At 63.3% G+C, this 54803-nt stretch carries 57 protein-coding genes and 1 tRNA gene (1 of these 58 running past the window's edge); 31 read left to right on the forward strand and 27 right to left on the reverse strand.

Annotated elements, in window-relative coordinates:
* The first annotated feature begins 305 nt into the window (after window positions 1-305).
* From PXK01_RS09150 to PXK01_RS09160, 3 genes are all read left to right on the forward strand, one after another.
* Window positions 306-1517: an NAD(P)/FAD-dependent oxidoreductase gene (locus tag PXK01_RS09150; protein WP_274859743.1), complete on the forward strand. Its 1212-nt coding sequence runs from the start codon at window positions 306-308 to the stop codon at window positions 1515-1517.
* Window positions 1514-2074, forward strand: coding sequence for a 16S rRNA (guanine(966)-N(2))-methyltransferase RsmD (gene rsmD / locus PXK01_RS09155; RefSeq protein WP_274859744.1), 561 nt, complete (start codon window positions 1514-1516; stop codon window positions 2072-2074). Before PXK01_RS09150 ends, rsmD begins: the two co-directional genes overlap by 4 nt.
* A gap of 101 nt (window positions 2075-2175) precedes the next feature.
* A complete protein-coding gene (locus PXK01_RS09160; protein ID WP_274847317.1) occupies window positions 2176-2862 on the forward strand; it encodes an HAD family hydrolase in 687 nt (228 codons plus the stop codon).
* Between the two features lie 6 nt (window positions 2863-2868).
* On the opposite strand, the gene map is transcribed toward PXK01_RS09160, so the two are convergent.
* Together map and sfsA are read right to left on the reverse strand one after the other, a co-directional pair.
* A complete protein-coding gene (gene map / locus PXK01_RS09165) occupies window positions 2869-3678 on the reverse strand; it encodes a type I methionyl aminopeptidase (protein WP_274859745.1) in 810 nt (269 codons plus the stop codon).
* Between the two features lie 86 nt (window positions 3679-3764).
* The gene (sfsA, locus tag PXK01_RS09170) at window positions 3765-4475 is read right to left on the reverse strand and encodes a DNA/RNA nuclease SfsA (RefSeq protein ID WP_274859746.1); all 711 of its coding nucleotides are present in this window, start codon (window positions 4473-4475) and stop codon (window positions 3765-3767) included.
* A gap of 49 nt (window positions 4476-4524) precedes the next feature.
* Here sfsA and PXK01_RS09175 point away from each other — a divergent pair, with 49 nt between their 5' ends.
* The 6 genes from PXK01_RS09175 to PXK01_RS09200 all read left to right on the forward strand — a co-directional run bounded on the left by PXK01_RS09175 (window position 4525) and on the right by PXK01_RS09200 (window position 9625).
* Window positions 4525-5247, forward strand: coding sequence for a competence/damage-inducible protein A (locus tag PXK01_RS09175; RefSeq protein ID WP_274859747.1), 723 nt, complete (start codon window positions 4525-4527; stop codon window positions 5245-5247).
* Between the two features lie 11 nt (window positions 5248-5258).
* Window positions 5259-5975 carry a GNAT family N-acetyltransferase gene (locus tag PXK01_RS09180; protein ID WP_274859748.1) on the forward strand — a complete coding sequence of 239 codons (717 nt, stop codon included), beginning with the start codon at window positions 5259-5261 and terminating at the stop codon, window positions 5973-5975.
* Between the two features lie 18 nt (window positions 5976-5993).
* Window positions 5994-6566 (forward strand): peroxidase-related enzyme, encoded by a 573-nt coding sequence (locus PXK01_RS09185; RefSeq protein WP_274847312.1) that lies wholly within the window; start codon window positions 5994-5996, stop codon window positions 6564-6566.
* Window positions 6567-6619: 53 nt separating this feature from the next.
* A complete protein-coding gene (locus PXK01_RS09190; RefSeq protein ID WP_274859749.1) occupies window positions 6620-7537 on the forward strand; it encodes an OmpA family protein in 918 nt (305 codons plus the stop codon).
* A gap of 271 nt (window positions 7538-7808) precedes the next feature.
* Entirely contained in the window at window positions 7809-9200 is a 1392-nt protein-coding gene (locus PXK01_RS09195) for an MATE family efflux transporter (protein ID WP_274859750.1), read from the forward strand.
* Entirely contained in the window at window positions 9197-9625 is a 429-nt protein-coding gene (locus PXK01_RS09200; RefSeq protein ID WP_274847309.1) for a glyoxalase superfamily protein, read from the forward strand. The genes PXK01_RS09195 and PXK01_RS09200 overlap by 4 nt, the downstream gene beginning before the upstream one ends.
* 78 nt (window positions 9626-9703) lie before the next feature.
* On the opposite strand, the gene PXK01_RS09205 is transcribed toward PXK01_RS09200, so the two are convergent.
* The gene (locus PXK01_RS09205) at window positions 9704-10609 is read right to left on the reverse strand and encodes a LysR family transcriptional regulator (RefSeq protein WP_274847308.1); all 906 of its coding nucleotides are present in this window, start codon (window positions 10607-10609) and stop codon (window positions 9704-9706) included.
* Window positions 10610-10863: 254 nt separating this feature from the next.
* Here PXK01_RS09205 and PXK01_RS09210 point away from each other — a divergent pair, with 254 nt between their 5' ends.
* Both PXK01_RS09210 and PXK01_RS09215 read left to right on the forward strand, forming a co-directional pair.
* Complete coding sequence (locus PXK01_RS09210) at window positions 10864-11187, forward strand: NIPSNAP family protein (protein ID WP_274847307.1); 324 nt, start codon at window positions 10864-10866, stop codon at window positions 11185-11187.
* Window positions 11184-11528 (forward strand): antibiotic biosynthesis monooxygenase family protein, encoded by a 345-nt coding sequence (locus tag PXK01_RS09215; protein ID WP_274859751.1) that lies wholly within the window; start codon window positions 11184-11186, stop codon window positions 11526-11528. Before PXK01_RS09210 ends, PXK01_RS09215 begins: the two co-directional genes overlap by 4 nt.
* Before the next feature lie 32 nt (window positions 11529-11560).
* Here PXK01_RS09215 and PXK01_RS09220 read toward each other — a convergent pair whose 3' ends face one another.
* Window positions 11561-12502: a CorA family divalent cation transporter gene (locus PXK01_RS09220; protein WP_274859752.1), complete on the reverse strand. Its 942-nt coding sequence runs from the start codon at window positions 12500-12502 to the stop codon at window positions 11561-11563.
* Window positions 12503-12710: 208 nt separating this feature from the next.
* Complete coding sequence (locus tag PXK01_RS09225) at window positions 12711-14738, reverse strand: NADPH-dependent 2,4-dienoyl-CoA reductase (RefSeq protein ID WP_274847304.1); 2028 nt, start codon at window positions 14736-14738, stop codon at window positions 12711-12713.
* A 136-nt stretch (window positions 14739-14874) separates the two neighbouring features.
* Between PXK01_RS09225 and PXK01_RS09230 the strand changes: the two genes are divergently transcribed.
* Both PXK01_RS09230 and PXK01_RS09235 read left to right on the forward strand, forming a co-directional pair.
* Window positions 14875-15357, forward strand: a complete 483-nt coding sequence (locus PXK01_RS09230; protein WP_274847303.1) for an RNA pyrophosphohydrolase — start codon at window positions 14875-14877, stop codon at window positions 15355-15357.
* A gap of 1 nt (window position 15358) precedes the next feature.
* Window positions 15359-15880, forward strand: coding sequence for a hypothetical protein (locus PXK01_RS09235; protein ID WP_274847302.1), 522 nt, complete (start codon window positions 15359-15361; stop codon window positions 15878-15880).
* 9 nt (window positions 15881-15889) lie between these two features.
* Here the strand turns inward: PXK01_RS09235 and PXK01_RS09240 are convergent, their stop codons facing one another.
* Window positions 15890-16780, reverse strand: coding sequence for an EamA family transporter (locus PXK01_RS09240; protein ID WP_274859886.1), 891 nt, complete (start codon window positions 16778-16780; stop codon window positions 15890-15892).
* A gap of 84 nt (window positions 16781-16864) precedes the next feature.
* Between PXK01_RS09240 and PXK01_RS09245 the strand changes: the two genes are divergently transcribed.
* Window positions 16865-17353 (forward strand): MarR family winged helix-turn-helix transcriptional regulator, encoded by a 489-nt coding sequence (locus PXK01_RS09245; RefSeq protein WP_274859753.1) that lies wholly within the window; start codon window positions 16865-16867, stop codon window positions 17351-17353.
* 145 nt (window positions 17354-17498) lie between these two features.
* Here the strand turns inward: PXK01_RS09245 and PXK01_RS09250 are convergent, their stop codons facing one another.
* Both PXK01_RS09250 and nth read right to left on the reverse strand, forming a co-directional pair.
* The gene (locus PXK01_RS09250) at window positions 17499-18488 is read right to left on the reverse strand and encodes an adenosine kinase (protein WP_274859754.1); all 990 of its coding nucleotides are present in this window, start codon (window positions 18486-18488) and stop codon (window positions 17499-17501) included.
* A complete protein-coding gene (gene nth / locus PXK01_RS09255) occupies window positions 18485-19129 on the reverse strand; it encodes an endonuclease III (RefSeq protein ID WP_274859755.1) in 645 nt (214 codons plus the stop codon). The genes PXK01_RS09250 and nth overlap by 4 nt, the downstream gene beginning before the upstream one ends.
* Before the next feature lie 181 nt (window positions 19130-19310).
* Between nth and PXK01_RS09260 the strand changes: the two genes are divergently transcribed.
* The 4 genes from PXK01_RS09260 to PXK01_RS09275 all read left to right on the forward strand — a co-directional run bounded on the left by PXK01_RS09260 (window position 19311) and on the right by PXK01_RS09275 (window position 22543).
* Complete coding sequence (locus PXK01_RS09260; protein WP_274847298.1) at window positions 19311-20186, forward strand: bifunctional helix-turn-helix domain-containing protein/methylated-DNA--[protein]-cysteine S-methyltransferase; 876 nt, start codon at window positions 19311-19313, stop codon at window positions 20184-20186.
* 133 nt (window positions 20187-20319) lie between these two features.
* Entirely contained in the window at window positions 20320-20979 is a 660-nt protein-coding gene (locus tag PXK01_RS09265; RefSeq protein WP_274859756.1) for an OmpA family protein, read from the forward strand.
* Between the two features lie 128 nt (window positions 20980-21107).
* Window positions 21108-21650 carry an NADPH-dependent FMN reductase gene (locus PXK01_RS09270; RefSeq protein ID WP_274859757.1) on the forward strand — a complete coding sequence of 181 codons (543 nt, stop codon included), beginning with the start codon at window positions 21108-21110 and terminating at the stop codon, window positions 21648-21650.
* 71 nt (window positions 21651-21721) lie between these two features.
* Window positions 21722-22543, forward strand: a complete 822-nt coding sequence (locus PXK01_RS09275; RefSeq protein ID WP_274859758.1) for an FAS1-like dehydratase domain-containing protein — start codon at window positions 21722-21724, stop codon at window positions 22541-22543.
* 226 nt (window positions 22544-22769) lie between these two features.
* Here PXK01_RS09275 and PXK01_RS09280 read toward each other — a convergent pair whose 3' ends face one another.
* Window positions 22770-23828: an NAD(P)/FAD-dependent oxidoreductase gene (locus tag PXK01_RS09280; RefSeq protein ID WP_446728438.1), complete on the reverse strand. Its 1059-nt coding sequence runs from the start codon at window positions 23826-23828 to the stop codon at window positions 22770-22772.
* Between the two features lie 64 nt (window positions 23829-23892).
* Here PXK01_RS09280 and mnmD point away from each other — a divergent pair, with 64 nt between their 5' ends.
* Both mnmD and PXK01_RS09290 read left to right on the forward strand, forming a co-directional pair.
* A complete protein-coding gene (gene mnmD / locus PXK01_RS09285; protein WP_274859760.1) occupies window positions 23893-24591 on the forward strand; it encodes a tRNA (5-methylaminomethyl-2-thiouridine)(34)-methyltransferase MnmD in 699 nt (232 codons plus the stop codon).
* Entirely contained in the window at window positions 24588-25475 is an 888-nt protein-coding gene (locus tag PXK01_RS09290; protein WP_274859761.1) for a DMT family transporter, read from the forward strand. Before mnmD ends, PXK01_RS09290 begins: the two co-directional genes overlap by 4 nt.
* On the opposite strand, the gene PXK01_RS09295 is transcribed toward PXK01_RS09290, so the two are convergent.
* A complete protein-coding gene (locus PXK01_RS09295) occupies window positions 25449-27407 on the reverse strand; it encodes a lytic transglycosylase domain-containing protein (protein WP_274859763.1) in 1959 nt (652 codons plus the stop codon). The genes PXK01_RS09290 and PXK01_RS09295 overlap by 27 nt on opposite strands.
* A gap of 140 nt (window positions 27408-27547) precedes the next feature.
* On the opposite strand from PXK01_RS09295, the gene dapA reads away from it, so the two are divergent.
* On the forward strand, window positions 27548-28420 hold the full coding sequence (gene dapA, locus PXK01_RS09300) for a 4-hydroxy-tetrahydrodipicolinate synthase (RefSeq protein WP_274859765.1): 873 nt from the start codon (window positions 27548-27550) through the stop codon (window positions 28418-28420).
* A gap of 87 nt (window positions 28421-28507) precedes the next feature.
* Here dapA and PXK01_RS09305 read toward each other — a convergent pair whose 3' ends face one another.
* From PXK01_RS09305 to PXK01_RS09330, 6 genes are all read right to left on the reverse strand, one after another.
* Window positions 28508-28834, reverse strand: coding sequence for a hypothetical protein (locus PXK01_RS09305; RefSeq protein WP_274859766.1), 327 nt, complete (start codon window positions 28832-28834; stop codon window positions 28508-28510).
* Window positions 28835-29722: a dimethyl sulfoxide reductase anchor subunit family protein gene (locus tag PXK01_RS09310; protein WP_274859767.1), complete on the reverse strand. Its 888-nt coding sequence runs from the start codon at window positions 29720-29722 to the stop codon at window positions 28835-28837. It lies immediately after the preceding gene.
* A complete protein-coding gene (locus PXK01_RS09315; protein WP_274859768.1) occupies window positions 29722-30504 on the reverse strand; it encodes a 4Fe-4S dicluster domain-containing protein in 783 nt (260 codons plus the stop codon). Before PXK01_RS09315 ends, PXK01_RS09310 begins: the two co-directional genes overlap by 1 nt.
* A complete protein-coding gene (locus tag PXK01_RS09320; RefSeq protein ID WP_274859769.1) occupies window positions 30501-33335 on the reverse strand; it encodes a molybdopterin oxidoreductase family protein in 2835 nt (944 codons plus the stop codon). The genes PXK01_RS09315 and PXK01_RS09320 overlap by 4 nt, the downstream gene beginning before the upstream one ends.
* Before the next feature lie 24 nt (window positions 33336-33359).
* Window positions 33360-34406: a YeiH family protein gene (locus tag PXK01_RS09325; protein ID WP_274859770.1), complete on the reverse strand. Its 1047-nt coding sequence runs from the start codon at window positions 34404-34406 to the stop codon at window positions 33360-33362.
* A gap of 115 nt (window positions 34407-34521) precedes the next feature.
* Window positions 34522-35655, reverse strand: a complete 1134-nt coding sequence (locus PXK01_RS09330) for a citrate synthase (protein WP_274859771.1) — start codon at window positions 35653-35655, stop codon at window positions 34522-34524.
* Window positions 35656-35688: 33 nt separating this feature from the next.
* Here PXK01_RS09330 and PXK01_RS09335 point away from each other — a divergent pair, with 33 nt between their 5' ends.
* Window positions 35689-36540: a phosphate acyltransferase gene (locus PXK01_RS09335; protein ID WP_274859772.1), complete on the forward strand. Its 852-nt coding sequence runs from the start codon at window positions 35689-35691 to the stop codon at window positions 36538-36540.
* A 34-nt stretch (window positions 36541-36574) separates the two neighbouring features.
* Here PXK01_RS09335 and PXK01_RS09340 read toward each other — a convergent pair whose 3' ends face one another.
* The 3 genes from PXK01_RS09340 to pdxR form a co-directional block, all read right to left on the reverse strand.
* Window positions 36575-37330, reverse strand: a complete 756-nt coding sequence (locus PXK01_RS09340; RefSeq protein ID WP_274859774.1) for a TSUP family transporter — start codon at window positions 37328-37330, stop codon at window positions 36575-36577.
* A 5-nt stretch (window positions 37331-37335) separates the two neighbouring features.
* Window positions 37336-39114: a sulfoacetaldehyde acetyltransferase gene (xsc, locus tag PXK01_RS09345; RefSeq protein WP_274859775.1), complete on the reverse strand. Its 1779-nt coding sequence runs from the start codon at window positions 39112-39114 to the stop codon at window positions 37336-37338.
* 298 nt (window positions 39115-39412) lie between these two features.
* The gene (gene pdxR / locus PXK01_RS09350; RefSeq protein ID WP_274847281.1) at window positions 39413-40870 is read right to left on the reverse strand and encodes a MocR-like pyridoxine biosynthesis transcription factor PdxR; all 1458 of its coding nucleotides are present in this window, start codon (window positions 40868-40870) and stop codon (window positions 39413-39415) included.
* Between the two features lie 124 nt (window positions 40871-40994).
* On the opposite strand from pdxR, the gene PXK01_RS09355 reads away from it, so the two are divergent.
* Window positions 40995-41306 (forward strand): ArsR/SmtB family transcription factor, encoded by a 312-nt coding sequence (locus PXK01_RS09355; protein WP_274847280.1) that lies wholly within the window; start codon window positions 40995-40997, stop codon window positions 41304-41306.
* Window positions 41299-42330, forward strand: coding sequence for a permease (locus PXK01_RS09360; protein WP_274847279.1), 1032 nt, complete (start codon window positions 41299-41301; stop codon window positions 42328-42330). Before PXK01_RS09355 ends, PXK01_RS09360 begins: the two co-directional genes overlap by 8 nt.
* A gap of 230 nt (window positions 42331-42560) precedes the next feature.
* On the opposite strand, the gene PXK01_RS09365 is transcribed toward PXK01_RS09360, so the two are convergent.
* Together PXK01_RS09365 and PXK01_RS09370 are read right to left on the reverse strand one after the other, a co-directional pair.
* A complete protein-coding gene (locus PXK01_RS09365) occupies window positions 42561-43154 on the reverse strand; it encodes a GNAT family N-acetyltransferase (RefSeq protein WP_274859777.1) in 594 nt (197 codons plus the stop codon).
* A gap of 99 nt (window positions 43155-43253) precedes the next feature.
* The gene (locus PXK01_RS09370) at window positions 43254-44651 is read right to left on the reverse strand and encodes an aminotransferase family protein (protein WP_274847277.1); all 1398 of its coding nucleotides are present in this window, start codon (window positions 44649-44651) and stop codon (window positions 43254-43256) included.
* Window positions 44652-45089: 438 nt separating this feature from the next.
* On the opposite strand from PXK01_RS09370, the gene PXK01_RS09375 reads away from it, so the two are divergent.
* From PXK01_RS09375 to PXK01_RS09385, 3 genes are all read left to right on the forward strand, one after another.
* The gene (locus tag PXK01_RS09375; protein WP_274859779.1) at window positions 45090-45866 is read left to right on the forward strand and encodes a 3-keto-5-aminohexanoate cleavage protein; all 777 of its coding nucleotides are present in this window, start codon (window positions 45090-45092) and stop codon (window positions 45864-45866) included.
* Window positions 45867-45868: 2 nt separating this feature from the next.
* Window positions 45869-47197, forward strand: a complete 1329-nt coding sequence (locus PXK01_RS09380; protein ID WP_274859780.1) for an aspartate aminotransferase family protein — start codon at window positions 45869-45871, stop codon at window positions 47195-47197.
* A gap of 66 nt (window positions 47198-47263) precedes the next feature.
* Complete coding sequence (locus tag PXK01_RS09385) at window positions 47264-47611, forward strand: hypothetical protein (protein WP_274859782.1); 348 nt, start codon at window positions 47264-47266, stop codon at window positions 47609-47611.
* A gap of 107 nt (window positions 47612-47718) precedes the next feature.
* On the opposite strand, the gene PXK01_RS09390 is transcribed toward PXK01_RS09385, so the two are convergent.
* Together PXK01_RS09390 and PXK01_RS09395 are read right to left on the reverse strand one after the other, a co-directional pair.
* Window positions 47719-47794: transfer RNA gene (locus PXK01_RS09390), tRNA-Ala, on the reverse strand.
* Between the two features lie 200 nt (window positions 47795-47994).
* Entirely contained in the window at window positions 47995-48318 is a 324-nt protein-coding gene (locus tag PXK01_RS09395; RefSeq protein ID WP_274847273.1) for a TIGR02300 family protein, read from the reverse strand.
* Window positions 48319-48414: 96 nt separating this feature from the next.
* Between PXK01_RS09395 and PXK01_RS09400 the strand changes: the two genes are divergently transcribed.
* From PXK01_RS09400 to PXK01_RS09410, 3 genes are all read left to right on the forward strand, one after another.
* On the forward strand, window positions 48415-49101 hold the full coding sequence (locus PXK01_RS09400; RefSeq protein WP_274847272.1) for a M48 family metallopeptidase: 687 nt from the start codon (window positions 48415-48417) through the stop codon (window positions 49099-49101).
* A gap of 74 nt (window positions 49102-49175) precedes the next feature.
* Window positions 49176-49829 carry a GntR family transcriptional regulator gene (locus PXK01_RS09405; protein WP_274847271.1) on the forward strand — a complete coding sequence of 218 codons (654 nt, stop codon included), beginning with the start codon at window positions 49176-49178 and terminating at the stop codon, window positions 49827-49829.
* 189 nt (window positions 49830-50018) lie between these two features.
* A complete protein-coding gene (locus PXK01_RS09410) occupies window positions 50019-51464 on the forward strand; it encodes an SPFH domain-containing protein (protein ID WP_274847270.1) in 1446 nt (481 codons plus the stop codon).
* Between the two features lie 84 nt (window positions 51465-51548).
* On the opposite strand, the gene PXK01_RS09415 is transcribed toward PXK01_RS09410, so the two are convergent.
* Both PXK01_RS09415 and PXK01_RS09420 read right to left on the reverse strand, forming a co-directional pair.
* Window positions 51549-52511 carry an acetyl-CoA carboxylase carboxyltransferase subunit alpha gene (locus PXK01_RS09415; RefSeq protein ID WP_274847269.1) on the reverse strand — a complete coding sequence of 321 codons (963 nt, stop codon included), beginning with the start codon at window positions 52509-52511 and terminating at the stop codon, window positions 51549-51551.
* A 112-nt stretch (window positions 52512-52623) separates the two neighbouring features.
* The gene (locus tag PXK01_RS09420) at window positions 52624-53220 is read right to left on the reverse strand and encodes a LysE family translocator (RefSeq protein ID WP_274859783.1); all 597 of its coding nucleotides are present in this window, start codon (window positions 53218-53220) and stop codon (window positions 52624-52626) included.
* Between the two features lie 73 nt (window positions 53221-53293).
* Here PXK01_RS09420 and PXK01_RS09425 point away from each other — a divergent pair, with 73 nt between their 5' ends.
* Window positions 53294-53746: an Lrp/AsnC family transcriptional regulator gene (locus PXK01_RS09425; protein ID WP_274859784.1), complete on the forward strand. Its 453-nt coding sequence runs from the start codon at window positions 53294-53296 to the stop codon at window positions 53744-53746.
* Here the strand turns inward: PXK01_RS09425 and PXK01_RS09430 are convergent.
* Together PXK01_RS09430 and PXK01_RS09435 are read right to left on the reverse strand one after the other, a co-directional pair.
* Window positions 53743-54348 (reverse strand): hypothetical protein, encoded by a 606-nt coding sequence (locus PXK01_RS09430; protein ID WP_274859785.1) that lies wholly within the window; start codon window positions 54346-54348, stop codon window positions 53743-53745. The genes PXK01_RS09425 and PXK01_RS09430 overlap by 4 nt on opposite strands.
* Window positions 54349-54428: 80 nt before the next feature.
* Window positions 54429-54803, reverse strand: the 3' portion of a protein-coding gene (locus PXK01_RS09435; protein ID WP_274847265.1) for an L-malyl-CoA/beta-methylmalyl-CoA lyase. The gene runs 585 nt beyond the window's last position; only the last 375 of its 960 coding nucleotides appear in the window; its start codon lies off the right edge, out of view — the gene reads right to left on this strand; it ends in the stop codon at window positions 54429-54431.

The raw sequence follows: 54803 nt of genomic DNA on the forward strand, positions 1-54803 counted from the left end.
GCGGGATGGAGCAGCCAGGTAGCTCGTCAGGCTCATAACCTGAAGGTCGCAGGTTCAAATCCTGCTCCCGCAACCAAAAAATCCCTGTATAGAGTGCGATAGACTGGTGTCTTGAAAAGGACGACACCCTTTCCTCTACCCACGCCAAGTCTGAACCCATTTCCAAGCGGTTCGACGCGGTGGTAGGGGGCTGTGATGGAAATCACCAAGGGGCCTAGCATCGGTCGTGATTGCGTTTTCCTAGCTGTGCCATATAGGGTCCGGGCTGACAGGGATCAGAATACAATCAGAAAGTTGGGGGAGACATGAGCCATATCGTTGTCATCGGAGCAGGTCAGGCCGGCTCTTCTCTTGTCGCAAAGCTGCGCAAGGAGGGGTTTGCGGGCGAGATCACCTTAATCGGCGCCGAAGCCGCGCCGCCCTATCAGCGCCCGCCGCTGTCCAAGGCCTATCTTCTGGGCGAGATGGAGAAGGAGCGCCTGTTCCTACGCCCCGAAAGCTTTTATGCCGACAGCGATATCACCCTGAAACTGGGCAGCTCTGTCACCGGTATCGATCCGGTGGCCAAGACGGTTTCCCTAGATGAGGAGATCATCGCCTATGACCAACTGGCCCTGACCATCGGATCGGAACCGCGGCGCCTGCCTGCCGCAATCGGCGGCGATCTTGAGGGGGTCTTTGTGGTGCGTGGCTTGGCGGATGTGGACGCTATGGCGCCGCATGTGACGACAGGCAAGCGGGTTCTGATCGTGGGCGGTGGCTATATCGGGCTGGAAGCCGCAGCCGTTTGTGCCAAACGCGGGCTGACCGTCACCCTGGTGGAAATGGCGGATCGGATTCTGCAGCGGGTGGCGGCGCCGGAAACCTCGGATTATTTCCGCACCCTGCATAAGGGGCATGGCGCCGACATCCGCGAGGGCACCGGGCTGGAGCGGCTGGAAGGCGAGGCTGGCAAGGTCACGCGCGCGGTTCTGTCCGATGGCAGCACGGTTGAGGTCGATTTCGTGGTGGTCGGCGTCGGCATCGCTCCGGCCACGGCGCTGGCCGAACAGGCCGGTCTGACGCTAGAAAACGGTATTCGGGTTGATGCGCAGGGGCGCACCTCGGATGCGTCGATCTGGGCGGCGGGGGATTGTGCATCCTTCCCCTACAAAGGGGAACGTATCCGCCTGGAAAGCGTCCCCAATGCCATCGATCAAGCTGAAATCGTCGCGCAGAACATGTTGGGCGCGGAGAAGGACTATGTGGCGCAGCCCTGGTTCTGGTCGGATCAATATGATGTGAAGCTGCAGATCGCGGGTCTGAACAGCGGCTATGACACTGTGGTCACCCGTCAGGGTGCCGGGCAGACCGTGTCCTTCTGGTACTATCAGGGCGATCAACTGCTGGCGGTCGACGCGATGAACGATCCGCGCGCCTATATGGTGGGTAAGCGGCTGATCGATGGCGGCAAGACGGCTGACAAATCCGTGGTCGCCGATCCCGAGGCCGACCTGAAGCCGCTCCTGAAGGCATGAGGATCATCGCGGGCGAGTTTCGCGGCCGTGCACTGGCTTCGGTCGGCAAGGGGGATGCGGGGGCGCATCTGCGTCCCACCACGGACCGGGTGCGCGAAAGCCTGTTCAATGTGCTGATGCATACCGGCGCCATTGATGGCGCGCGGGTGCTGGATGTCTTTGCGGGCACCGGAGCGCTGGGTCTTGAGGCTTTGTCACGCGGGGCGGCTTCGGTCACCTTTGTCGATGACGGGCGGGTGGCGCAGGGGCTTATTCGCAAGAATATCGCGATCTGCCGCGCCGAGGAGTGCACTGCCCTGATCCGCCGCAGCGCGCTGAAACTGGGGCAGAACCCTGACGTGCCTTTTGACGTGATCTTCCTGGATCCCCCTTATGGCAAGGGGCTTGGGGAAAAGGCGCTGGCGCAGGCCGAGGCAGGCGGCTGGATTGCGCCGGGCGCCTTGATCGTCTGGGAGGAGAACGCGCCTATGCAGCCGCCACAGGGCTATGAGGCGCAGGACAGCCGCAAGTATGGCGATACCCATATCTCCCTGATGTGGCGCAGTGTTTCAGGGTGAAATGGGCTCGGCGGGAAACGGCCTGCGTTGGATTTGCTCTCTGCCGGTTCAGGCAATAGCTGTTGGCGGTATTCGTTTAGGCAGTATTGAAGGTGCCTCAGATGCCCAAGACCTTTCCCACTCCGAAATTGGTGATCTTCGATTGCGACGGCGTGCTGGTGGACAGCGAGACGGTCTCCAATCAAGCGCTCATGAACAATCTTGCCCGATATGGCCTGTCACTGACCCTGGCCCAGACCATGGCGCATTTTGTCGGCAGCACCATGACCGGCGTGATGGACAAGGCGCGAAGCCTTGGTGCTGAGTTGCCCGACCACTGGATTGAAGAGATCTACGCGGAAACCTATGCCCGTCTGGGCGCGGGGGTCGGGCTGGTGCCCGGCGTTGCCGATCTGCTGGCGCTGTTGGATTATCACGGTATTCCGGCCTGCGTTGCCTCCAATGGCAGCGAGGAGAAAATGCGCATCACGCTCGGGCAGAACGGGCTGTGGGAGCGGTTCCACCCGCAGGCGATGTTCTCGGCCCATAGCCTTGGTGTGGCCAAGCCGGAACCGGGGTTGTTCCTGGCTGCAGCCAGTCATTTTGGTGTTCAGGCCCGTCATTGCCTGGTGATCGAGGACAGCCCCACCGGCGCACAAGCCGCTGCCCGCGCGGGCATGCGGTGTCTTGGATTTGCGCCGCATGGCGGTGAAGAGGCTTTGGCCGCCGAAGGCGCGGAAGTTTTCGCGAAAATGGACGCGGTACCGGCGCTGACCGGCCTGCCCCTGGGCAGGCCCGCAGCGGGCTGAGGGCAATCAGCCGTAGGTCGGGTGGAACTTTCCGCCGGGTGACAGGGTGAAGATGTCAAAACCATCCGCAGTGACGCCGATCGAATGTTCGAACTGTGCCGACAGGGATTTGTCGCGGGTGACGGCGGTCCATTCATCGGCCAGGATCTTGGTCTCGGGACGGCCCAGGTTCACCATGGGTTCGATGGTGAAGAACATGCCTTCCTCAAGGACCGGGCCGGTTCCGGGGCGGCCATAGTGCAGCACGTTGGGCGGCGCGTGAAAGACCTGGCCCAGCCCGTGACCGCAGAAATCGCGCACCACGCTCATGCGCTGGCTTTCCACATAGGCCTGGATGGTGTGGCCGATGTCGCCAAAGGTATTGCCGGGCTTCACCGCCTCGATCCCCTTCATCAGCGCATCATGGGTCACTTGAATCAACCGCTCGGCCTTGCGCGACAGTTTGCCTGCCACGAACATGCGGCTGGTGTCACCGAACCAGCCATCGACGATGACGGTCACGTCAATATTCAGGATGTCGCCATCCTTCAGCTTCTTGTCGCCGGGGATGCCGTGGCAGACCACATGGTTCACCGAAATGCAGCTGGCGTGCTGGTAGCCCTTGTAGCCGATGGTTGCCGATTTGGCGCCCGCGTCCTCGACCATCTTTTCGATCACTCGGTCGATTTCCCCGGTGGTCTGGCCCGGAAAGACATATTGCGCGATATCGTCCAGGATCTTTGCCGCCAGCGCACCGGCCACATGCATGCCTGCAAAATCGGCCTGCTCGTGGATGCGGATACCGTCTTTGGTGGTGCGACCGTCTTTCGATCTCATGGGGTATGGCTCCATCGCTGGGGGTTCATGGCCCTATTTAGGGGCAAAGAGGCAAAAGGGCCAGAGGGGCTGACCAAATGAGACTTTCAGCGGGCAATCCTGTTTTCAAGCGCCCCGCCGATCTCGACCCCTTCGGGAGACAGCCGGGTGCCGTAGACCAGGCAGTCCACACCGGCGGCGCGCGCCGCACCGAAAGCCGCCGCATAGGTGGGATCGATATCCGAGGCGAGGCTGAAGCCCGCACAATCGCTACGCTGCACAAGATACAGCATCACGGCCCGGTGCCCTTGCGCCACCATATTGGCCAACTCACCCAGGTGTTTGGTGCCCCGCGCGGTGACGCTGTCGGGAAATTCGGCAAGGCCGGGGCGGCGTGACAGGGTGACGCTTTTGACCTCGATATAGGCGTCGGGCAGGCCCGGCTGGCTCAGCAGGAAATCGATGCGGCTTTTCTCACCATATTTCACCTCGGCCCGCAGGGTTTCATATTCTGCCAGCTCAGTGATCTGGCGGGCTTCCAATGCGGCCTTCAGGGCGCGGTTCGGCACCGAGGTATCCACCCCGGTGAAATGACCGTTCTCGTGATCGACCAGCCGCCAGCCGTATTTCAGCTTTTTCTTGGGATCATCATTGGGCTCTAGCCAGATTTTCATGCCCGGCTCGGCCAATCCCATCATCGATCCCGGGTTGGCGCAATGGGCGGTTACTTCGCGCCCGTCTTCCAGCTGGCAGTCGGCCAGGAAGCGTTTGTAGCGGCGGATCAGGCGGGCGGGGATCAGAGGGGTTCCAAAGCGCATGTTCTTGGGCCTATACCTGCCGTAACACCGGATCAAGAGGAGAGGCGCCATGGGCAATCCAACCGCTGCAATGCTGGTCATCGGGGATGAAATCCTGTCGGGGCGCACGCGCGATTCGAACATGCATTTCCTGGCGGGCGAGCTGACCAAGCATGGCATCGACCTGCGCGAAGTGCGCATGATCAGCGATGACGAGGCGGCGATCATTTCAGGCGTCACCGCCCTGTCGGAGAGCCACGATCACGTCTTTACCAGCGGCGGCATCGGTCCCACCCATGACGACATCACTGCCGATTGCATCGCCAAGGCGTTCGGCGCGCATCTGGGCGTGCGCGCGGATGCGCGTGCGATCCTGCAGGCGCATTACGACAAATCGGGAACCGAGCTGAACGAAGCCCGCCTGCGCATGGCCCGCATCCCGGATGGGGCCGCGCTGATCGACAACCCGGTTTCGGCAGCACCAGGTTTCACGCTCCGGAACGTGCATGTGATGGCAGGCGTGCCGTCGGTGTTCGAGGCGATGGTGGCCAGCGTCCTGCCGACATTGACCGGCGGCAGCCCCTTGTTGTCGCAGACCCTGCGGATCATGCGTGGCGAAGGGGAAATCGCCGGGATCCTGTCGACGCTGGCTGCGGATTTCCCGGATCTGTCGATCGGCTGCTACCCGTTCCAGAAGGATGGGGTCTTTGGCGCCAATGTGGTGGTGCGTGGCGCAGATGGTGCGCAGGTGGATGCGGCGGTGACGCGGCTTGCACGGGAGGTGGGACTTTGAGCAATTCGACCATGAAAACCGATCCTCGCTACTATGCCGTGGTGGATGGCACCTGGCCGCCTGCCTCCAAACGCGAATTGGGGCCGATCACCCTGCGCGAAGGGCAGGGCGGTGGCAGCCGGGTGTCTGCGGCAACGGCAAACGGCCCTGTCAGCGGCGATGATATCGCAGCCGCCGAAGCGGAGATGCAGGCGATGGGTCAGGATCCTTTGTTCATGATCCGCGACGGGGACGCGGCACTGGACGCCCAGCTCGAGGCACGGGGCTATGAGGTGAAGGACCCGGTCAATATCTGGAGCTGCCCGCCCGCGCAGCTGACCGATGTTGCCATCCCGCGTGTCACCACCTTCTGCGTCTGGGAACCCCTGGAGATCCAGCGCGAAACCTGGGCGACCGGGGGCATCGGCCCCGAACGCGTGGCGGTGATGGAGCGGGCGGCGGGGCCAAAGACAGCCCTTCTGGGGCGCTACAATGACAAGCCGGCGGGCGCGGGGTTCGTCGCCATCCACGATGGCGTCGCCATGGTGCATGCGCTGGAGATTCTGCCGCATCAGCGGCGCAGGGGCATGGGCGCCTGGATGGTGCGACAGGCGGCCTTCTGGGCGGTGGAACAGGGCGCCAAGGAACTCGCGCTGGTCTGCACCAAGGCGAATGCCGGCGCGAATGGTCTTTATGCCTCACTTGGAATGGATCTCGTGGGGCAGTACCACTACAGGCATAAACCCTGAGGGAGGAGAGAATTTCCAATGACCGACCAGCAAAGCCCCACCGCACTTGACCTGCCGCCGGTGGATCCGCTGCCGCCTGCCACGCAGAAGTATTTCGATATCTGCCAGGACAAGCTGGGCATGGTGCCCAATGTTCTGCGCGCCCATGCCTTTGACATCGACAAGCTGAACGCCTTTACCGCGCTCTATAACGACCTGATGCTGGGCGACAGCAACCTCAGCAAGCTGGAGCGGGAGATGATCGCCGTGGTGGTCTCTTCCTACAATCGCTGCTTCTACTGCCTGGCCGCCCATGGCGCGGCGGTGCGCCAGCTGTCGGGCGATCCGAAGCTGGGCGAGATGCTGGTGATGAACTACCGGGTTGCGCCGCTGGACGCGCGCCAGCGTGCGATGCTGGATTTCGCCCTGCAACTGACCCGCGCCAGCGCCGAGGTGGAAGAGGCGGACCGGCAGGCCCTGCGCGATGTGGGATTCAGCGATCGCGATATCTGGGACATTGCCAATGTTGCAGCCTTCTTCAACATGACCAACCGGGTCGCCAGCGGCACTGCAATGGTTCCAAACGACGAATATCACGCCCAGTTCCGGTGATCGGGCGCGGTGCCATATCCCATGGCGCGGCCCTTGCGGGGGCCGTGCTATTGATGACCGCCGCCCCCGCGCTGGCGGATCTGTCCCTTCCTGCGGGTGCACAGGCCCTGGCGCAGCGGGATACGCCGCTTGGCACCTATGCCCTGCCGGTTGGACCGGCGGCTGCGGATGGCGTGCCGGTGCGCACGCTGGAAGGCCGTATCCTGCGCCGTACCTGGAAGATCCAGGGCGGCTCGACCGTTCTTCAGATCTTGGCGCCGTTGCGTGAACAGCTGTTGGACGACGGCTATGAGGCGGTTTTCCAATGCGAGACCCGCCTTTGCGGGGGCTTTGATTTCCGCTTCGGCATTGAGGTGGTTCCGGCCCCGGACATGGCCGTCAACATCGGCAATTATCACTTCCTCTCCATGGTCAAAGGCGACGGCGCGCTGTCACTTCTGGTGTCGCGCAGCGGGTCTATGAACTATCTGCAACTGATCGAGGTGACGCCCGAAGAAACGCCTCCCGTCGAGACCGTGCAACCTGTCGGAGCTGACCCAGTGCCGGCCCCTGCGGTGGACAAATCGCAAGAGGCTGGTAGCGCGCCGCGCGCCCTCAAGGAGCAGTTGCTGAGTGAGGGGCACGCGATCTTGGGCGATCTCGACTTTGGATCGGGCGCCATTGCCCTGGGGCAGGAGAGCTACGGGAGCCTGACAGCGCTGGCGGCCTTCCTGGCCGAACACCCGGAGTATTCCGTGGTCGTGGTCGGGCATACCGATACGGTGGGCGGGCTTGAGGACAATACCCGGCTGTCGCAGCGCCGGGCGCAGGCGGTGAAGGACCACCTGGTGCAGAATGCCGGTGTTGCGGACGAACGGATCGCGGTGGAGGGGGCGGGCTATCTGGCGCCGATCGCCTCCAACCTGACGGCAGAGGGGCGCGAAGCCAATCGCCGGGTCGAGGTGGTCTTGCTGCCCCGCGAGCGTCCCTAGAAGCAGTCAAATTCCTCTTGCGACCCGGGCTGTGGCTGGTGTGGGGATCAGGCGACGCGGCCTGTTTTGATCGATCTGCCCCTTGACGCAGCCGGACCCGGTCCCCTATGTGGGCGCAGGGTCGCAGACGCCCGCCTCCCGCAGACAGTCTCCTGTCTTGGTGAAGTTCTGTAGTATAGCATCTCTTTGATCATCCCCCCCTGCGTCTCGCGCGGGTGGCAATGCGGGTCCCATCCACTGAGCGAGATCCATGCATGAGGGCTGAAAAGCGATGCAAGATCCGACTCCCAACCCCTATCTGACCGGGCGATTGCCGGTCCTATTCGCCAAGACGGCGATACCCATCATTCTTGTCATGAGCATGAACGGCCTGCTGACGGTCGTGGATGCGCTGTTCCTGGGGCATTTCGTTGGCCCCGAGGCATTGGCGGCGGTGACGCTGATGTTTCCGTTCTTCATGGTGATCGTGGCCTGTTCCACATTGGTGTCTTCCGGAATGTCGAGCCTGGTGGCGCGGCATCTGGGCGGGCAGCGGTTGGATCAGGCGCGGCAGGTCTATGCCTCGGCCCATTGGCTGGCCTTGATCGTGGCGGCTGGTCTCATCCTGTCCTATTCGGGTTTTGGGCACGAGGTGACGCTGCTGGCCGCCGAAGGCGATGCCACCCTGGCGGCACTGGCCCAAAGCTACATCCGCATCCTGGTGGTCGCCTCGCCGCTGATGTTTGTGCTGGCGATCAACTCCGATGCGCTGCGCAACGAAGGGCATGTGGGCATCATGGCCGCGATGAGCCTGTTGGTGTCGATCAGCAATATCGGCTTCAACTATCTCCTGATTGCGGTGTTTGACCTCGGTGTGGCGGGATCTGCCTATGGAAGCGTTCTGGCGCAGATCCTGGCACTCGCGGCGATCTTCACCTTTCGCCAGCGTCGGCGCACGACCCTTCATCCAAGGCACCTGCTCAGCCATGCGGGGCTGGGAGAAAGCCGCCGAATTTTAGCGCTCGGCACCCCGCAAAGCCTGGGATTTGTCGGCTTGGCACTGGGATCCACCTCGATCCTGATGGCGCTTCAGATGGTCAAGAGCCCCGACTATGCGGTGACGGTCACCGCCTATGGGATCGTGACCCGTGTTATGACATTTGCCTTCCTGCCCCTTCTGGGACTGTCTCATGCGATGCAAAGCATTACCGGCAACAACCATGGCGCCGGTCTTCATGACCGCAGTCAGACCTCCCTGCGCCTGGCGGTTCTGATTGCATTGGCGTTTTGCAGCATGGTGCAGGGCGGGTTCAGCCTGTTTGCGGCACAGATTGGATCAGCCTTTGTGGGCGATACTGCGGTGGTGGCAGAAGTGGCCGCGATCATGCCGGTGATCGTCGCCTTGTTCCTGATCGCGGGGCCGCTGATGATGCTGGGGGCGCATTTCCAGGCCATTGGCGATGCCCGCCGTGCGGCACTCCTGGGGCTTGCCAAACCCTTTGCCTTTTCCATCCCGCTGACCTTCGCCTTGCCGCTCTGGTTCGGTGCAGCTGCGATCTGGTGGGCCGGACCCGTGGCCGAGGCGCTGCTGCTCCTGCTGGCCCTCACGATGCTGACGGGCAGGGGGGGAAGGGGGACGATGGTCCTGGGGTTTGCCACAACCGAGAAGGGGGCAACATCATGAACGCCAATCTCCCCACCCTTGTCGAGGCCAAGGCACAGGCCCGGCGTCTGCGCGAGGGTCTTGCGGCAGAGGGACGCCAGATCAGCCACAGCCGCAGCCTGGAACTGGTCGCAAGCCAGCACGGCTATCGCGACTGGAACACCTTTCATGCGGCGCTGGGCAATCGGCCGCCGGACGGGTTCGTGCCGGGCGGCCGGGTCACCGGCCACTACCTGTCGCAGCCCTTTGCTGCGACGGTGCTCTCGGTCGAGATGCCACGCTCCGGCTGGTTCCGCCTGGTGCTGGATCTGGATGAGGCTGTCGATGTGGTCACCTTCGACAGTTTCTCAAACTTCCGCAAAAGGATCAGCGGCGTTGTCGGCCCTGCCGGAACCTCGCGCGAAAAGACTTCGGACGGGGTGCCGCACCTGCGGATCGACATCTGACAGGCCGAAATGAAAAAAGCCCTCGCAGCGATGCGGGGGCCAGTCTTCACGGGGAGGTATGTCAGTTGCGGAAGCCGGTCACCACTTCAGCGGGTCTCGGTCGGCAAAGGCATGCACCAGGAAATCGATGAAGGCGCGCACCTTGGGCTGGGTGAACTTGCCGGGCGGGTAGACCGCATAGATCCCTTGGGTTTCCATCGGCAGGTTGGGCATCACGTCCTCCACCAGCCCTTCGGACATGGCTTCGGAGTAGAGGTAACTGGGCAGATAGGCGATGCCGAGGCCGGAAATCGCGGCGTTCAGCAGGGATTGCCCGTCGTTCACCGACAGCCAGCCGGTGGTGCGCACCTGGCGTTTCTCGCCCGAGGGCGCGGTGATCTTCCAGACATTGCCGCTCGATTGGTTCGAGTAGTGCAACAGCTTGTGTTCGTTGAGATCGTCGATCTTCTGCGGGCGCCCGTATTGTGCCAGATAGGTGGGCGAGGCGATCATGCGCTTGGTGGTTTCGGTCAGCTTGCGGGCACGCAAGGAGCTGTCTTCCAGCTCGCCAATGCGCAGCGCCATGTCGAAGCCTTCCGAGATCAGCTCCACATAGCGGTTGTTCAACACCATGTTGACGGTGATCTCGGGGAAATCGCGCAGGAAGTCCGACAGGACCGGTGACAGGTGGTTGACCCCGAAATCGGTGGCGACCGAGATTCGCAGCAGGCCGGAAGGAGCCGATTGCATCGATGTCACCAGGGCGTCCGCTTCGCCGGCATCATTGAGCACGCGCCGCGCCCGGTCGTAGTAGGCCAGCCCGATTTCCGTCGGTGAAACGCGCCGGGTGGTCCGGTTCAGAAGTCGCGCGCCAAGGCGGGCCTCAAGGCTGGAGACATGTTTGGAGACGGCCGACTTGGAGATCCCCATCTTGCGTGCCGCATCGGTGAAACCACCTTGATCCACCACATTGGCGAAGGCCTCCATTTCGGTCAGTCGATCCATTTTGCCCGTCCTCGAACTCTGCGTCTGACCTAAGGGTTTGCCGTTCAATTCGGGCAAGAACGGGGCGAGCTTGGGATAATTGCGGGGTTTTTACCGCATCGTTTACGCTTGCGAAACGCACCGGGGGTGACCGCAGCGATCTGAACCGGCCATGGCTCTTTTGGGGAAGAGATCGCTTCGCTCCGCAGCGAAACATGACGCACCCTCTGGCCGCTAGGGGTGCTGTGTCAAACAGCACGCCAAAGGAGTTTTTGATGCTGACATGTGTGATCCGCTATCAGATCGATCCGACCAAACGAGATCAGTTCATTCAATACGCCAAAGCCTGGGGGCAGGCGATTCCGCGCTGTGGTGCGGATCTGATCGGCTACTTTGCCCCGCATGAGGGGTCATCGACGCTGGCCTACGGGATCTATACTGTTGACAACCTGGCCGCCTACGAGGCCTATCGCGCCCGCCTTGCCGAAGATCCCTTGGGTCGCAGCAATTACGAGTTTGCCCAGCGCGAGAAATTCCTTGTCCGCGAGGATCGGACGTGGCTCAAACTGGTCTCCACACCGCATGGAGACAGCGCATGATTGCCATCATTTTCGAAGTGACCCCGGCGCCGGGAAAGAAGGACGCCTATCTGGAGGTCGCTGCCCGGATGCGAGATCTGTTGCAGGACATGGAGGGTTTCATTTCGGTCGAACGGTTCCAGAGCCTGACCAACCCGGAGAAACTCCTGTCGCTGTCGTTCTGGGAGGATGAAGAGGCAGTGACACGCTGGCGGGCGCTATCGGCCCATCGGGCAGCGCAGAAACAGGGGCGCGAGGATCTGTTTTCTGGCTACCGCCTGCGGGTGGCCGGTGTCATCCGCGATTATGGGATGGAGGATCGCGATCAGGCGCCGGGCGACAGCCGCGATCTACATGGTTGAGTCCGCGGCCTGTCGTGGCGGTTCAAGGGGGGTCAGAACAGCCGGGACCAGCGCAACACGACGATCATCGCGGCGCTGAGCGCCACCAGGGCAAGGCATAGGATGGCAAAGGCCAGCGGTGTCTCCAGTCCGGGCATGCCCGCGACGTTCACGCCGAACAGTCCGGTGACAAAACCCAGTGGCAAGAACACGGCGGCTACGATCGACAGGATATAGCTGTTGCGGCTCATCTTGCGGGCCAGTTCCGCATCCGTATGGTCCTGGATCACCGCCAGTCGGTGGTTCAGGGAGGTCAGGGCCTCATCGCTGAGGGTGACGAGGTTGACCGCCTCTCGCAAATCGGTCTGTTCCTCGGGGGTCATGATCCGGTCGCCCAGCTGTTGCAAGCGGGTGAGGGCGACGCGCTGCGGCTCCATATACCGGTGCAGTTTCAAGACGTCGCGCCGTGGTGTCTTCAGGGCATCATCGGCCGGCAGGTTGCCCTCGTCGATCTGTTCTTCCAGCGTTTCGGTGGCCGCGGTCAGGTCCAGCACCACGTCCCGTGCGCGTAATGCCAGCCCGTGAATGAGCTGGTCGAGGAAGCGACCGACCGTGCCAGGCCCCGTGCCGTTGGCGCAGCCCTGGCGGATGTCATCCAGGGCGAACACCTTGCGCTTGCGCACGGTGATGATGGTCTTGGGGGTGACCCACATGCGCAGGGAGACCATTTCCGCAGCTGCCGCGCCCGAGTTCAGGTTGACGCCGCGCAGGTTCAGGATCAGCCCATCGCCCAGAGCGTCGCAGCGTGGGCGGGTTTCCTGTTCCGTCAGCGCCCGGCCCGGGATCGGGGGCAGGTGCTCTGCGATCCAGCCAGCCAACTCCGGGTCTCCAAGGTCGAAATGCAGCCAGCGCAGGCTGCCGCGACCTGTCGGCTTCAGATCGGGGGCCTTGCGGCAATTCCCATCGGGCCAAAGGTCATAGGCGCAGATCGGCATGCGGGATCTCCCTCAAGGTGCATGTGCGCGTAGCCTAGACTGTTGTCCGTCCGGGAGCCAGTGTCCGGCGTTGCGGAAAAGGTTCCGGTTCGCGCGTGGCACCGCGCATCGCGCGGTGCCATGCCCAAGGCTGCCAAGGGGTCTCGGCGCAGCCGGGACAGCTGCAGGCGCGGGAGTGCCACCGTGCTGGGTGAGGCCTCCCGACCGGTCAGAGCGCTGCGGCCAGCCGGGTGCCCTGGTTGATGGCACGCTTTGCGTCCAGTTCCGCCGCAACATCCGCGCCGCCGATCACATGGGCCGTGATGCCTTGTGCCTCCAGCGCATCCGCCAAGGAGCGTTCAGAGAGCTGGCCTGCACAAAGCACGATCGTGTCGGCGGCAATCACGGTGGGGTTCTCCCGCGCTTCGCCAAAGCTCACGTGCAGGCCATCACTGTCGATCTTCTCGTAGTTCACGCCGCCCACAAAATTCACGCCCTTCATTTTCAGCGTGGCGCGGTGGATCCAGCCGGTGGTCTTGCCGAGGCCCTTGCCATGTGCCTGGGCCTTGCGCTGCAGTAGCGTCACCTCGCGGGCGGGGGCCTCGGGCTGCGGTCCTTCGGGGGCCAGGCCCGAGCGATGCTCGGCGGGGTCCGTCACCCCCCATTCCTTCATCCAGAGCGGCAGGTCCTCGGTGGGGCTTTTGCCCTCGTGCAGCAGGTATTCGGAGACATCGAAACCGATGCCACCCGCGCCGATCACCGCGACGCGCTTGCCGACCTCGGCCTTGCCGCGCAGAACGTCGATATAGCTCAGCACGTTGTCGCGGTCCTGGCCGGGAATGCCCGGATCGCGCGGGGTGACGCCGGTGGCGATCACCACCTCGTCAAAGCCCGTCAGATCCTCGGCCGCCACTTCGCGGCCCAGTTCCAGCGTGATACCCGCGTCAGCAACCATGGCGCGGTACCAGTCGACCAGCCCCCAGAACTCTTCCTTGCCGGGCACCTGTTTCGCCATGTTGAGCTGGCCGCCGATCTCATCCGCCTTGTCGAACAGAGTCACCTTATGGCCGCGCTGGGCGGCAGTGAGGGCCGTCGACAGACCCGCGGGGCCGGCACCGACGATGGCGACGCTCTTGGCCGCGGCAGCCGGTTCGATCACCAGTTCGGTTTCGTGGCAGGCGAGGGGGTTCACCAGGCAGGAGGTCAGCTTGCCGCCAAAGGTATGGTCAAGGCAGGCCTGGTTGCAGGCGATACAGGGCGCGATGCGGCTGGATTTGCCGTCTTCGGCCTTGGCCACGAAATGCGCATCGGCCAGCAAGGGGCGCGCCATCGACACCATATCGGCGCAGCCGGTGTCCAGCACCTCTTCGGCCACCTCGGGCGTGTTGATCCGGTTCGAGGTCACTACCGGGATCGAGACCTTGCCCATCAGTTTCTTCGTCACCCAGGCAAAGGCCGCGCGTGGCACCGAGGTCGCGATGGTCGGAATGCGCGCCTCGTGCCAGCCGATGCCGGTGTTGATGATGGTGGCGCCCGCCTTTTCGATTTCCTGCGCCAGTTGTACCACCTCGTCATGGGTGGAGCCATTGGGCACAAGGTCGATCATCGACAGGCGATAGATGATGATGAAATCGGAGCCGACCGCCTCGCGGGTGCGGCGCACAACTTCAATCGGCAGGCGCATGCGGTTCTCATAGGAGCCGCCCCAGCCATCGGTGCGCTTGTTGGTATGGGTGACCAGGAACTGGTTCAGGAAGTAGCCTTCGGAGCCCATGATCTCGACCCCATCATACCCGGCTTGCTGCGCCAGACGCGCCGCATTCACGATGTCCGAGATCTGTTTTTCGATGCCCTCTTCGTCCAGCTCGTTCGGCGGGAAGGGGGAGATCGGCGATTTCACGGCGCTGGGCGCCACGCATTTCGGGCCATAGGCATAGCGGCCCGCATGCAGGATCTGCATGGCGATCTTGCCGCCTGCCTCATGCACGCGGGTCGTGACGATGCTGTGGTTCTTCACATCCTCTTCGGTGGTCATCATCGCAGCCCCCGGCAGGACCGAGCCTTCGAGGTTCGGACCGATGCCGCCCGTCACCATCAGGGCGACGCCACCGCGTGCGCGCTCGGCGTAGAATTCGGCCACCCGGTTCCAGTCGCGGGTCTCTTCCAGACCGGTGTGCATGGAGCCCATCAGCACGCGGTTCTTCAGCGTGGTGAACCCCAGATCCAGCGGCGCCAGCAGTTTTGGGTACGCAGTCATCGACACTCTCCCTATCCTTTGGGCCGCAGGATCGCGCTTGGCGCGGGGTTTGTCACCTGTCAACGCGGCGTCACCCCCTTGCGTGCCCCGGCGGCAGCAGGTCTAATCATGGCAAGGATAGATCCAAGGAAGACCCATGACACCGGAAGACATCGCCAAACTGCCCTATCGCCGCAATGTGGGCGTCATGATGATCAACGCCGACGGGGCGGTCTTTGTCGGCCAGCGCTCGGACCGCTACAAGGATGCTTGGCAGATGCCCCAGGGCGGCATTGACGAAGGCGAGGATCCGCGCACCGCAGCCCTGCGCGAACTGGAGGAAGAGACAGGGGTGTTGCCCTCGCTGGTCGAGATCATCGCCGAATCCGAAACCTGGCTGCCCTATGATCTGCCGCATGACGTGGTGCCGAACTTCTGGGGCGGACGCTATCGCGGGCAGGAACAGAAATGGTATCTGATGCGGTTCTTGGGCTCTGACGATCAGGTGCGCATCGACACCGATCACCCCGAATTCTCTGCCTGGTGCTGGCAGCCGGTAGAGCATCTGGTGGAAAAGATCGTGCCTTTCAAACGCGAGGTCTACGCGCGGGTGGTCGAGGAATTCAGGAGGCACCTCTAGGATGAGACGCTTGCCGCACCTGTTGCGAAGCTTCGCGGTCGCTGTCGCATCTTTGGCGGCGCTGGGGGCAGGAACATCGGCACAGGCGCTCAGCTGCGCGCCCTGGGGTGTTACGGATGCCTATCTCAAGGCCGCCAGTTCCAACCGCTCCTACGCCATTCTCCAGGGGCGGCTCTCATTCGATGAACGCCGCCTGCCGCGGGCGCCTGCGAGCAATCCGAACGCTGCCCCTCCTGTGACCCAGTTTCGTGGGAGCTTCAATGGCGCGCTTCTGGGTGCGCGGGATTTTGACCGCGCCGTGAGGGCGGATGTGGTGATCGAGGTGCAATGCATGGGGCCCTGGTGCGGCAGGGCAAAATCGGGTGTGGAGTACCTGATCTTTGCCGAGCAGCGCGGCCGTGATCTGATCGTCCGGTTCGATCCCTGCGGCCAGTTTGCCTTTGCCGGGAATATCCACGCGCTGCGCAAACAGGTGCTGGACTGTCACCGTGGCACGGCCTGCGTGCCGCTTGCTCCACAGTGACAGGACCGCCTATTTGGCGGCAGCACTCAAGGGGTTTGAGGGGCTGCCGCGCCGAGGCGCTTTGGCTCCCTGCTGACCCAGCCAGAGGCTGAAAAGCGCAAGAGCCGCACCGATCATCTGATAATGGTTCAGCGTTTCCTGCATGAAAAGCCAGCCCAGGATCACCGCCGTCAGCGGGCTGAGCACGCCCAGGAGCGAGACGGCGGAGGGTTCAATCCGCGCCAGCCCCCGGAACCACAGGATATAGGTCAGCGCACCGCCAATGAGGCTCATGTAGGCAAGGCCAAGAATGTTCTCTGCAGTGAAACGAGGTATCTCGGGCACGGTCCAGAGGGTCAGCGGGATCAGCAGCAGGCCCCCGGCGGTCAGTTGCCAGGCGGTGAAGGTCAGCGGCGGCACCGGCGGCTGCCATTTGCGCGCCAGCACCACGCCAGCGGCCATGGAAATCGCGCCGCCAAGCCCCGCGAGAACGCCGATCGTGTCCAGCTGCGCCGCGGGTGTCAGGACCAAGAGGGCAACACCGGCGATGCTGAGGGCTGCAGCCAGGATCGAGGCCAGTCTGATGGGGGCGTTCAGGACCAGCCCCGACAGGAAGACCACCACCAGCGGCTGCACCGCGCCCAAAGTGGCCGCGACCCCTCCCGGCAGGCGGTAGGCGGACAGGAACAGAAAGGTCCAGAACAGCGAGAAGTTCAGCGCGCCCAGGACCAGCAGCTTTGGCACCCAGGTCATGGGAGGCAACTGGCGCACCAGCAGCAGTAACAGCAACCCCGCAGGCAGGGCGCGTAGCAGGGCCACGGTAAAGGGCGAATGGCCCGGCAGGAAATTGGTCGTCACGATATAGCTGCTGCCCCAGATTGCCGGTGCCAGCGCGGTCAGGATCAGGTCTCGGGTCTGCATCAGCGTCATCTCCATGTGTATCTTGAGGTCGAGATAAATTGCTTTCATCTTGACGTCAAGATATTTTGCCGCGAAACAGAATACATGGATCATGTGGATTTTATCACCCAGCAATGGGAACAGGAGCGGCCGGATCTTGATGTCACGGCCATGGGGATCATCGGCCGGGTGGGGCGTCTCTATCTGGCCTATCAGGCCGAGATGCAGAAAACCTTTCAGCGTTTTGGTCTCAACGCGGCCAAGTTCGACGTTCTGGCGACCCTGCGCCGGGCCGGTGTGCCATATGAGTTGTCGCCGGGCGATCTGTTGAAGGCGACCATGGTGGCCTCGGGGACGATGACCAATCGGATCGACCGGCTGGAGGCGGATGGGCTGGTGTCGCGCAAGGTGAACCCGGCGGACAGTCGCAGCTTCCTGGTCGGGCTGACCGATCAAGGCCTGGGGCTGATCAATGACGCGGTTGAAGCGCATGTGGCGACGCAGGCCGGTCTGCTTGGGGAGATGGCCGCTGAGGATGTCGAGCGCTTCAAGGCGCTATTGTCCAAGGCCCTGGTTGCGGCAGGCAGCCGCTGACATCCTGCGCGGGCTTGCGCCCTTGCGTCCTGCGGACGGCGGGGGCGAGCGTGGCGCGGAGCGGCTTTGCCGCTCCGCGCCACGCCCAACGGGAGATGGTGACCCTTAGGGCATCTTCGACCGGCGGGAGCTTTTCCGCCCGTTCTCAGAGAAGCCCTTCGGCCTTCAGGATCTCGCGCATGTCCTGTTCGGGGCGCGGTCCGATATGGCTGATCACCTCTGCAGCGCAGGCATTGCCGATCTTGGCGCAGGTTTCCAGATCGCGGCCCGTGGCCAGACCGAACAGGAAGCCGGCGGCGAATTGATCGCCGGCGCCGGTGGCATCCACCGGCACCACCTTGGTGACGGGCACATCGATGCGGGTTTCCCCGGCGATCACCGAGACCCCGTCACCGGAGCGGGTGCAGACCACCAGCGGACAGATCGCGGCGGTCTTGGCCAGCGCCTCTTCCAGATCGTCGGTTTCAAACAGCGAGCGGATCTCGTCCTCGTTGCCGATCACGAACTCCAGCTCGTTCTCGATCAGCGACAGGAAGTCGGCGCGGTGGCGTTCGACGCAGAAGGGGTCGGAGATGGCGATACCCGGCTTGCCGCCGCCCAGGCGACAATCGCGTGCGGCCTCCATGAAGGCCGTCTTGCCCTTGTCCTTGTCAAAGAGATAGCCCTCCAGGAACATGATCTGCGTCTGCCCGGCCACCTCGTTCGGCACGTCCGAAGAGCTGAGCTCGGAGGAAATCCCAAGATAGGTGTTCATCGACCGCTCGCCGTCGGGTGACACAAAGATCATCGACCGCGAGGTGGGCAGCTCACCGCCCGGCACTGGCGGGTTGACGAAATCGACGCCATCCTCGTTCATCGCGTCGGCATAGAAGCGGCCAAGGGCATCGTCATGCACCCGCCCGATAAAGGCGGCATCGAGCCCCAGCGCACCGGCCCCTGCGATGGTGTTGGCGACCGAGCCGCCGGGCGTCTGCACCCGGCTTTCCATCGCGCCATACAGAACCTCGCCGCGTTCGCGCTCGATCAGCTGCATGATGCCCTTCTCGATCCCCATATGGTCAAGAAAGCTGTCGTCGCATTGGCTGATCACATCGACGACGGCGTTGCCGATGCCGACAATCTGGTAGGTTTTCATAAGTTCTTGTCCTCGTATTGGCACAGGTCGCGGATGAGGCAGGTGCCGCACATCGGCTTGCGTGCCTTGCAGTGATAACGGCCGTGCAGGATCATCCAGTGATGGGCGTGCTGCTGGAAATCGACCGGGATATTGTCTTCGATGGCGCGCTCGACCGCGTCCACATCCTTGCCTGGGCAGATGCCGGAACGGTTGCCGACCCGGAAGATATGGGTATCCACCGCCTGCGCCGGGTAGTGCCACCACATGTTCAGAACCACATTGGCGGTCTTGCGACCCACCCCCGGCAGCGATTGCAGCGCGGCCCGGGAGTTTGGCACCTCGCCGCCATACTCATCGACCAGAATGCGGGCCATCTTGATGACGTTCTTGGCCTTGTTGCGGAACAGGCCGATCGTCTTGATATGTTCGATCAGCCCCTCTTCGCCGAGGTCCAGCATCTTTTGCGGGGTGTCTGCGATCTTGAACAGTTCGCGCGTGGCCTTGTTGACGCCTGCGTCCGTGGCCTGTGCCGACAGGGCGACGGCCACCACCAATGTGTAGACATTCACATGGTCCAGTTCGCCCTTGGGTTCCGGCTCGGCTGCCTGAAACCGCGAAAAGATCTCTCGCAGGGTGTGGTAATCGAGTTGCTTTGCCATGCCGCCCCTTTTGCCGATCCGTGTCCGGCCACGCAAACGAAAAACGTCTCCTTGGTTTCGCAGGGCTTGCGACCTGTTGCCTCTGAAACAGGGGCATCGGCAGCAAAGCGCAAAATCCGGGTCGTTTGGCGCGCAGCTCTTGGTTACTCTCTCCGGAGTGCAAAACGCAGGAGAGCAGGCAATGACCGGTCAGGCGCAAGAAGACAGCTATCACTACGGCGTCATCCGGCGTGCGATCGAGGTGATCGACGCGGGCGGGGAAGATCTGAGCCTTGAGATGCTGGCCGCGCGTATGCAGATGAGCCCGGCCCATTTTCAGCGGGTGTTTTCGGCCTGGGTGGGCGTCTCTCCCAAGCGCTATCAGCAATATCTGCGGCTGGGTCACGCAAAGACGCTGCTGCAGGAGCGGTTTTCCACGCTAGAGACCGCCCATGCGGTGGGGCTGTCGGGATCGGGACGCCTGCATGATCTCTTCCTGCGCTGGGAGGCGATGAGCCCCGGCGAATATGCCCGCAAAGGCGCGGGGCTGCAGATCCGCTGGGGCTGGTTTGACAGCCCCTTTGGCCTGGCTCTGGTCATGGGCACCGAAAAAGGCATCTGCGGGCTGGCCTTCGCGGCAGAGGTCGGGGCTGAACCAACCATGGCCGACATGCGCGCCCGCTGGCCCAGTGCGACGTTCGTCGAGGATCCCATGGGGCTGCGTCCGCTGGCAGAGGCCATCTTTTCCCAACGCGGGGAGGCGGCGCTGCATATGATCGGGGCGCCGCTTCAGATCAAGGTCTGGGAGGCGCTGCTGCGCATCCCCTCGGGCCATGTCACCACCTATTCCGAGCTGGCGCGCGCCATAGGCTCCCCCCGTGCGGTGCGGGCGGTGGGGACGGCGGTGGGCAAGAACCCGGTCAGCTGGCTCATTCCCTGTCACCGCGCCCTGCGCAAATCCGGCGCCCTGGGCGGATATCATTGGGGCACGGGGGTCAAACGGGCCATGCTGGCCTTCGAGTCGGCACAGGACGACAGCAAGATCGCGGCCAGCGTGGAGGGGCGGCAATCCGCCTAAGGGCCTCGGTCTTTTCGTGAACGGGTCTTGAACGGGGATGGGACAGCCGCAATACTGCCCGCAAAACAGGCATGACTGCAGCTGGCTCGGGCCAGGCTGCACGCCACGCGGAGCAGGCAAAAGGCTGAACGACATGACACTTGTGAAATTCTCGACCGCTGTAGCGGTGAGCCTGGTGATGGGGCTTGGCGCCTGTACCGACCCGGCGATGCTGAACCGCGATGGCACCCCCAGCAAGGAACGCCAAGGGCTGATTGCCGGGGGCATCCTGGGGGCCGGTATCGGGGCCCTGTCGAACTCCAGCAACAAGACGGCGGCGGTGATCGGCGGGGCGGCGGTTGGCGCGCTTGCCGGTGGGCTGATCGGCAGCCAATTGGACAAGCAGGAAGCCGAGCTGCGACAGTCGATCGCCAATGATCGCATTGCCATCGTCAATACCGGAGACCGGCTGATCCTGCTGTTGCCGGATGATCTGACCTTTGCCACCGACAGCTCGGATCTTACGCCGTCGATCCGCGCGGACCTGCTGAAGGTTGCGGACAGTCTGGTGCGCTATCCCAATAGCACGGTGCAGGTGATCGGCCATACCGACAGCGATGGCGATGCGGCCTACAATCAGGGCCTGTCCGAGCGTCGCGCATCTGTGGTGGCCGATCAGATCCAGGCGGGCGGCGTGCCCTACAATCGGATCCGCACCATCGGTCGCGGAGAGGCGGAGCCGGTTGCCAGCAACCTCACCGAAGAGGGCAAGGCGCAGAACCGGCGGGTGGAGATCGTGATCATCCCGCAGTAGGTCGCCTGCCTTTCGACCGCGCTGTTGTGTGCTGTTGCACATAGCCACTGCTCTCACAGATATTTGCCTATGGGTGGGGCCGGTCTAGGGTCTGCGCCATTGCGGCTTTGAACTCAAAGGACATTGATATGAGCAATCCGGTGCTTCTCACCCTGTCGGGATCTCTGCGTGCGGGGGCGAGCAATCGCCTGCTGCTGAAGGAGGCCGCGCGCCTTTTTGGCCCCTGCACCCATGTCGAAGGTGATCTGAACCTGCCGCTTTACAATGGCGATGACGAGGATCGGATCGGCGTGCCTGCTGCGGTGCAGGCGCTGGCGGATCAGATTGCCGCAGCCGATGCGGTGGCGATTTCCACGCCGGAATACAACAAGGGACCGTCGGGGGCCTTGAAGAACGCGCTGGACTGGGTGAGCCGGACCGATGGCGCCCCCTGGGCAGATAAACCCGTGGCGGTGATGTCGGCAGCGGCGGGGCGCGCAGGCGGCGAGCGGGCGCAGATGGTGCTGCGCGGCTTCATGGTGCCGTTCCAGCCGCGCCTCATTTCGGGGCCTGAGCTGCACCTGGCGAATTCGTCCAATGAGTTTGACGACCAGGGGCAGTTGAAAAGCGATCTCTATCGCAACACCCTTGAGACGCTGATGCAAAAGCTGCGCGCAGAAATCGGCCGTTGATCCGATGGTGCCGGGCGGGGCGGAGGTCTCCCGCCGCTTGTCCTTTTGGCGGGGCGGAGTAAAGTCGCGCCATGACAGAGCAGCCAGATACCCCGACCGAAGAGCGTCAGAGCGACGTAATGGATCCCGCCCGCGCCGCTGCCTTTGAGGTGGCGCTGGGGCGGCAGGCGACGATCAGCGCAGGCAGCCCCTTGCCGCCGTTTTTCCATCAGCTCTACTTCTGGGCGCCCCAGCCGCCTGAATGTCTGGGGCGGGATGGCCATCCGCGCGTGGGTGCGGCTGGCGGGTTGATCCCCGACCTGGGCTTGCCGCGCCGCATGTGGGCGGGTGGTCGTTTGCAGTTCGATGCGCCTTTGTGCGCCGGGATCCGGGCCGAGAAACACTCGGTGTTGGAGCGCGCGGAACACAAAGAGGGGCGCAGCGGGCCTCTTGCCTTTGTCACCCTGCGGCACGAGGTCTGGCAGGAGGGGCGCCATTGTCTGACGGAATGGCAGGATCTGGTCTATCGGGAGGATCCTGATCTGGCGGCGCAACAGCCGGTTGCGCCGAAGGCGCGTGTGGATGAGACGGAGGCCCGTGAGGCGGCGTTTTCCTCGACCCTGCTGTTCCGCTATTCGGCGCTGACCTTCAACGGACACCGGATTCACTATGATCTGGATTATGCGCGTGATGTGGAGGGCTATGAGGGGCTGGTGGTGCATGGCCCCCTGCTGGCGCAGAAGCTGATGCTTTTGGCGGAAGAGGTGATCGGCCCCTTGAAGCGGTTTTCCTTCCGGGCCTCTTCCCCCTTGATGCATTTTGAAACAGCCACCTTCTGCCGCGCGGGCAATGATCTATGGGTGCGCGGCCCCGATGGGCGGCAATGCATGAGTGCCACGGCTGAAGGGGCCTGACGGAAGGGCTCCCGCCTGCCGGGCCATATTCTGCGAATATGACGCGGCCAGTTGGGCCCGGCGCCGCTGCGCGGCGCAAAAGGGGGCTGAGAAGCGTTTTGAGGGGCAGGTCTGCCCTCAAAAGCGCGATCCCGATTGTGGGGGCTGCGCTTCGCGTCAAGGGCAAGGCGCGCGATGCGCGCAGGCTGCGCCTCCCTTGACCCGGAGCACAGCAGAAACGCGCGCCTCAGAGGTTGTCTTCGATGCGGAACCCATGGGGAATGCTGTCGGTCTGCTCCAGAAGCAGGTCGGTCATGACCTCGGCCACCTTGGGGGCCATGCCAAAGCCGATCTTGAAGCCGCCGTTGGCGATGAAGTGACCGGGGCGATCCGGCCAGGCGCCCAGCATGGGCGCGCGGGACTTGGCGCGGGGGCGGACCCCGGCCCAGCGCTCGATCACCTGGGCCTGCTGCAGTAGAGGGAGAGCAGCGCGGGCGCGGGTGAGGATATCGTCCAGCTGTTCGTCTGTGCTTCCCGCGTCATCAAACTCCCGCTCGCTGGTGGAGCCGATGGCGACGGTACCGTCCGCATGCGGGATGATGTGCAGGCTGTCGGCATAGAGCTGGGGCACTTCTCCGGCGTCGTGACGCAGCAGGGCGGCCTGTCCCTTGACGCCGCTACCGATGGGTTTGCCGAGCAGTCGGTTCAGGTCTTGTAGCCCCGCGTATCCGCTGGCGTGGACAACCTGTCCTTGATCGTCCCCGTCTGAAAGGATGGGAACACCTTGCGCCTTCAGGGCCGCCACGAGGGCAGCGCAGGCGCGGCGCGGGTGCATGCGGGCGCTGAGCGTATCGTGGATCACGAGGCCGGTGGCGCTGGGCGGTGCCCAGTCTCCGAATGCCTCGGCCGGGCGGACCTTCCATTCGGCTTGTTGTCCTGCTTCTGTCCGCCAGAGCTCTGCTGCGGTGGCTTCGCGCTGGCGGGCCAGCTCCAGCGTGCGGGCGTCATTGATCGGTTGCAGCCGTCCTGTGCGCCCATATCCGGGTGAGGCGCCGCCTGCCTGTTCGACCTCGGCCCAGAAGCCTTCGGCCCTCAACAGGCTTTCGAATTGGAACTGCTTCTTGGGGTTCCAGTTCTCCGGCACATGTGGCGCCAGCGCGCCGACAAGGCCGCCGCTGGAGCCGGCACCTGGGCCGAAAGGGTCGATCACCTGCACCTTTGCGCCGCGCCGCGCGCAGGCCCAGGCGATGGAGAGGCCGAAAATGCCTGCCCCGCGCACAGTGATATCTGCCGTGATATCTGCCATTGCCATTCGCCCGCCCTTTCGCCAGTGTCGCGCCACTTCGCCACATCACTTAGGGGAAAACAGCATGGCAGACCAGCAGGCCCGTGATCGGCAAGCCCGTGATCAGCAGGCCAGCCTCAGCTGGCGCGACGGCAGCGTTCCGGTGTCAGACCAGTTCGACGATCCCTATTTCTCGATCCAGGACGGGCTGGCGGAGACAGAGCATGTGTTTCTGGCCGGGAACGATCTGCCGACGCGCTTTGCTCCCGGATTTCACATTGCGGAGCTGGGTTTTGGCACGGGGCTGAACCTGCTTGCCGCCTGGAAACTGTGGGAGGAAAGCAGTCAGAGCGGCGCGCTACGGTTCACCAGCTTCGAGGCCTTCCCGATGGTGCCTGCCGATATGGCAAAGGCGCTAACGGCGTTTCCCGCCGTTGCCCCCTGGGCCGAGCGATTTCTGGCAAAATGGAGCGGGGAGGGCAGCTGCACCTTTGACACCCTGCAGTTTCAGATGGTCAGGGGCGACGCGCGCCTGTCGCTGCCGGAGTGGACAGGGCAGGCCGATGCCTGGTTTCTGGACGGGTTTTCCCCGGCCAAGAACCCCGAGTTGTGGGGCGAGGATCTGATGGCGGAAGTGGCCCGGCATACGGCACCGGGCGGAACAGCGGCGACCTATACCGCAGCCGGTTTCGTGCGTCGGGGGCTGGAAGCCGCGGGTTTCACCGTTACCCGTATCCCGGGCTATGGGCGCAAGAGGCATATGACAAAGGCAGAACAGGCATGAGCACCGCAGAGACTCACGAGGCAGGCAACAACACGCGCCTTGGCGTGCTGCTGATGATCGGCGCCACCATCGTCTTTGCTCTGCAGGACGGGATCTCGCGCCATCTGGCGGGGGAATACAACGTCTATATGGTGGTGATGATCCGCTACTGGTTCCTGTCGCTCTTCGTGGTGACCATCGCGTTGCGGCAGCCGGGCGGGCTGAAAAAGGTCGCCCGCACCCGGCAGATCTGGCTGCAGATCTTTCGCGGTTTCATCTGCGCGGCCGAGATCTGCGTCATGGTGCTGGCCTTTACCCTTCTGGGGTTGGTGGAAAGCCATGCGGTCTTTGTCTCCTATCCCTTGTTGATCGCGGCGCTGTCGGGGCCGATCCTGGGCGAGAAGGTCGGGATCTGGCGCTGGAGCGCGATTCTGGTCGGTTTCCTGGGGGTGCTGATTATCCTGGAACCCGGCGTTGGCGTCTTCCAACCCGCCGCCCTTGTGCCGCTTCTGGCGGCCTTGATGTTTGCCCTATACGGGTTGCTGACGCGCTATGCGGCGCGTAAGGACAACTCGGCGACCAGTTTCTTTTACGTCGGCGTTGTCGGCGTTGTCTTCATGACGCCGATCGGCCTCTGGAACTGGGAGGCGATGAGCGCACCGGACTGGGGCTGGATGGGGCTGTTGTGCCTGACCGGGGCACTCGGGCACTACCTGCTGATCCGCTGCTACGAGGCTGCCGAGGCCAGCGCGGTGCAGCCCTTTGCCTATCTGCAGCTGCCCTGGGCGGCGATGTTGGGGCTTGTGGTCTTTGCCGAGACGATCCGCTTCAACGTGGCGCTCGGCGCCGGTATCGTTGTGGCGGCGGGGCTCTTCACCCTATGGCGTGAACGCCGCAAGGGTTGAGCCTTTCAGCTCGCGCGAGAACGGGATCGGCAGGGGCGCCTTGCCCAGCCGCGCGCGGTAGACCGGCAGGCTTTCGGTCACGCGCATCACGTAGTTGCGGGTCTCGTTGAAGGGGATGTGCTCGATCCAGTCGATGATGTCGGGGGTGCCGTCGCGGGGATCGCCGTAGCGCTCCATCCAGGCGAGGGGGCGCCTTGGGCCGGCATTGTAGCCGGCCGCCATCATCACCACGTTGCCGCCGAATTCCTCGGCCAGGCGCGCGAGATACTGCGCGCCAAGGGTGGCGTTGTAATCCCATTCGGCGGTCAGGCGGGCGGTCTTGTGATCGTCCAGAATGCCCAGCTCCCCGGCCACCAGTTTTGCGGTAGCGGGCATCACCTGCATCAGCCCGCGCGCGCCCGCATGGCTGATCACGCCCGCGTCGAATTCGCTTTCGCGCCGGGCGATGGCAAGGGTCATCTCAGGTGCCATGGGCAGTTTCTGCTCGGCGACCGGATGCAGCGGGTAGTATGCGCCTTTCAGCTCGATCCCGTCTTGCGCGGCCCGTTTGCCGATCATCACGGCGAGGTGGGGTTGACCCATCTCGACGGCCATCTGGCCCAGCTGCAAGGCCTCTTGGGGGGGCAGGCTCTCAGTCAGATGGGTCAGGAAACGCTCCCCAAGGGACAGCTCCCCGGCACGCAAGAGCTGCAGCCCGGCCTCGGTCACCGAAGAGTTCAGAAAACGCGCGCTGCGCCAGTCCGGCAGGGCAGGCGGGGTTGCCAGCTCTGGATCGAATGGACGTCCCAGCGCCTCGGCGGCGAGGATCCCGTAGAAGGAGGTCTGATAGGCGGCACCCTTGGCATAGGCGGCATGGGCCTGTTCCACCTGGCCAAGCGCTGCATAGGCGCGGCCCAGCCAGTAGCCGCCGCGCCCGATGGAAATGGGCGTCTCGACGGAGGAAAGGAAGCGTTCGAAATGCTGCGCAGCGAGCGCTGGATCATTGAGCTTGCGCAGGGCGATATAGCCGGCCAGCCATTCGCAATCGGAATAGCCATAGCCCGCGTCCGGGGTCGAGAAATGATGCGCGGCCAGTTGGTAGGCCCGTTCGTTATTGCCATCACGCATGTCCTGACGGGCAAGATCGCGGCGGCGGCGCAGCCAGTCTTCGGGGCGGCCAAGCCTGTCGGCGCTGGTGCTGCGCTCCATCAGCATCTCGATGGCGCCCTCGCGTCGCCCCTTCTGATCGCGCCAGTCGAAACGGTCATAGGCAAGGCCCGCATCATCTTTCAGATCGCCGGGCACTGCGGCGATCTTGGCATCAACGCCCGCGGTGCGTTCCTGCAGGGCGATGCGCGCCTCGGCCAGTTTGCGGGGGCCATCCGGCACCAGGTCGAGCATGCGCCGGGCGCTGACCAAGTGGTGATCCCACAACAGCCGATCCAGGCGGGCCACGTGATGCGGTCTGAGCCGGGAGCCAAAATCCGCAAGAAAGGCAGACTGCAGCTCTTCGGTCATCGGCATGGTTTGCCAGGCGCGGATGATCTCGGCCTCAGCCTCGCTGCGCCGCCCGGCCCGGATCAATGCGTGGCCCAGGCTCAGCGCGCCTTCGGCGGTCTTGGGGCTGTGGTTCGAATAGAAGGAAATCGTGACGGGATGCGGTGCCTTGGCCAGGTTTTCCTCCTGCTGCTGCCGCAGATAGGGCAGGCCGGGCCAGTCCGGGCGCCGCGCCAGGAAGGACATCACATCCCGCGATGTCCCTTCGCCCGCGCGCAAGCGATGCCATTCGACGATATCGCGGGCAACCGTGGTTTCCGGTCCGGCCCGTTCCCCTGCCGCGTTCCAGTCCTTGTCCCGCACCAGGTCCAGCGCCTCTGACAGGCGGTCCGCGCGGGCCGGATCGGCGCCAAGAAGCGGGAGGAGCAGTAGAATGAAGGTCAGAATGCGTGTCATCTCTTGCATTTTCTTGTGAACAGGGGATAGAGGCTTTGACGATAAGCCGTGACGGGCCGGTATCAACTCAAATCCCGGTCATGTCCACCATTCCGGCGGGGCTTTGCCTGCCGATCACTCGCAACTAAGGGAGCGTGCCCATGTTCAAAGGCTCTATGCCAGCCCTCGTCACTCCGTTTCGCAACGGCGAGTTGGATCTGGATACGCTCAAACACCTGGTAGAATGGCAGATCGAGCAAGGCTCGACCGGTCTGGTCCCCGTGGGCACCACTGGCGAAAGCCCGACGCTGAGCCATGAAGAGCACGAAACCGTGATCGCCGAGGTGGTGAAGGCCGCCGCGGGCCGGGTGCCGGTCATTGCCGGTGCCGGCTCCAACAACACGGTCGAGGCGATTCGCTTTGTCGAATTCGCCGCACGCATCGGCGCCGATGCGGCCCTGGTGGTGACGCCCTATTACAACAAGCCGACCCAGCGCGGCATGGCGGCGCATTTCACCGCGCTGCACGACTGCGCCGATATCCCGATCGTGATCTACAACATCCCGGGCCGTTCGGTCGTTGATATGACCCCGGCGACCATGGGTGAACTGGCCAAGCTGCCGCGCATCGTGGGCGTCAAGGACGCCACCGGCAAGCTGGAGCGCGTCAGCCAGCAGCGCGCCTCCTGCGGTGCGGATTTCATCCAGCTGTCGGGTGAGGACGCCACCGCGCTGGGCTTCAACGCCCATGGCGGCGTCGGCTGCATCTCGGTCACCGCCAACGTGGCACCGAAGCTTTGCGCCGAATTCCAGGCGGCGACCCTGGCGGGCGATTACAAGACCGCGCTGGACTATCAGGACCGCCTGATGCCCCTGCACGAGGCGATCTTCATCGAGCCGGGTCTGGTGGGCGCGAAATACGGCCTGTCGAAACTGGGCCTGTGCAGCGAAGAGGTCCGCTGCCCGCTGACCACGCTGGAAGACAGCACCAAGGCAGCGATCGACGCGGCGATGAAACACGCGGGCCTGATCTAAGGCTGACCGGTTTTTCCGATTTAAAAAGGCGGCTCCTCTCGGGGCCGCCTTTTTCTATCCGCAAGGTGTTTTGCCTGAATACAACACCTACTCATTCGGCTCAGTAGTGCCGTCGGAGTTTTCCCACCTGCGAAACAGCTGTCTATCCAACACGTCCAGTTTTCCGAGTGGCTCGGCCGTGTAGACGAACTCGATGTCTAGTTGATCGAGGTTTTCCGTCAGTCCGGCGTCAAAGTTCACGGCAACAATTTCTGCCCGTTCACGCACAAACTCTGTCGGCTCCTTATCAAGGTAGTAGCAAAAGGTAATTTTCTTGGGGGCGTCGATCCTTAAGGCCACCATTCGCATTTCTGGGGTGACTTCACCGTTCAGACAGGCGTGCGCCCACAGGTATATGTCTTCGCGGTCTAGCATTCAGCGTTTGCCGTAGTAGAGACCGACCACATGTTCGGCCTCGGCAAAGAACAGCCAGCGCAGGCAGGCGACCCCGGCGATATGCAGCAGAACCGCAAGGCCCGCCATCAGATGCTTCAGCATCAGGCCCGAAAAGGGAATGATCATCAGCGCAATCGGCAGGGCAAAGGCGAGGGCAAAGCCGATCACCCGCAGTTTCAGCGCGTGTTTGCGGCCCAGCACATAGGTGAATTCGCGCAGCAGGTAGTTGCTGCCCGTGTGCGGCGGCTCGAAGGCGCGCAGGGTGCCGCGATCCCCCAGTCCCGTGGCAGTGCCGATATCGGTACCCGACTGCGCCAGCGCCTTACCCGTCTTGGCCCAATAGATGAGCTGAATCGCCCCGGCCAAGGCCAAGAGCCAGGGCGCAAGGCTTTCGCGTCCGGCCAACAGGGCTCCGCCCGCGACTGCGAAACTGAGAAACACCATGGGTGTCAGCGGGCTATGCCAGCGTGGGATCGTTTTCAGCTGGGTGTAGATCATCGCGGTGGTGAAGACCGTGCCGATGCTCAGTACCGTGCCAAGGACACCTAAGAAACGCCAGTCGGTCTCCAGGAAAACGGCACCGGCAGCGTAGATTGCCATGATAACCAGCGCGGCGACGGCAGCGCAGCCTTCACGGCTGAGCCAACTTGTACGCCACTGGCTGAAGGCCTTCCAGGCGCGTTCGGGGTGACCCAGGTGAAAAGTCGAGGCCAGCAGCCCGCCAACCGCCAGCGCATAGGCGATGGCGTAAAAGACGAAGGCGACCCAGCCGGTGACCGAAGGCATGCCAAGCCCGAGGAAGGCGAGCAGGCCAAAACCAAGCCCCGACAGGGTGGTGAAGAGGATGACGGAAGGGGCCGGATGCATCAGGAATTTCCTCCGGGCAGTTTATCAAGCGCCTTGTCCAGCCAGCCAAGGAAGCCGGTAGGTTCTTCCGCGACGGGCGCCAGAAGCGGAGCCAGCACGTCGATCTGATCCTCGATCCGGTCCTTGGGGCGGGGTGGCAGGTATTTGTTGACGGGTTTCGTGCCCATCTCGGGCATCAGGTCCATGCCGCCGCGCGCTGCGACCAGTTGCGAGACATCACTGTCCGGATCTCCGAGATCACCGAAATGGCGCGCCCCTGCGGGACAGGTGCGCACACAGGCGGGGATGCGGTCCACTTCGGGCAGGTTCTCGTTATAGATCCGGTCGACGCAGAGGGTGCATTTCTTCATCACGCCTTCGGCCAGGTCCAGCTCGCGCGCGCCATAAGGGCAGGACCAGGCACAAAGCCCGCAGCCGATACAGTCGCTTTCATTGACCAGAACGATGCCATCCTCCACTCGCTTGTAGCTGGCGCCGGTGGGGCAGACGGTGACGCAGGGGGCATCCTCGCAGTGCAGGCAGGATTTGGGGAAATGCACCAGCTGGGCAGCGGGGGCGGGCTGGGCGCCTGTGGACGGTGGTTGCACCTCATAGGAATGCACCCGGTTCAGGAAGGTGCCAGATGGATCGGCGCCATAGGGATCCTGATCCGACAGGGGCGCACCGTAGTTTTCGGTGTTCCAACCCTTGCAGGAAATCACGCAGGCATGGCAGCCGACGCAGGTATCCAGATCGATGACCAGACCCATCTTGCGGTCTGTCTGTGCAGGCAGTTCGGTCATTTGCCCACCTTCCATTTCAGATCCTTTGGCCCCGTTCCCATCGGCGAGGTGATCGGCGCGAAGGCAGGCTGGCTTTCGCTCATACCATCCGGCGCGGCGGCCTTTTCGATCTTCACCTTGAGGTCGAACCAGGCGGCCTGGCCAGTGATCGGATCCGAGTTCGCCCATCGTAGCCCGTCGCCCTTGGGGGGCAGCAGCTCGTGGATCAGGTGGTTGAGCAGGAAGCCCTTGGTGGCCTCGGGCGCTGTGTCCTCCAGGGCCCAGGCGCCCTTGCGCTTGCCGATGGCATTCCAGGTCCAGACCGTGTTTTCATTGAGCGCGGCCATTTCCATCACAGGCACGGTGATCTCCCCGTGCGGAGAAGAGACCCGCGCCCAGTCGCCATCAGACAAGCCGTTTTCGCGCATCAGTTTTGTCGGCACATACAAGGGATTGCGCCCGTGCAACTGCCGCAGCCAGGCGTTCTGACTGCCCCAGGAGTGATACATCGCCATGGGGCGCTGGGTCAGCGCGTTGACGGTGAAACCCGCGTTGCCCTGCTGGTCACTCTCATACCAGATCGGCAGCGGATCCATGGTGGCCCTGATCCGCGCGCGCAGATGGTCGGGCGGCTGGCGCTCCCCGTATCCTTCGGCTGCCAGTTGAAAGCGGCGGAGCGGCTCGACATAAAGCTGGAATAGGTAGGGTTCGGGCTTGTCATATAGGCCCATGCCCACCGCCCAGTCCTGATAGGCCCTGTTCCAGGGTTTGTAGTAGAGCGCCGCATCGGGGATGTGGTTGACGTGGAAACCGCCGTTTTCAATGTAGCGGTCCAGTTGCGCGGGGTTTGCTGCCCCGCGCCCGGACTGGCTGCCATCGCCGCGCCATCCCGAAAGCGGGCCGATGCCGGGCTTGCGTTCGTGATTGACGATATAATCGGCGTAATCCTGATACTTGGCGCTGCCGTCCTCGGCGGTGAAGCCAGGCAGTTTCAGCCGGTTTGCCAGTTGCACCAGAGCGGTCTGGAAGCCGCGCACGTCCCGGTCCGGCTCAACCACCGGCCAGCGGATCGCATCGGCGGCGGCGTCGGCTTCGCAGATCGGGCGGTCGAGCAGGGAAATGCAGTCGTGCCGCTCCAGATAGGTGGTGTCTGGCAGGATCAGGTCGGCATAGGCGACCATTTCGGAACTATAGGCGTCCGAATAGATGATGCGCGGGATGACATATTCGCCGTCCGCATCGGTATCGGTCAGCATCTCGATCACGCCGCGGGTGTTCATCGAGGAGTTCCACGACATATTCGCCATATACATGAATAGCGTGTCGATCTTGTAAGGGTCCCCTGCATGGGCGTTGGAGATCACCATATGCATCAACCCATGGGCGCTCATCGGGTTTTCCCAGGTAAAGGCCTTGTCGATACGCGCCGGGCTGCCGTCTTCCTTGAGGGCCAGATCATCGGGGCCGTGCACGAACCCCAGATGCGGGCCATCCAGCGCGCAGTCGGGTTTCACGCCACAGTGGGGTTTGGGATGCGCGGTCGCGGGCTTGGGGTAGGGCGGTTTGAAGCGAAAGCCGCCCGGAACCTCCACCGTGCCGAGAAGGATCTGCAGCACATGCAGCGCCCGGCAGGTCTGGAAGCCGTTGGCATGGGCGGACACCCCGCGCATCGAATGGAATGACACGGGCCGCCCCACCATGGTCTGATGCGTCTCGCCACGAAAATCGGTCCATTCCTGCTGGATCTCGAAGGCCTCGTCAAAGGCGACGCGGGCGATCTCGGCGGCGATGGCGCGAATGCGGCTTGCCGGAATGCCGCAGTGATCGGCCACCGTTTCGGGCGCGTAGTCATCTGACAGGTAGCGTTCCGCCATGAGGTGGAACACAGGCCGGTGCGTGACGCCCGCATGGCGGTAGGTGGCATGCAGATCGGGGCGCACGCCGGGCTGGTCAAAGGGCGCGGGCTTGCCGGTCTTGCGGTCGATCACCAGCTCCTTGCCTGCCTCATCGCGCAGGAACAGGCCCTGTTCCGGCCCCTCGCTGGCGTTCACCAGAACCGGGGCGTTGGTGTAGCGGCTGAGGTAGTCGAGATCGATTTTCCCGGCTTTCAGCAGCACATGCACCAGCGACAGGATGAATAGCCCGTCGGTGCCCGGCGTGATGCCGACCCAGTCATCGGCCACCGCATTATAGCCGGTGCGGATCGGGTTGACGCCAATCACCCGCGCGCCGCGCGCCTTGATCCGTCCAATGCCCATCTTGATCGGGTTGCTGTCGTGATCCTCCGCGACGCCAAAGAGCAGGAACAGCTTGGTATGGTCCCAGTCGGGTTGGCCGAATTCCCAGAAGGCGCCGCCCATGGTGTAGATCCCGGCCGTTGCCATATTGACCGAGCAAAAGCCCCCATGCGCCGCATAGTTGGGCGTGCCGAAGTTCTGCGCCCAGAAACTGGTGAAGCTTTGCGATTGATCCCGTCCGGTGAAGAAAGCCAGCTTTTCGGGGGCAGTTTTGCGCAAGGGTTCCAGCCAGGAGGTCGCCAGATCCAGCGCCTCCTGCCAGGTGATTTCCTGAAACTGCCCCGACCCGCGCGGACCGACCCGGCGCAGTGGCGCGCGCAGCCGCGAGGGCGCATTGTGCTGCATGATCCCGGCGCTGCCCTTGGCGCAGAGAACGCCCTTGTTCACAGGGTGATCTCGGTTGCCTTCGATATAGGCGACCTGTTTCCTGCCATCGCTGCCGGTCTTCATGTGCACATTGATGCCGCAGCGGCAGGCACACATATAGCAGGTGGTCTGACGCACCTCTTCCGAGACGTCGGGTGAGGTGTTCACCCGGGGTTGCTGGACTGTCATCTGGCCTCCCTGTGCTTTGCTCCGTCAGGTCAGTAGCTTGATACCTGTCAGAACGAACCCTGCGATGAACAGGGTCTCAACGATGATCAAGGCGATGGCGGCTCCTCCAACCGACAGCACCTGTTTCAGATTGCTTTTCATGCCCACGGCGGCGATTGCGATCAGCAACAGCCAGCGCGATGTATCGCTCAGAAGCGCCGATAGCTGCACCGGGATCAGCTCAAACGAGCTGAGCACGGCCAGGATAATGAAGGCGACGACAAAGCCCGGAAGCAGCGGTGGCTGCTGTCCTTCGCTCTGTTCCGAGACGCGGGCGCGGATCACCAGCGATGCGACCAGAACCACCGGCGCCAGCATCGAGACACGGATCAGTTTCACCAGCGTGGCGGTGTCGCCGGTCTGTTCCGAGATCGAGAAACCGGCGCCAACCACCTGCGCCACATCATGGATGGTGCCGCCGATGAAGACGCCCGCCGCAAGATGGTTGAACGCAAGATAATTCGCCAGGATCGGATAGGCGATCATGGCAAAGGTCGACAGCACGGTGACCCCCATGACGGTGAAGACCAGCCGTTCCTCGGAGCGGTCATCGCGGGGCAGGATGGCACTGATCGCCATTGCCGCCGAGGCGCCGCAGATGGCCACCGACCCGGCGGTCAGCAGGGCAAAGCGCCACTGATGGCCAAAGAACCGCGCCACCAGCATGCCAAATCCGATGGTGGCAACGACACCGGCGATGGTCAGCAGGATCAGCTCCACCCCCAGTCCCATCATGATGGTCATGGACACCCGCACTCCCAGCAGCGCCACCCCCAACCGCAGAAGGGCGCGCGCCGAAAAGGCGACCCCCGGCACGGTCTTGCCCTCTTCGCCCAGAAAACTGACCGCGATGCCCAGCAACAGCGCCAGGAGCATGGCCGGGGTTGCGTAATGCTCGGCGAGGAACTGCGCCGTCATCGCGACGATCACCGAGATGGCGACGCCGGGAAACAGCTCCTGAGCGCGTGATCTCAGCAGTGCAATCCGGTTGCCTGAGGGCTGTGCGACGGTATCCATGCGCGTCTGGGTCATTCTGTTGCGAGATCCAAATCTGTGGTCAGGCTAGGGTGGTTTTTGCGTCTCTGCGAGACAATTTCCGCCCTGGAGGCGAGAATTTGGGACGATTTCCCGATCCGTGAGGCTGCCTTTATCGCTGTGAAAGGGGCGTGTAGCTGCGCGGTTCCGGTCCGTTGTAAAGCGTCAGCGGGCGGATCAGGATATTGCCGCGCTGCTGTTCGATGCATTGGATCACCCAACCCGGCATGCGCCCGATGGCAAAGATCGGCACATAAAGGTCCATCGGGATGCCGTGCAGCTGGTAGATCACGCCGGAATAGAAATCGACGTTCACGTTCAGCCCGTGGCGCGCGTAGGGAGACATCGCCTCGACCACCGCCTGCAGGATCTCGTACCACTCGGGGGCGCCCATTTCCTCGCCCAGCTTGCGCACGCCCTCGCGCATGTGGCGGGCGCGGGGATCCTCCTTGCGGTAGACCCGGTGACCAAATCCGGTAACGGCCTCCTTGGCCGCGCGCTTGGCCTTCACATAGGTGGCGGCCTTGTCCGGGGTGCCGATCTCGTGGACCATCTTCATCACGTCCTCGGCCGCACCACCATGGGCGGGACCGGCCAGGGTCGACAGCGCCGTGACGATGGCGCCATGAAGATTGGCCTCGGTGCCGATGGTGACGCGGGCCGCAAAACTGGAGGCGTTCGAGCCGTGCTCGGCATGCAGGATGAAATCCACATCCGCCAGACGCGCCGCATCCGCGCTGGGTTTTTCGCCCTTCAGCATCCACAGCCAGTTGGCGGCATGGCCCAGGGACATATCCGGCGCAACCGGATCGCGCCCGTTGCGGATCGCCTCATGGGCGGCGAGGATCATCGGCACCTGGCTGGTAAGGCGGATGCCATTGGCGACAAAGGCCTCTTCACCCAGCGCCTGGCTGGCGGGGTCCAGCGCGGCCAGGGCGGAAACGGCGGTGCGCAGAACATCCATCGGATGGCCGTCCTTGCAGGCGCGGATGATTGCGTGGACCTCCTGCGGCAGGACCCGCGCCGCCTTCAGTTGCGCATCGAAATCGGCCAGCTCTTGCGCAGTCGGCAGCTCGCCGTGGATCAGCAGATAGCAGACCTCCTCAAAGGTGGAATGGGTGGCCAGATCGTGGATCGAATAGCCGCGATAGCTCAGCTCGCCCTTGGCGCCATCGATGTCGGAAACGCCCGAGCGCTCGAAATAGACGCCTTTGAGGCCCCGGTTGATCTTGACGTTTTCGCTCATAGCTGGCTCCTTCCTATGGCAAGGGAGAATGATATGTCGGTATTGGAAAATGCGGTTGAGGCCGCCAAGGCGCGGCAGGCGCGGGTGGTCTTTCCCGAAATGGAGGATGCCCGCGTTGCAGCGGCGGTTGCGCAGCTGCGCCGCGATGGCCTGTGCGAAGCCTTGCCGCTGGCAGTACCGTCCGAGGCCCATGTGGAGGCCTTGGTCGCCGCGCGCGGTCTGAAAGAGGGAATCGCAAAACGTATGATTTCCAAGCCCTTGTACCGCGCCGCCGCGATGGTTGCCGTGGGAGAGGCAGATGCCATGGTGGCGGGCGCCGATGTGCCCACCCGCCGGGTGATCGAGGCCGCCAGTATCGGGATCGGCTTGGCCGAAGGGGTGTCTGTGCCCTCGTCCTTTTTCCTGATGCTCTTCCCGGATGGGCGCGAGCTGGTCTTTGCCGACTGCGCGGTGAACGTGGCGCCCGATGCGGACCAGCTTGCCGATATCGCACGTGCCTCTGCCGCTTCGGCAAAGGCGCTCTTGGGCGCGGCGCGGGTGGCGATGCTGTCCTTTTCCACTGGCACCTCGGGGGATGGAGACAGCGTAACGAGGGTGCGCGAGGCGGCAGAGCGCGCAGGCTTTGCCGGGCCGGTGCAGGCGGATGCGGCGCTCAACGCTGCGATTGCTGCCAAGAAGGGGATCGACCCGCTGGAGGCCAATGTGCTGGTGTTCCCGAACCTTGATGCGGGCAATATCGGATACAAGCTCTGCCAGGAGCTGGCGGGAGCCCAGGCGCTGGGTCCGTTCCTGCAGGGCTTTGCGCGACCGGTCTGCGATCTCAGCCGCGGCGCCAGCGTGGAGGACATCGTCGCCGCCACGGTGCTGACCGCAGCGCAGGCCTGAGGATCGGTCCGACCGGCACGCATTCGGGGTTTCATCACAGCACCCGCGCGATATTGAGCGCGGCGAGTGCGGTCAGCAGGATGACAACTCCACGGCGGAAGCTGGCCTGATCGGCAGTTGCAAAACGGCGGCTGCCGACCCAGATCCCGGCGCCAAGGATGGGGAAGGCAAGGACGACGCCGATCAGCGTATCGGTACCCGTCAGCCCGTTGGCCGCCATCACTGGCAGGGCCATCATGTCGATTCCGGTCAGGAACACGATCATGGTGGCGCGGAACACGGCGGGCGGGATGGGCTGTGCGGTCAGGAAGGCAGCGGTCGGCAAGCCTCCGACGCCCGCGCTATTGGCCATGCCGGAGATCACGCCGACGCCGAGATTGCCGAGCCCGCCAATCGGGCGGCGCAGCTGCCAGCCGCTGAGCAGGATCAGGCTCAGCAGCAGCACCAGCGCGGAAATCACGAGCCGTGCCTGTTCCTCTCCGAGGCGCGCCATGACGGTCACGGCAGGCACCGTGGCAATGGCTGCCCCACCCAGCAGCATCAGCGTGCGGCGCCAGTCCACATGGGGGCGGATGCCGCGCGCCTGAAAGGCGGTCATGGCGATCTCGCAGGCGAAAACCACCGGGATCAGCGGCAGCGGATTGGTCACAAGGGCGGCCAGGATGATGAAGATCGCGGAAAATCCAAATCCCGAATAGCCACGAATGAAGGCCGCCACGAATAATGCGGCGGCCAGAAAGCCCCCCTGACCTGCATTCAGATCAAATGGCAGATCAAGGAGAAGCATCATTGCGTTCAGCCGACCTGCTGCGGGCGCATGTCGTCGGCGGAGATGCCCGCGACTTCAACCGGCTTTTTCATCGCGTCGCGGCGGAAGGGTTCGCCCAGCTCCTGGTTGATCATTGCCTCGATCAGGGTGGTGATGCCGTTCTTCTGATCCTCGACCGCCTGGGTCAGGGCGGCGGTCAGTTCGTCCATGGTGCGGGCGACGACGCCCTTCAACCCGCAGGCGCTGGCGATCCCGGCGTAAGAGACCTGCTGATCCAGTTCGGTGCCGACGAAATTGTCATCGAACCACAGGGTCGAGTTGCGCTTTTCCGCACCCCATTGGTAGTTGCGGAAGACCACCTGGGTGACGGCGGGCCATTCATCGCGGCCAATCGCGGTCAGCTCGTTCACTGCGATGCCGAAGGCGCCGTCACCGGAGAAGCCGACGACCGGCACGTCCGGGCAGCCGATCTTGGCGCCGACCACGGCAGGCAGGCCATAGCCGCAGGGGCCGAACAGGCCGGGCGCCAGGTATTTGCGGCCTTCGTCGAAGGACGGGTAGGCGTTGCCGATGGCGCAGTTGTTGCCGATGTCGGAGGAGATGATCGCCTCGCGTGGCAGCGCCGACTGGATCGCGCGCCAGGCCATGCGGGGGCTCATCCAGTCCGGCTTGTCGGCGCGGGCGCGATGGTTCCAGGTGGTGCCGGGATCGTCATCCTCGTGGTCCATCGAGCTGAGCTGCTGCGCCCAGCGGGACTTGGTCTCGGCGATCTTGGCCTTGCGCGCATCGCGACCTTCATCTCCGGCGCTGTCGCTCAGCTGGTTCAGGATGGCGGTTGCGACCTTGGCCGCATCGCCGACAATGCCCACGGTGACGGGTTTGGTTAGGCCGATACGGTCGGGATTGATGTCGACCTGGATGATCTTGGCCTCGGTCGGCCAGTATTCCATCCCGTAGCCCGGCAGGGTCGAGAAGGGGTTGAGCCGGGTGCCAAGGCACAGAACGACATCAGCCTCCTTGATCAGATCCATCGCCGCCTTGGAGCCGTTGTAGCCCAGCGGGCCTGCAAACAAGGGGTGCGAGCCGGGGAAGGCGTCATTGTGCTGGTAGCCGACGCAAACCGGCGCATCCAGGCGTTCGGCCAATGCGCCCGAGGCAGCGATACCGCCCTTGGACAGCACCACGCCGGCACCATTCAGGATCACCGGGGCCTTGGCGTTGGACAGTAGGTCCGCGGCCTGGGCCAGAGCGCTTTCGCCACCGGCGGGGCGTTCAAATTCGACGATGGCGGGCAGTTCGATGTCGATCACCTGCGTCCACATATCGCGCGGAATGTTCAGCTGTGCCGGGGCCGAGGCACGTTTGGCCTGCATGATCACCCTGTTCAGCACTTCGGCCACGCGGGAGGGATCGCGGACCTCTTCCTGGTAGGCGACCATGTCCTCGAACAGTTTCATCTGTTCGACTTCCTGGAAGCCGCCCTGGCCGATGGTCTTGTTCGCGGCCTGGGGGGTGACCAGCAGCAGCGGCGTGTGGTTCCAATAGGCGGTCTTTACGGCGGTGACGAAGTTGGTGATGCCGGGGCCGTTCTGGGCGATCATCATCGACATCTTGCCGGTGGCGCGGGTGTAGCCATCGGCCATCATGCCGGCGCTGCCTTCATGCGCACAGTCCCAGAAGGTAATGCCTGCCTTGGGGAAGAGATCCGAAATCGGCATCATGGCGGATCCGATAATCCCGAAAGCATGTTCAATCCCGTGCATTTGCAGGGTCTTAACAAAGGCTTCCTCGGTGGTCATTTTCATGTGGGTGCTCCTGATGCAACGCAGACAGAGCCGACAGACGCCGGACATTATCTCCGGTTTAGGCTGTCGCGCGAGGGTGGGTTAGGGCCAGTTTATTATGCGAGTAGGGCCAGAATTTCCGGGTGCCGAAAACGCGTGAAACCGGTGTCGGTGCGCTCCCGCCCGTCGCCTCTGCATCCAAGATGCATTGCTCCCGTTGGGCGTGGCGCCGCGCCCTGCGCGGCGCCACGCCCAAGGCTTTGCCGCGCATCTTGAATGCGGGGCAAAGGCGCGGGAGGGCTGCCGAATAAGGGCGGTGCTATGCCCGCAGGGCCTCGCCCAGCAAGGCCAGGCCGGGTTCGATGCGGTTTGCGGGAATGGACGAATAGCCGAGGCGGTAATAATTGTTGCGACGGTGATCAGCCGAGAAGAAGGGGGCGCCCGGCTCTATGATGACGCTCTTTTCCTTCAGGTGCTTTGCAGCGGTCACGGTATCGACCCCGTCGGGTGCGCGCATCCACAGGGAAGAGCCGCCATAGACCCCGACTCCCGAGATCTCCAGCCCGTGGGTGGCGACGGCCTCCTCGATCACCAGGCGCCGGTTGTGCAACTCTTTCGCCATCCGGCGGATTTGTGAGTCGTAATGTCCCAGTGACAGAAAATAGGCGACGGTGCGCTGGATATGCCCGGGCGGGTGGCGCAGGACGCTGGCGCGCAGGGCGCGGGCCTGGCGAATGAAGGCCTCCGAGCCGACCAGATAGCCCAGCCGCAGCCCGGGAAACAGCGATTTGGAGAAGCTGCCGATATAGACAACCCGCCCCTCCGTATCGAGGGATTTCAGCGCGGGCGAAGGGGCGCCGAGAAAGGACATCTCGAATTCGTAGTCGTCCTCGACAATCACGGCGTCAATGTCATGGGCCTTTTGCAACAGTGCCTTGCGCCGGGCCATGGGCATGGTTGCCGTGGTGGGGCTTTGGTGGCTGGGGGTGCAGAAGATCACGTCGGTGTCCTCTGCGATCTCGTCAGGCGGCAGGCCGTCACCGTCCACCGGGATGCAGTCCATCTGGCAGCGCATATGGGCAAGCTGGTCGCGCAGCGTGTAATAGGTCGGATCCTCGATCGCGGCCTTGCGCCCCCGGTTGAGCAGCAGCTGGATCGTAAGCCAAAGCGCGTTCTGGGCGCCGAGGGTGATCAGGATCTGCTCCGGCCTGGCGATGACACCGCGGCGGGGTAGGGTGTGGCGGGCGATATATTCGATCAGCAAGGGGTCGTCCTGATCGAAATAGTCATTGGTAAGCGCGGAGAAATCCTTCTGGCCCAGGGCGCGCAAGGCGCAGAGCCGCCAGTTGGCATGATCAAACAGGGCCGGATCGGCCTGTCCGTAGATGAAGGGGTAGCGGTAGCTGCGCCAATCCTGCGGTTTGTGCGGGGTGTCGCCGCCGGTAAAGCTCTGCGCGATCGCCTTGGACCAATCCACCGCATCATTCGAGCTTTGTGGTGGCGTGTAGCTGGGGGGGATGGGAGCGCTTTCCGAGACATAATACCCGGACCGTCCGCGCGAGGTCAGGTAGTCATTGGCCAGCAGTTCCGTATAGGCCAGCGTCACCGTTATGCGGCTGATCCCCAGGTGGCTGGCAAGTTTGCGCGACGAGGGCAGTTTCTCTCCGATCCGGAAACGCCCCGACAGAACACCTTCGGCGATCATCTCCTGGATCTGCGCCTGCAGGGTGCCTTGGGCATCTGGATTGAGGAAGAAGGTATCGACGGAAATGGCCATGCCGCGACAGTAGGCTGGCCTTAGGTGGAGTGCAATCTGGACTTACCGACGCCCATGCGATTTCCACCTTGCCTCCCACTTCGAATCTATATAACTAGATTTGTAGTTTAATTGAGGTGCCAAGATGGAATGGGAAGAAGCGGCCAGCGGTTTTGCGGCCATGGGATCCGAGGCGCGGCTCAAGGTTCTGCGCTGTCTTATTCGGGCAGGCCAGTCGGGCCTGATGGTGCAGGAGGTGCAGGAGCGGACCGGTTTGCCGCCCTCGACCCTGGCGCATCATCTGAAGTTTCTGGCAGGGGCGGGGGTCGTGATTCAGGAAAAGATGGGTCGTGCGACACTGAACCGGGCCGATTTCACCCGCCTCAGACAGCTGGCAGATTTCATCCTCAGCGAATGCTGTTCGGATCAACAACGGGAGGCCGCGAACGATGGCTGATCTCACTCAAAACCCGAGTGCCTCGCAACAGGCGATGCGCTGGCTGAAGACGCCCTGGACGCTGAGCGCGCTGCTGCTTGTTGCGGTGGCCCTGCTGGATCCGGGGAATTTTCAGACCGTGGTCACATTTGCGCTGAAGGCCCTTGCACACACGGGGCGCTATATCCTCTTTGCCGTGCTGCTTTTGTCCTATCTAAAAGCAACCGGCGCCGAGACCATGGTGGCGCGCGCCTTTGAGGGGCGCGAGGTGCGGATGATCGTCCTGGCGGCGATGTTCGGGGGATTGGCGCCCTTCTGTTCCTGCGAGGTGATCCCCTTCATTGCCGGTCTCCTGGCGCTGGGCGCCCCCCTGTCGGCGGTGATGGCCTTCTGGCTGTCCTCGCCGCTGATCGATCCGCCGACCCTGTTGATCACCGCCGGGGCGCTGGGCTGGCCCTTTGCCATTGGCAAGGCGGTAGCTGCCGTGGGGCTGGGCCTGTTCGGCGGTTTTGCGATCAAGGCGCTGATGGGCTATGGGGTATTCGCAAATCCGCTGAAGCAGGTGCAGAAATCCAGCTGCTGCGGCTGCGGCGCTCCGAAATTGGATGCCAAGCCGGTCTGGGCCTTTTGGGGGGAAGCTGCCCGCCGTGAGACATTCCGCAGAGAGTTTGTGTCAAACGGTCTGTTCCTGTTGAAATGGCTGGCGCTGGCCTATGTGCTGGAGGCGCTCTTGGTGTCTTACGTGCCTGCGGATATGATCGCCGGTCTCGTCGGCGGCGAGGGGGTCGGCCCGATTGCCGTGGCAGCCCTGGTGGGGATGCCTGCCTATCTCAACTCCTATGTGGCGCCGCCCCTGTTGGCGGGGTTGGTGGAGCAGGGGATGAGTGCCGGTGCGGCCATGGCCTTCATGATTGCAGGGGCGGTGAGTTCGATCCCGGCGATGGCGGCGGTCTGGTCGCTGGTCAAGCCGCAGGTCTTTGCCACCTATCTGATATTGGGCGTGAGTGGCGCGATCCTGTCTGGCATCCTGTTTCAGATGCTGTGAGCTATCCCGTGGGCGGGGTGCTCCCGCCCGGATCGGAGCAATCTGCAGATTACCCCTCTCCCGTTGGGCCTGGCGCCGCGCTGACGCGCGGCGTTTCCTTTTGCCGAGATGGCCCTTAAGGGGCAGCTTTGCCCCTCAAGGGCCCTGTGCGAGTCTGTTTTAATGCGTGCGTCAAGGACACGCCGCCTGACGGCGGGGCCTTGCGGCCTCCTTGACCCACAGGGAAAGTGTCAGCGGCTTGTCATGAACTCCAGGTTGGCCCTGATCGCGGGCCAGTCGGCAGCGGTAATGGAATAGACGGCGGTGTCGCGCTGGGTGCCGTTCGGCAGGATCATATGGGCACGCAGGATGCCGTCGAGTTGCGCGCCGAGCCGTTCGATGGCTGCGCGGCTTTGCCGGTTCAGGCGGTGGGTGCGGAATTCCACGGCGATGGCATCGCGATCCTCAAAGGCGTGGCGCAGCATCAAAAGCTTGCAGGCGGTGTTGAGCCCGCTGCGCTGTACGGATTTGCGGTACCAGGTGGAGCCGATCTCGACCCGCCGGTTGCCATGGTCGATGTTCATATAGGTGGTCATACCCACGGCGCGCCCCTCGGGGCCGAGGATGGCAAAGGGCACCATAGAGCCTGCATCCTGCAGCGCCAGGCGGCGGTCGATCTCGGCGGGAACGGCTTCCGGAGTGGGGACGGAGGTGTACCAGAGCCGATGCAGCGCCCCGTCTGCGGCAGCCTCTGCCAGATCGGCGGCGTGATCCTGAGACAGGGGGACCAGTGCCACCTGCGCGGATCGCAATTCGGTGGGCGTCATCCAGGGGAGGGGGGACATATCTTTGTTCCTTTTCATGTCGCGGTGCCGGACAGGACGAAAGGCGGCCCGTTTAGAAGGGCCGCCTTTCGCTGATCTTGTCCGTCCGCTTTGGCGGGGTCAGCCAAAGACCTTGGTCAGGGCCACGTCCACCGCATCGGTGATGGCATCGATATCCGCCGCCGTGGCGATCAGCGCGGGGCTGAAGCACAGGGTGTTGTTCTTGCCTGGAATCGAGCGGTTGGTGACGCCGATGATGACGCCCTGGGCCCCCACTTCGGCGACCACCGCCTGGGCCTGCTTCTCGTCCACAGGTTCCTTGGTTTCGCGGTCGCTGACCAGTTCGGCGCCAAGGAACAGACCCTTGCCGCGCACATCGCCGATCACGGGGTGCTTTTCCTGCAGCGCCTTGAGGTTGGCCAGCATCCGCTCGCCCATGGCCGTACAGTTCTCAAGCAGGCCCTCGTCCTCGATGATCTGCATGTTGACCAGTGCCGCCGCAGGACCGGCGGTGCAGCCGCCAAAGGTGGAGATGTCGCGGAAGTAGTTCATGGGATCGCTGGCATCGTCCTTGAACAGATCAAAGACTTCCTCGGTCGTCACCATGCAGGCAATCGCCGCATAGCCCGAGGCGACACCCTTGGCCATGGTCACGAAGTCGGGCTGGATGCCGTAGTGCTGGTAGCCGAACCAGGTGCCGGTACGCCCGATGCCGCAGACGACCTCGTCGATGTGCAAGAGGATATCGTATTTCTTGCAGATTTCCTGAACGCGCGGCCAGTAGCCTTCGGGCGCCTCGATCACGCCGCCACCGGCGGTGACGGGTTCCAGGCAGAGCGCGCCGACGGTTTCGGGGCCTTCGCGCAGGATCACCTCTTCGATCAGGTTGGCGGCGGCGATGCCGAACTCTTCGCCCGACAGATGCTCAAGCCCCAGTTCGTGCTTGCGGTACTCCATGCAGTGCGGGACCTTCACGAAACCGGGGGCGAAGGGGCCGTATTGCGCGTTGCGCTCTTCCTGGCCGCCTGCGGACATGGCCGCCAAGGTGCCACCGTGATAGTCGCGGTCGCGATAAAGGATCTTGTTCTTCTTGCCGCCGTATTTCTTGTGCGCGATCTGGCGCACCATCTTGAAGGCCTTCTCGTTCGCCTCGGAGCCGGAGTTGGTGTAGTAGACGCGGCTCATGCCGGGCATCTTGTCGATCAGTTTCTCTGCGAAAAGCGAGCCGGGGATCGAACCCGCGGACTGCGCGAAATAGCAGAGCTTCATCAACTGGTCATAGACCGCCTTGCAGATCTCCTCGCGGCCATAACCGACGTTCACCGTCCAGACGCCGCCAGAGACGGCATCCAGCCATTCCTTGCCGTTCTGGTCCCAGACCCGCATGCCCTTGCCTTCGACGATGATGCGCGGATCGGTGGTTTCAAAGGGCTTGTGCTGGATCAGGTGGTGCCAGACGTGGGCCTTGTCGGCGTCCACGACGCGGCTGAGATCGTTTTCGTTGAACGTGCCGTCCATGACATGTCCTTCCCATGGTTTATGTTCTTGTTCGGGTTGCGGTCCGGGCTGCCCTGGCGCAGTGGGACTCTCTCAGATCTGACGAAACGCCAATTTGATCATTTCTGATAGGTCCAGATGAAGGCGGGCCGTGTGGCCAGAGCAGCCGTGTGTTGAGCAGATTTCGGGGTAAACAGACTAACCCCTTGCAATTGTTCATAGAACCTTTGTTTTGCAGCTGGCGGTGCGGGCTGGGGACTCTTGCTTTTGTGATGAATGCCCGCTTGGAGACTGCCAGGAAAACCGGCGTTTGGTGGCCTTTATAGCACGGGTCCTCCTGCAGAGGCGGGTATCAGCAGGCTCACCGAATAGGAAGATCATTTGATCTTTATTGGTGTGATTGAGAGCGCTCTTTATTTCGGTCAAGACGGGGCCAGGCAATTGCACGGAGGCCTTCTTGTGGCGGATTTCAGGGTGATGGTGGCGCCAAACGGGGCGCGGCGGGACAAACAGCATCATGCCGCCTTGCCGATCACGGTGGAGGAGGTGGTTGAGACCGCCGCCCGCTGCCATGCGGCTGGGGCCGGGGCCTTGCATCTTCATGTGCGCGACGACGCCGGGCGGCACTCGCTGGATGCGGGGCGCTATCGCGAGGCGCTGGCGGCGCTTGCGCAGGCCGTGCCCGGCATGGCGGTGCAGATCACCACGGAAAGCGCGGGTGTATATGGCCCGCAGGATCAGCTGCACTGCCTGGAAGAGCTGCGCCCTCCGTGGGCCTCGGTCTCGGTGCGGGAAATGGCGCGGGATCCGGGTGTTGCGGCGCGGGCCTATGCGATCAGCGCCGAGGCGGGCACCCGGGTGCAGCATATTCTATATGGGCCGTCCTGCATCCAGCAGTTGCGGGCGTGGTACAAGGACGGGACCGTGCCGTCGGGCATGAGGGAGGCGATCTTTGTCCTGGGGCAATACGCGCCGCCCGTCCTGGCGGAACCGGATCACCTTGCGGGCTTCCTGAGTGCAACTGCCGACCTGGACCTCGCCTGGACCGCCTGCGCCTTTGGCCGCAATGAACGCGCCTGCCTACTCGCGGCGATTGCTGCCGGAGGGGATGCGCGCATAGGATTTGAGAATAACCTGGAAACGCCGGACGGTGCGCTGCTGCAGGACAATGCAGCCTCGGTCGCGGCCCTTGTCAACGCCGCGCAAACCGCGGGTCACTGCCTGAAGGAGGGCTGAACATGTCGCATGTATTTCCCCGTCACACCAAGGCGAAGCTGCCAACCGCCGTGGGCGGCGAGGGCTGTTACCTGATCGATTCCACCGGCAAGCGCTACTTCGATGGTTCGGGCGGGGCTGCGGTGTCGTGCCTTGGGCATTCCGACGCCGCCGTGATCGCGGCGGTGCAGGAGCAGGTCGGCAAGCTGGCCTTTGCCCATACCGGCTTCATGACCTCTGAACCGGCCGAGGCGCTGGCGGATCTGTTGATCGCCAATGCGCCGGGGGATCTGGACCGGGTCTATTTTGTTTCCGGCGGTTCGGAAGCGACCGAATCTGCGATCAAGCTGGCGCGACAGTATTTCCTTGAAAAGGGCGAGCCGGAGCGCCGCCATCTGATCGCGCGGCGGCAAAGCTATCACGGCAACACCCTGGGTGCCCTTGCGGCGGGAGGCAATGCCTGGCGGCGCCAGCAGTTCGACCCGCTTCTGATCGGGGTCACCCATATCGCACCCTGCTATGAATATGTGGACCGTGCCGAGGGAGAGAGCAGTTTCGACTATGGTCAGCGTGTCGCGAACGAACTGGAGGCCGAGATCCTGCGCCTGGGGCCGGAAACGGTCATGGCTTTCATGGCGGAACCGGTGGTGGGCGCGACCTCCGGTGCCGTGCCTGCGGTTGAAGGCTATTTCAAGCGCATCCGCGAGATCTGTGACCAATACGGCGTGCTGTTGATCCTGGATGAAGTGATGTGCGGCATGGGCCGCACCGGGCATCTGTTTGCCTGTGAGGCTGACGGCATTTCCCCGGATATCCTCTGCATCGCCAAGGGGCTTGGCGCCGGCTATCAGCCGATCGGCGCGATGCTCTGTTCCCGCCAGATCTACGAGGCAATCGAGGGCGGCAGCGGCTTCTTCCAGCACGGGCACACCTATATTGGCCATCCGGTGGCCACGGCCGCCGGTCTGGCGGTGGTGCGCCAGATGCTGGAGCGCGATCTGATTTCCCGCTGCGCCACCATGGGTGCGCGTCTGCAGGCGGCGCTGGAGGATCGCTTCGGCCAGCATGCCCAAGTGGGGGATATTCGCGGTCGCGGGCTGTTCCGCGGGATCGAACTGGTTCAGGACCGTGTCGGCAAAACGCCGTTTGACCCCGCGCTGGGGCTGGCGGCAAAGATCAAGAAGGCCGCGTTTGAGGCGGGTCTTATCTGCTATCCGATGTCCGGCACCCGTGATGGCCGCATGGGCGATCACATCCTCCTGGCGCCGCCCTTCATCATCAGTGACGAGCAAATCACCGAAGTGGTCGACAAGCTTGAGCTGGCAATCACGGCATCCTTGCCGCAAGGCTGACAGGTGCGATTGTATCGCACGGGGCGATGGCCTTAGACTTGCCGCGGGCAGGGGAGGGCCATCGCCATGATCATCGCTATCGTCAGAATCCCTTTGGAGGGACCGAAACGGGACACCGACCTGGTCACAGGGCAATCCGTCGAGGCCACGAAGATCTTTCATGAGGTCAAGGGGCTGCGCCGCAAGTACTTCCTCAACTGCGCGGCAGGCGGCGGTGGTATCTACGAATTCGCCACCCGCGCCGATGCAGAGGCCTGGTTCCATGATGGCTGGGCGGACTGGATGGAGGGCCGGTTCGGCGTGCGTCCGACGCTGGAGATCTTCGACAACCCCGTGGTGCTGGACAATGAACAGGGTGAGGTGCACGTGAACGGCGCCCCCATTTCGCCGCCCTGGCAGAAAAGCGAGGGCTGACGCAGGGCGCGTGCCTGAGCGGCCGTGCCAATCACGCGTCGACCGAGAAAGCGCACAGCAATGACCCGGCCCAGAGGCGGGATATGTGCTGGTGAAATTTGGAGAAATGGTGGAGCCTAGCGGGATCGAACCGCTGACCTCCTGCATGCCATGCAGGCGCTCTCCCAGCTGAGCTAAGGCCCCATTTCCATCCGATTTGGCGGCTGCCTTATCGGTGTGAGAGGTCGTTTAAGGGACGATGGCGCAGGCTGCAAGCGCAAAATGCATCATCGTTCAGAGATTTTTTCGGTCGCTGTCCTCTGGCTTGAAGCAGGGCCTCAAAATGCCTTTGGACGCGGTGCCGGGAGGGCAGGTGGTTCTGCCCTCCATACCGCCGGATCGGATCAGGATTCGTCGTCTTCGGAGGCTACATCCGCGATGTCGTCCAGCGAGACGTTGTCATCATCGTCATCGTCCAGAACATCATCGCCCAGATCCAGATCGACGTCCTCGTCATCCTCCAGAACCACGTCATCGCCTTCGATGTTTTCCTTGGCTTTCAGCGTTGCCGCATCTTCCGAGTCGGCTTCGATCATGCGGCTCTTGCCGGTGTCGAGCGCGACGACCTCGCCCGTGTAGGGGCTGACGATCGGGTCCTTGTTCAGGTCATAAAAGCGTTTTCCGGTGGTCGGGCAAACGCGCTTTACACCCCATTCTTCCTTGGGCATGTGGATCCCCTTGATTTACTGGTGAGTCGTAGACGATTCAGGTGCCTTGCCATATGAGGGATGCACTGTCAAAGCCTTTGCCGCAAAGGAGAGCCGATGAGCGCCCATCACCTGCCAGGAGACCCGCCGGTGCCGCTGATTCTGCGCCGCTCTGCCCGTGCGCGGCGGATCAGTCTCAGGGTCTCATCCTTGGACGGGCGTGTCACCATCACCCTGCCCAGGACCCTGCCGGAACGCGAGGCGCTGGAGTTTGCGGTCGAGAAGGAAGGCTGGATCCGGGGCCATCTGGCGCGGCGTCCCGATAATGTGGATGTGACATTCGGAACCCTGCTGCCCGTTGCGGGGCAGGAATTGCAGGTTGTGCCCGGGCAGGGGCGCGGCGTGCGCATCACCGGGGGCGAGATTGCTGTGCCCGGGGCGCGTCCTGCAAAGCCGTTGGAGCGATACTTGCGGGAACTGGCGCGGGATCGTCTGGCCGGGGCTTCGGACGAATATGCCGCGCGGCTCGGGCGCGGGTTTTCGCGGATCGTGCTGCGCGACACGCGGTCGCGCTGGGGCTCGTGCTCTTCTGCCGGGGCCTTGATGTATTCATGGCGCCTGATCCTCGCCCCGGCGGAGGTGCTGCGCTATGTTGCGGCCCATGAGGTGGCGCATCTGCAGGAAATGAACCACTCTGCCGCCTTCTGGTCGCTGGTGGAGGATCTTTACGGAGACTACGCGGCACCGCGCGCCTGGCTGCGGGAGAATGGCAGTGCGCTGCACCGCTACCGGTTCGGGTCTTGAGACTGGCGCGGGGGGCTGAAAGCCCCTTGCGGTTCCGGGATTGACCTCTGATCCATTTGTGATCACAACAGGCTATGTCTTTACCCTCACGTTCAACCTCTGAAGGGCTGTCTTCGGCCCATGACCGGGTCTACCGGACGTTGCGCACCCGTATCATGCATGGGGAGATCGCACCGGGGGAAGCTTTAACCCTGCGCGGGATCGGTCGCGAATTCGATGTCTCGATGACGCCCGCGCGCGAAGCGGTGCGTCGCCTGGTGGCCGAAGGCGCGCTGTTCCTGTCCTCCTCCGGCCGGGTGTCGACGCCGGAGCTGAGCAACGAGCGGATCGAGGAACTGGCTGCCCTCAGATCGCTGTTGGAGGTGGAACTCTCCAGCCGGGCGTTGCCGCGCGCCCATATGGCGCTGATCGACCGGTTGCAGGCGATCAATGTCACCGTGGCCGAGATGGTCTCCAAACGGGATGCGGTGGGCTATATCCGGGCCAATCTGGAATTCCATCGCACGCTTTACCTGCGCGCGCAGGCCCCGGCCATGCTGGCGATGGCGGAAACCGTCTGGCTGCAACTGGGTCCCACCATGCGCGCGCTCTATGGCCGTCTGCGCCGCACCGAGCCGCCGCACAATCACAAGCTGATCATCGCCGCGCTGAAGGCGGGGGATGAGCCGGGGTTGCGGCTGGCGGTTCGATCCGATGTGACGCAAGGATTGCGTCTGCTGGCAGGCTAGGTCCCGGCTAGATCCCGCCAAATCAGATCACATCCGGCCAAATCCGGGCGCATCCCTGGCACCAGTGGACAAAGGCCGCCGGAAATTCCCATGGGCAGATAGGGCGTCTGCGCCGTATGCTTGACGACATCGCGGCACCACGCGGGGCCGTGCTCGACAGTTTGCCTTTATCTTGGATGGATTTTTCGAATGCTCTTTATGCCAATACTCGGTCTTTTCATCATTGCCGCAGGGTTTGTCATTCGCCGCAGCCTTGATTTCCCCGACAACCCCAATCTGGACGGTGCCGTCAACATGGCCGGTTGGGCGGTCAAGGTGGGCGGTATTCTCCTTTTTGTCCTCTCCACCTTCCAGGGTATGTTCTTCTATGCCGAACCCGGCTTCAAATACCACGTGCGCACCATCCTCGGCGAAGAGAAGATGGTCTCGGACACCGGCTATAACCTCTATCTGTTCGGGCGTTACAATGCCTGGAAGAACGCCATGTCGGTGCAGGCATCGGCCACGGGGCGGGGCGAGGTCACGGCGGAAACCGACAGCAGCCAGATGAGCGCGAACCTGTCTCCGAAGTCGCTTGTCTTCCTCGACCAGGTGGATGCCTTCGTCTCGGCCACCGCGCGTTTTGAGCTGCCAAGCGATCAGGAGGCCTTCCTGCGCCTGGCCCGCCAGTACCGCACCCCGGAAAACCTTCTGCGCACCGAACTGGTTCCCGCATTTGAGGAAACCCTCGGGGCGACGGCCGCCCTGATGTCGGCGGAAGACTACTTCCAGGGCGGCAAGACCGAATTCAACAATGAATTCCAGCGACAGATGGAAAACGGCATCTACCTGGTGCGCCGGATCGAACAGCGGGTTTCGGCCGAGGCCGACCGCCGCGGTAGCGCCAATGCCGCCTTGGGGGAAAACCAGGAGCAATATGGAGATGACTCCAAGACGATCTTTGTGGTGCAAAAGCTGCTGGATGAGACGGGCCAGCCGCGCCGCAAGGAACAGAGCTTTACGAAGTTCGGTATCTCGGTGACCTCGGCACGGGTCACGGATGTGAACCCCAACCAGAAGTTCAAGGACCGGATGGCACTGCGCCAGCAGGCGGCGGCGGATCGGGCCATCGCCCGCGAACAGCGCATTCAGGAAGAAGAACAAAAGCTCCTGGCAGTGGCGCGGGGTGAACGGGAAGTGGCGGAACGTCAGGCCGCCGCCAAGGTGATCCAGATCGAACGCACCACCGACGCTGAGACCGAAAAACAACTGGCCATCACCGCGGCGGAACGCGAACGCGAAGCCGCGCGGATCGCGCGCGAACAGTCCGAAATCCTGCTGGAGAAGGCCCGCATCGATGCCGAGGCCGTAAGAGTCGCCGCCGAGGCGGAAGCCTATGCCAAGCAACAGATCCTGGAGGCGGACAATGCCCTGGCGCAGAAACTCGACGCCGAGGTGGAGATCCAGCGCCTGTGGGCCGAAGCCTTTGCCCGCCGCAATGTGCCGACCTATGTCTTCGGGGGTGGTGGCGCCGCAGAGGGGGGTGCCCCCGTCGGATCGGATGACGAGGCGTCGCGCCTGTTCCAGATCCTGACCCTGCAGGCCGCCGAGCGCCTGGACTACGACCGCAACATCTCGCAGGACCCGCAGAAATAGCGGGCTGTGAAACACCCTAAACGAAAACACTCCCGCCTGAACCTGGGCGGGAGTGTTTCTGGTTTCAGGACTGTTGTGACGTGATCAAGCCGCCAGCCCTTTAGAGCCGATATCAAGGAACTTCTGGCGGCGGTCCTTGATCAGCGCGGCACCGTCCTTGCCTTTCAACTCGTCCAGCATCGCGGTGATCGCGGCGCCGACAGAATCGATGGTGGATTTGGCATCGCGATGGGCGCCACCCATCGGTTCGGCAATGATGCGGTCGATGACGGCCAGTTCCAGAAGGTTCTGCGCGGTCAGGCGCAGCGCCTCGGCGGCTTCGCGCATCTTCTCGGCGTCCTTCCACAGGATCGAGGCGCAGCCTTCGGGGCTGATCACCGAGTAGACCGCATGTTCCAGCATGGCGACGCGGTTCGCCGTGGCAAAGGCAACGGCACCACCCGATCCGCCTTCACCGATGATGACGGATACGACAGGCACGCCGATCTTTAGGCTCATCTCGGTGGAGCGGGCGATCGCCTCGGACTGGCCGCGTTCCTCGGCCCCCTTGCCGGGGTAGGCGCCAGTGGTATCGACCAGGGTAATGACCGGCAGACCAAAACGGCCCGCCATCTCCATCAGGCGCACCGCCTTGCGGTAGCCTTCGGGGCGGGCCATGCCAAAGTTATGGGCGATGCGCGACTTGGTGTCGGCGCCCTTCTCATGGCCGATCACCATCACCGGCTGATCGTTGAAACGTGCAAGACCGCCCATCACGGCGAGGTCATCGGCGAAGTTCCGGTCGCCCGCCAGGGGGGTGTATTCGGTGAACAGCGCCTCGATGTAATCCTTGCAATGAGGGCGCTCGGGGTGACGGGCCACCTGGCATTTCCGCCAGGGCGTCAGGTCCTTGTAGAGGTCCTTCAACAACTGGGCGGCCTTGGCATCCAGGGCCGCGGCCTCGTCGGCCACATCCATCTCTTCGTTGGTGCGGGCCAGAGCGCGCAGCTCTTCTGCCTTGCCCTCGATTTCGGCCAGCGGTTTTTCGAATTCCAGATATTGGGTCATGTCGCCTCGCTCACGCGGTTTCGCCGTATATGGCCTTGTGTGGGCGCAGATGCAACTCGGCAGATGCGGCAGGCCTGCAATTTGGGCTGCGGATTACGGGGCGCACATAGCCTCAGGTCGGCCAGATCACCGGGTAGAGCGAGGCAACCAGCAAGCCGGCCATCACCCAGTTGAACAGGGTCAGGCGGCGCGGATTGGTCAGAATACGGGCCATCTGTTGCCCCAGCACGGTCCAGGAGCTGACCGAGGGCAGGTTGATCGCGCCAAAAAGCGCGGCCACCAGGAGGATCGCCCAGATGGTCTGATCCGGCGCATAGGCACTGATCGAGGTCAGCGCCATCGCCCAGGCCTTTGGATTGACCCATTGAAAGGCGGCGGCCTGCACGAATGTCATCGGGCGCCCTTTGGTGTCGCCGGTTTCTGCCGGACCCGCATTGGCGATCTTCCACGCCAGGTACAGCAGGTAGAGAACCGAGACCACCTTGAGACCGGTATAGCTGACCGGGAAGGCGTCGAAGATCTGGATCAGCCCGGCGCCCACCAGAATCACCATGAAGACAAATCCCAGCGCCACCCCCAGCATATGCGGGATGGTGCGGCGGAACCCGAAATTCGCACCCGAGGCCATCAGCATCAGGTTGTTGGGCCCCGGCGTGATCGAGGAGACGAAGGCAAAAAGCGCAAGCGCGAGGATCAGATCATAGGTCATGACCGTCAATTTGACGCGCGAAACGCAAAATGAAATTGCGTTCTTGTGCGTCTGCCTTCAATTTTTGCAATCAATGGCGAAAACGGACCGAATAAATCAGCAGATATTGCAAGAGCTGTCCCGCGATGGGCGGATCAGCAATCTTGAATTGGCCGAACGTGTGGGCCTGTCGCCTTCGGCCTGTCTGCGCCGGGTGCAGGAGCTGGAGCGAACAGGCGTCATCACCGGCTACAAGGCAGTGCTGGACCGCGAGGCGATGGGGGTGGGGTTTGTCACTTATATCGGCGTCGGCCTCGGCGAGCACACCAAGGAGGCGCAGGAGGCATTCGAGCGCGCCATGCAGGCCGCGCCCGAGGTGGTGGAATGCCACAATATCACCGGCACCATCGAGTATCTCCTGCGCGTCGAATGCGCCGATCTGCCCAGCTACAAGCGGTTTCACACGGATATCCTGGGCACCTCTCCTTATGTGACCGCGATCACCACCTATGTCGTCATGGGCTCGCCCAAGGACCTGCGCGCCTAGACGTCCTTCAGGAGTGCGCGGATCGCGATTTCGGGCGAGGCCAGAATGGGCACGTCAGTGTCGATGAACCGGGCCGCCCCCGCCATCGAGGCCTGCGCCAGCACCACGCAGGAGGTGTCTGCGACCAGCGTGAGGGAGGTGTTCACCCAAGTGGCGATCTGCCGGTGAAACGCATCGTTGTTGCCATCGGTGAAATGGTGCCACAAGCCGGTCAGCGGCAGGGCGCGTATCTCTGCGCTTTTGCCCCGCTCCCGAAAGGCACGCTCCAACAGGGTGGTGGAAGGCGCGCGGGTGCTATCGAGACAATAGGCCAGCATCACCGGCCCGCCGATTTCGGCGGCCTTTTGCATCATTGGCCAGTCAATGCGGGTGGCGCCTGCCTTTTCAGCCACATCACCGATGGTGGTGCAACTGCACAAAACCGGACCCTGAACGGCCTGAATGGCCTGGGTGATGTCTTGGCGCAGCGCTGCATCTATGCCGCCCTGGGCGCGTTCCAGCCAGTCGGGGCGCACCACATGGGTTAGATCCGCATCCGGGGCGAGGCGGTCGAAGGTCTCCACATGCGCCTTGGCGGTGTGAAACAGGGTGAGATCGGCCAAGGGACACCTCCAGACGGCAAAAGGGGCACCTGATCGGCGCCCCTTCCAGTTTAATCGTAATTCGGCCTCGGCCGATAGGGTCAGCTTGCGGCGATCAGCTCGGCCTGGGCGACGATCACCTCGGCCTGTTTGATCGAGGCGATATCCACCAGGCGCCCCTTGTAGACCGTGGCACCTTCGCCATTGGCCTTGGCCTGTTCCATCGCGGCGAGGATCTCGCGCGCCTCGGCGACGGCTTCTTCCGAAGGGGTGAATACCTTGTTGGCCAGAGCGATCTGTTTGGGGTGGATGGCCCATTTGCCGACCATACCCAGCGTGGCCGAGCGTTTTGCCTGCGCGATATAGCCTTCGTCATCGGAGAAGTCGCCGAAGGGGCCGTCCACCGGCAGCACGCCATGGGTGCGGCAGGCGGCGACGATGGCGGCCTGGGCCCAGTGCCAGGGATCGGACCAGTG

It is taken from the genome of Phaeobacter sp. PT47_59 (assembly GCF_028890025.1).
GTDB lineage: Bacteria > Pseudomonadota > Alphaproteobacteria > Rhodobacterales > Rhodobacteraceae > Phycobacter.

Bases quoted from the DNA above. Each gene is read 5' to 3' on its own strand.
- PXK01_RS09410 (WP_274847270.1), top strand. From the start codon at position 50,019: ATGCTCTTTATGCCAATACTCGGTCTTTTCATCATTGCCGCAGGGTTT.
- PXK01_RS09195 (WP_274859750.1), top strand. From the start codon at position 7,809: ATGCAAGATCCGACTCCCAACCCCTATCTGACCGGGCGATTGCCGGTC.
- map (WP_274859745.1), bottom strand. From the start codon at position 3,678: ATGAGATCGAAAGACGGTCGCACCACCAAAGACGGTATCCGCATCCAC.
- PXK01_RS09220 (WP_274859752.1), bottom strand. From the start codon at position 12,502: ATGCCGATCTGCGCCTATGACCTTTGGCCCGATGGGAATTGCCGCAAG.
- PXK01_RS09325 (WP_274859770.1), bottom strand. From the start codon at position 34,406: ATGACCCAGACGCGCATGGATACCGTCGCACAGCCCTCAGGCAACCGG.
- PXK01_RS09200 (WP_274847309.1), top strand. From the start codon at position 9,197: ATGAACGCCAATCTCCCCACCCTTGTCGAGGCCAAGGCACAGGCCCGG.
- PXK01_RS09175 (WP_274859747.1), top strand. From the start codon at position 4,525: ATGGGCAATCCAACCGCTGCAATGCTGGTCATCGGGGATGAAATCCTG.
- PXK01_RS09405 (WP_274847271.1), top strand. From the start codon at position 49,176: ATGTCTTTACCCTCACGTTCAACCTCTGAAGGGCTGTCTTCGGCCCAT.
- PXK01_RS09330 (WP_274859771.1), bottom strand. From the start codon at position 35,655: ATGAGCGAAAACGTCAAGATCAACCGGGGCCTCAAAGGCGTCTATTTC.
- PXK01_RS09400 (WP_274847272.1), top strand. From the start codon at position 48,415: ATGAGCGCCCATCACCTGCCAGGAGACCCGCCGGTGCCGCTGATTCTG.
- PXK01_RS09245 (WP_274859753.1), top strand. From the start codon at position 16,865: ATGGATCATGTGGATTTTATCACCCAGCAATGGGAACAGGAGCGGCCG.
- dapA (WP_274859765.1), top strand. From the start codon at position 27,548: ATGTTCAAAGGCTCTATGCCAGCCCTCGTCACTCCGTTTCGCAACGGC.
- PXK01_RS09180 (WP_274859748.1), top strand. From the start codon at position 5,259: ATGAAAACCGATCCTCGCTACTATGCCGTGGTGGATGGCACCTGGCCG.
- PXK01_RS09270 (WP_274859757.1), top strand. From the start codon at position 21,108: ATGAGCAATCCGGTGCTTCTCACCCTGTCGGGATCTCTGCGTGCGGGG.
- PXK01_RS09210 (WP_274847307.1), top strand. From the start codon at position 10,864: ATGCTGACATGTGTGATCCGCTATCAGATCGATCCGACCAAACGAGAT.
- PXK01_RS09290 (WP_274859761.1), top strand. From the start codon at position 24,588: ATGAGCACCGCAGAGACTCACGAGGCAGGCAACAACACGCGCCTTGGC.
- PXK01_RS09265 (WP_274859756.1), top strand. From the start codon at position 20,320: ATGACACTTGTGAAATTCTCGACCGCTGTAGCGGTGAGCCTGGTGATG.
- PXK01_RS09280 (WP_446728438.1), bottom strand. From the start codon at position 23,828: ATGGCAGATATCACGGCAGATATCACTGTGCGCGGGGCAGGCATTTTC.
- PXK01_RS09160 (WP_274847317.1), top strand. From the start codon at position 2,176: ATGCCCAAGACCTTTCCCACTCCGAAATTGGTGATCTTCGATTGCGAC.
- PXK01_RS09315 (WP_274859768.1), bottom strand. From the start codon at position 30,504: ATGACCGAACTGCCTGCACAGACAGACCGCAAGATGGGTCTGGTCATC.
- sfsA (WP_274859746.1), bottom strand. From the start codon at position 4,475: ATGCGCTTTGGAACCCCTCTGATCCCCGCCCGCCTGATCCGCCGCTAC.
- PXK01_RS09295 (WP_274859763.1), bottom strand. From the start codon at position 27,407: ATGACACGCATTCTGACCTTCATTCTACTGCTCCTCCCGCTTCTTGGC.
- PXK01_RS09240 (WP_274859886.1), bottom strand. From the start codon at position 16,780: ATGCAGACCCGAGACCTGATCCTGACCGCGCTGGCACCGGCAATCTGG.
- PXK01_RS09355 (WP_274847280.1), top strand. From the start codon at position 40,995: ATGGAATGGGAAGAAGCGGCCAGCGGTTTTGCGGCCATGGGATCCGAG.
- PXK01_RS09230 (WP_274847303.1), top strand. From the start codon at position 14,875: ATGACACCGGAAGACATCGCCAAACTGCCCTATCGCCGCAATGTGGGC.
- mnmD (WP_274859760.1), top strand. From the start codon at position 23,893: ATGGCAGACCAGCAGGCCCGTGATCGGCAAGCCCGTGATCAGCAGGCC.
- rsmD (WP_274859744.1), top strand. From the start codon at position 1,514: ATGAGGATCATCGCGGGCGAGTTTCGCGGCCGTGCACTGGCTTCGGTC.
- PXK01_RS09275 (WP_274859758.1), top strand. From the start codon at position 21,722: ATGACAGAGCAGCCAGATACCCCGACCGAAGAGCGTCAGAGCGACGTA.
- PXK01_RS09205 (WP_274847308.1), bottom strand. From the start codon at position 10,609: ATGGATCGACTGACCGAAATGGAGGCCTTCGCCAATGTGGTGGATCAA.
- xsc (WP_274859775.1), bottom strand. From the start codon at position 39,114: ATGAAAATGACCACCGAGGAAGCCTTTGTTAAGACCCTGCAAATGCAC.
- PXK01_RS09420 (WP_274859783.1), bottom strand. From the start codon at position 53,220: ATGACCTATGATCTGATCCTCGCGCTTGCGCTTTTTGCCTTCGTCTCC.
- PXK01_RS09395 (WP_274847273.1), bottom strand. From the start codon at position 48,318: ATGCCCAAGGAAGAATGGGGTGTAAAGCGCGTTTGCCCGACCACCGGA.
- PXK01_RS09370 (WP_274847277.1), bottom strand. From the start codon at position 44,651: ATGGACGGCACGTTCAACGAAAACGATCTCAGCCGCGTCGTGGACGCC.
- PXK01_RS09185 (WP_274847312.1), top strand. From the start codon at position 5,994: ATGACCGACCAGCAAAGCCCCACCGCACTTGACCTGCCGCCGGTGGAT.
- PXK01_RS09335 (WP_274859772.1), top strand. From the start codon at position 35,689: ATGTCGGTATTGGAAAATGCGGTTGAGGCCGCCAAGGCGCGGCAGGCG.
- PXK01_RS09360 (WP_274847279.1), top strand. From the start codon at position 41,299: ATGGCTGATCTCACTCAAAACCCGAGTGCCTCGCAACAGGCGATGCGC.
- PXK01_RS09385 (WP_274859782.1), top strand. From the start codon at position 47,264: ATGATCATCGCTATCGTCAGAATCCCTTTGGAGGGACCGAAACGGGAC.
- PXK01_RS09215 (WP_274859751.1), top strand. From the start codon at position 11,184: ATGATTGCCATCATTTTCGAAGTGACCCCGGCGCCGGGAAAGAAGGAC.
- pdxR (WP_274847281.1), bottom strand. From the start codon at position 40,870: ATGGCCATTTCCGTCGATACCTTCTTCCTCAATCCAGATGCCCAAGGC.
- PXK01_RS09260 (WP_274847298.1), top strand. From the start codon at position 19,311: ATGACCGGTCAGGCGCAAGAAGACAGCTATCACTACGGCGTCATCCGG.
- PXK01_RS09320 (WP_274859769.1), bottom strand. From the start codon at position 33,335: ATGACAGTCCAGCAACCCCGGGTGAACACCTCACCCGACGTCTCGGAA.
- PXK01_RS09225 (WP_274847304.1), bottom strand. From the start codon at position 14,738: ATGACTGCGTACCCAAAACTGCTGGCGCCGCTGGATCTGGGGTTCACC.
- PXK01_RS09365 (WP_274859777.1), bottom strand. From the start codon at position 43,154: ATGTCCCCCCTCCCCTGGATGACGCCCACCGAATTGCGATCCGCGCAG.
- PXK01_RS09150 (WP_274859743.1), top strand. From the start codon at position 306: ATGAGCCATATCGTTGTCATCGGAGCAGGTCAGGCCGGCTCTTCTCTT.
- PXK01_RS09425 (WP_274859784.1), top strand. From the start codon at position 53,294: ATGGCGAAAACGGACCGAATAAATCAGCAGATATTGCAAGAGCTGTCC.
- PXK01_RS09305 (WP_274859766.1), bottom strand. From the start codon at position 28,834: ATGCTAGACCGCGAAGACATATACCTGTGGGCGCACGCCTGTCTGAAC.
- PXK01_RS09415 (WP_274847269.1), bottom strand. From the start codon at position 52,511: ATGACCCAATATCTGGAATTCGAAAAACCGCTGGCCGAAATCGAGGGC.
- PXK01_RS09235 (WP_274847302.1), top strand. From the start codon at position 15,359: ATGAGACGCTTGCCGCACCTGTTGCGAAGCTTCGCGGTCGCTGTCGCA.
- PXK01_RS09340 (WP_274859774.1), bottom strand. From the start codon at position 37,330: ATGATGCTTCTCCTTGATCTGCCATTTGATCTGAATGCAGGTCAGGGG.
- PXK01_RS09310 (WP_274859767.1), bottom strand. From the start codon at position 29,722: ATGCATCCGGCCCCTTCCGTCATCCTCTTCACCACCCTGTCGGGGCTT.
- PXK01_RS09380 (WP_274859780.1), top strand. From the start codon at position 45,869: ATGTCGCATGTATTTCCCCGTCACACCAAGGCGAAGCTGCCAACCGCC.
- PXK01_RS09190 (WP_274859749.1), top strand. From the start codon at position 6,620: ATGACCGCCGCCCCCGCGCTGGCGGATCTGTCCCTTCCTGCGGGTGCA.
- PXK01_RS09250 (WP_274859754.1), bottom strand. From the start codon at position 18,488: ATGAAAACCTACCAGATTGTCGGCATCGGCAACGCCGTCGTCGATGTG.
- nth (WP_274859755.1), bottom strand. From the start codon at position 19,129: ATGGCAAAGCAACTCGATTACCACACCCTGCGAGAGATCTTTTCGCGG.